Below are 57,671 nucleotides of genomic sequence, written 5' to 3'. Positions count from 1 at the left end.
TTCCTATTATGACGTATAGCGATATGGAAGAGGCTTTGGAAGAAATCAATAGCCGTCCTAAACCTTTAGCATTGTATATTTTCACAGAAAATCAGGAACTGGCTGATTATGTTTTACATCATACGACAAGCGGAGATGCTGAAATCAACAGTGCCATTATCCACGTGGGTTCTCACTATTTACCTTTTGGGGGAGTAGGAACTTCAGGAATGGGAAAATACCATGGAAAGTTCAGTTTTGAATGTTTCAGCCACAGCCGATCTGTCCTTCAGGTAAAATAAATAATCAGGTAATAACGAATATAAATAAAGACTGTCTGCTCAAGAACAGTCTTTTTTTATGTACAACAGAATTGCTATTTTTAAGGCTGAAAATTTGCATTTTTCTTTGAAAGAAAAGCCCTTAACAAACTTTAACCACATATAATTTTTACAATTCATTAATATTTAAGATATTTGCGCATTGTTTTAAAAATAAAGAATGAAAAAAATCTTTGTAGTATCATTCATATCAGTTGGATATTTTCTTAATGCACAGAGTCTAAGCAACTCTCCTTATGCAACGTATGGAATTGGAGATGTGAAATATGATAATACGATCGAAACTACTTCTATGGGAGGTATATCTACTGCTTTTATAAGTGATTTTACCAGTAGTTTCAATTTTGCCAACCCGGCAAACAACGCCAATTTTGAACTTACGAGTATCAGACTGGAAGCTACCAACGAAAACAATTATTTCAAATCGAACTATAACGATATGAAATCTACAAAGCATTCTACGTATCTTTCCAATATTTCGCTTGCATTTCCATTATCTTCTAAAGTAAAAATGGGAATCTCTTATCAGCCATACAGTTCTAAAAGCTACGATATCGTAACGGAACAGCTTGGTGAGGATAAAACTCCTCTTTATAGAAATAATTTTAAAGGAAGCGGAACTTTGAACACTGCTCAGATTGCTCTTTCTTATAAGATCAGTCAGGAATTGTCTGTAGGGGCAAAAGCTAACCTTTACTTTGGAGATCTTAATGACCTTAATGAGTTCCGTGCTTACAACAGTAATCTTGGTACCTATGTAGGTGAATATGTTAACGGTTATGAGACTAAAAACAGAATCAGAAACTTTAATTTCACATTAGGTACAAGCTACCAGACTTTAAATACGCGTACTGATAAGAAGTTTACCGTAGGAGCTACTGCTACTTTTGGTAATACAAGTAATATGACTACTCAGTACACCAACAGTACATACAGATATTCTGATGCTCAGGAGACTACGAAAGTTACCGGATCAGAAACAATCATAGAGCAAAAAGAAACAAAATCTAAAAACCTTCTTCCACTACAGGCTTCATTAGGGGTTGGATATGGAAGTGAAAACCACTGGTTTGTATCAGGGCAGGTAGATTATAAAAAAGGAGAAGATATCTCTTATTTTGGTAAAGATTTTAATTTCCAGGATACTTACAGAATTTCTGCAGGGGGATGGTATCTTCCGAACTACAATAACTTTAGAAACTACTTCTCAAGAGTAATCTATAGATATGGTGCTTTCTACGAGAGAGGAAACCTTAATCTGGAAGGAAACAGTATCAACAAGTTCGGTATTTCTGCAGGGGTTATGCTTCCATTCAAAAACAGTAGTATCACAAGAATGAGTGGTCTTGAAATAGGGTTAGAAGTAGGTAAGAGAGGTACTCTTCAAAACAATCTGATCAACCAGAATTTCGTTAACCTGAGAATCGGCTTTAATTTTGCTGACAAATGGTTCAGAAAGACTCTTTATAACTAAAATGAACTTTTCAAAAAAAATATCATATAAAAATATAGCATGCCTTTTTAGTTGTGCTATATTTTTTATATTGACATCCTGTGAAGAGGATCTTACCAAAAGAAATGGCAGCCAAAGCAAAAATTTCCCTTCACAAATCATCAACAACGCCAATATTATACAACGTGATTCCGGTTTTGTTACTTTAAAGGCCAAAGCGCCGATCATTGAAAAATATGAGCTGATCGACAGCCCGTATGTGGTAGCCAGAAAAGGAATCGACATTGAGTTTTTTGATAAAAAGAAACCTAAGGTTCCAGGAAGAATTACGGCTAAATACGCCCGTATTTTTGAATACAAAAAGTTCTACGAAGCCAAAGGCGATGTAAGAATAAAAACCAATGAAGGACAGAGATTTGCCATGCAGAGTATTTATTGGGATCAGCGAAAAAACAGAATCTATACTAAAGATACGGTATACGTTACCATGGAAGACGGCTCTACGCTGGTAGGTGCCAATGGAATGACTGCCAAAGATGATTTTTCCGAATATACATTCTATAACAACTCAGGAGATTTCAGTTCTAAAAGAATTTCTGAGAATAAAAAATAATTCCAAAAAACTATGAAAGCTCTGGCTATTGGACTGATGTCCGGGACAAGTCTGGACGGTTTGGATATCTGCCTTGCCAAATTTGAAAAACAGAACAGATGGACCTTTCAAATCCTGAAGGCCGAGACACTCTCCTATTCTGAGGATTGGGAATCTCAACTTAGAAACTCGGTTCACCTTTCTGCTGAAGATTTACTGGAACTGCATTCAGAGTATGGTTTTTATCTGGGACAGCGGGTTAAAGAATTTATTCATAAACACCAGCTTGAAAATATCGACCTGATTGCTTCTCATGGGCATACCGTTTTTCATCAGCCAAAGAGAAAATTCACCCTTCAGATTGGTGACGGCAGAGCAATCAAACTGGAAACCGGATTACCCGTCATTTATGATTTCAGAAGTCAGGATGTCCTAATGAAAGGAAATGGGGCGCCTCTGGTTCCCATAGGTGATGCATTGCTTTTTTCGGAGTACAGCGCTTGTTTAAACCTTGGCGGTTTTTCCAATATTTCATTACAATCAGGCGAAAAAAGAATCGCTTTTGATATTGCCCCGGTGAATATTATTTTGAATTATTTGGCTCAAAAGCTTCATAAAAACTTTGATGAAAACGGAGCATTGGCTGAAAAAGGAAAAATCAATGAAACTTTACTGAATCAGCTTAACGCATTGGATTTCTACCATATTCCACCTCCAAAATCTTTGGGAATTGAATGGTGCAACCAGCATATATTTCCAGCTCTTGAAAATATAGAAACCCTGGATGCGCTGGCAACTTTTACAGAACATGCCGCGCAGCAGATTTCCCTTGTGATCAATAAAAATAATATAAAAGATATTCTGGTTACAGGCGGAGGTGCCTACAATACGTTTTTAATTGAAAAGATAAGAGCAAAAACAAAAGCCGAGGTGATCATCCCTGAAAAAGAGATCATCAATTATAAGGAAGCTTTGATTTTTGCCTTTATGGGCGTTCTAAAAATGAATAATGAGATCAATGTGTTGTCTTCTGCCACAGGAAGTACAGCAGATCATTGTTCGGGAGTTATTGCTTAGATATTTTCATACTTTTATTTCACCGATCAGCTCAGTCAGGGAAATATCATTTATTGCATAAGTTACAGAAATAGTGACAATACTGGAAGTAACCTTTCCTTTTTCCACTTTATAGAGATACTGTCTATCTTCCCTATCATCATAGCAAGTTTCGTTTGTGAAAGTCTTTTCTTTTCACAGAATATTGTTGTTCGATTACATAATTCAACATGTATTCTTCCCTTAACTCTAAGATTTTATATTCTTCAATACATTTAACTTATACAAAAGGAATTATTGGTTTCAATTAAAACTAATACAGTTATCATCGTAGTCAGAAGAGTAAACAATTTATGTTATCAAAAGCAACATGCATTAAGAAAAATTAATAGAATATTGGCTTTTACGCAATATAAAAGTAGGTTATAGATAATAATTTTAACCATCAAATACAACGCGAGCTAATGAAAAAAATTTATCTCAGTGCATTAACCTTATGTACAATACTGGAAATATCTGCCCAGGATATTCTCTGGCAAAAGGATTTCAGGTCCGGTACGCAGAACTTTCTAAGCCAGATTACAACAACTATTGATCAACAATATCTGATCACAGGAAGTTCTATACAGTCAGGAAGCGAGGAGCGGAAGTCTGGAAGTAAGCAAAACAACGGCTATGATTTCCACCTGGTAAAACTCAACCAGCAGGGGCAGGAAGTTTGGGAGAAATATTTCTCAGGACAAAACCATGATTACCTGTCAGCCACTGTTACCACACAGGATGGAGGATTTCTTCTGGCCGGAACTTCTTATTCAGGAAAAGGATTGGATAAAAAAGAGGATTCCAAAGGAGGATCAGATATCTGGCTGATCAGAATCAATGAATTTGGAGACCAAATCTGGCAAAAAACTATAGGCTCGCCTGCCGATGAAGAAGCCAGAGCGGTAATTCAAACTACCGATTTAGGATTTTTTGTGGCCGGTAATGTTCAAAACTCATCAAAAGGTTACGGTTCCAAAGATGTTCTGATCACAAAACTCGACAAAGACGGAAAAGAATTTTCACAATTGATTTTAGGCGGAAAAGGATTAGATGAAGTAGAAAAGATGATTCCAACGAAAGACGGAGGAGCGTTACTGGGGATTTATTCGAGGAGTTCCGAGGTTCGGGTTTCGGGTTCTGAAAAGGATTCCGGGGTGCGAGGTGCGGGTTCTGCATCAAATGTTCAAAACTCAAATCCCGTATCCCGAAACTCGAAACAAATTGAAAATTTTGGTGAAGGAGATTACTGGATTGTCAAGTTGGACAAGAATGGAAAAGTAGAATGGGAAAAGAACTTCGGAGGGAAAGGTGATGATCATATCAGAACGCTGGCATTGGCTTCAAATGGCTTTATCATCGGTGGAGAATCCAGATCAGAAAGATCAGGAAACAAAACCGTAGGAATTGAAGAAGGAACAGACCTTTGGCTGATTGCCCTAAACGAAAGAGGCGATGAGCAGTGGCAGAAATCTTACAATTTGGGAAACAGGGATATTTTGATGGGAATGAGTGTGATTCATTCAGCAGATGATAAATCTTCCAAAGGAATCTTATTAGGCGGCTATACTCAAGCAGAAGGAAGAATACAAACGGATGATGAAACCTTCTGGATGCTGTATTTGGATCAGAATGGTACCGAGCAGTGGAGAAAACATGTAAAAGGAGAATCCAGAAAGAAAGAAGAAAGACTTTCAGACTTAAAGCTGAACAGAGATGGTTCTATTGTATTGGCAGGAACCAGTGCAGAAGAATTAGGTAAAGAGAACTGGAAGATTATCAAACTGGGAGACAAACAGGTTGATCAGTTAATAGAAAAATACGACATTAAAATTTATCCGAACCCTGTTTCAGATTATGCTTATGTGGAAATAGGATTCAATGATTTCAAAGAAGCAGATATACTTTTATATGATATAAGCGGAAGACAGATTCAAAGTATAAAAACTAAGAACAGAGTAACAAAAATTAATACCCAGGCTTTGGTTCAGGGCGCTTATCTGGTGACTGTAAAAACAGATACAGATAAAACAGCATCTGCAAAACTCATTAAAAAATAAATATGATGAAGAAAATATATCCAGATTTTTTTGTCCCGTTAGTCTTTCTGATATTAGGAATACAGCAGGGATATGCACAGAATGTAGCGGCATTAGAAAAGTCTATTGCATCAATATCCAATTATATTGATATGCCTGTAAATGAGGCTTCAGGAATTCCTAATATAAATATTCCCCTACTCAGTATACCTATGGCTGATAATAACATCAATTATCCTATCAGTTTACGGTATAATGTCAGAAATTATAATAACATCCGGGGAGTCAGTGATATTGGCCAGGGATGGTCATTGTTTGGAACAAGTATTATTTATAGAGATATACAAAGTGTTGAAGTCGAGTGTGATAGAATTAATAATCAGTATGATCCGTACGAAAGCACTTATTATTACAATGTACTTGATTTATCTGGGAAGTTTACTGTTAAAAAGGATACCAATGGTTATAAGGTTGTCAATTTAAATCCCAATAATAATATCACAATAGAAATTAATAATTCTATTATGGCAACTGGGTTAGAATTCGCCATAATAACTAATAATGGTTATAGATACAGTTTTAATAATATTGATAATTACCAATTTAAATGCAATAATTATCCAAAACCCAGTGGAGTGGCATCTACTTATTATCTGGCAAAAATTTTTACCCCCACAGGAGTTGAAGTGGCAACTTTTGATTATCAGTTGCAAAATAAAAACGTTCCGAGCCAGATGGCTCAGCAATACTGTAAACTAAAGTCAATAAAAACGGTCAAAGGAGAAGTTAACTTTACATTTATTTATGATGAGAGTTTAGAAAACACCGTTAATGATCCTTACTGGCTAAAAGAAATTACACTCAAAAATCCTTCAGGTGAAGTGCAGTATTCTTATGTAATGAACAGTTATATATCTGCTTTTCCCTCGTCTGATGTATGGGGAAGAAAACGCATTTTAAATTTCATAAGAAAAAACGATAAAAATAATCTCAAAATAGAGCAGACTATTTTTGGCTATGAAAATAGTGCGCAGTCAGGAAATCAGGAAGGAATACTGGAAAAAATAACGACACCCGCAGGAGGGATTGCGGAATATAAGTATGAAGATCACGTTTATACCAATTCTGCTTCCGCAGCTGGAAATATAGCAAAGAGAGTTAAAGTCATCAACTATTATAAAAATAGCATTGATATTGCTCCGGAAAGAACCATCAACTATGATTATAATCTTTTTGGAACAACAACATCATCAGGATATAAATATTATGGAGAAATAGATGAGTATAATGAGCAAAAACAGGTTTCTTATATCCTCTATAAAAATGTGAAAGTATGGGAAACCGGTAAAGGGTATACCCAAAAAACATTTATTACTCCTAATGATTATCCAAAATATTTGACCAACCAAATATATGTTAATTATTATTATTTCTGGCCTTATTATGATATCACAAGGTGGGGTTTACCATCGAAGGAAGAAGTGTATGATGATCAGAACCGATTGCTTTCTCAAAAAGAAACTAATTATTTCTTTGATCAATATTGGGAAAGTCAGTATGATTTTAAGATTCACCCGGAATATTCAGTATTTATTTCAGAGCACATTTCCAGTAAACGCTCTTATATTTTAAAAACACTTCAAACAGAGAAGGAATTTTATGCTAATAATCAAAGTATAACTAAGGAAACAGAGGTTAGCATCAACGCTATAAATCTTAAACCCGGTTACATAAAATCAGTTGTTAACGGGAAAGTAAAAGAAAAATCCATTACTTATCCTACTAATTTACCCGGATATTCTCATCTGGAAAGCGCCCATATGATTGGTGTACCGGTGTCCGTTGAAGAAAAAGAAAACGGGAAGCTTCTTGCCAGATCAAAAGTGTTATTTAATAACGGCTCTTTATTGCCTACCTCTGTTCTTGCTACCAATATTGAAGATGAGAATACGAAGGAAATTCAAAAGATGGATTCGTATGATTACAAAGGAAACCTTATCCAGCTTTCAAACGCAGCAGGCGTAAAAACTGCCATGATTTACGGATATAATAAATCGCTCATCATTGCTAAAGTGCAAGGGGCAGCATATGATCAAATCTGGAATCTAGCGCAAGACTTCATTGATGCGTCAGACGTAGACAACAATGCAGGAACTCAGGCTTCCGAGGAAGCATTACTTTCAGCAATGAATACTTTTAGAAAAAAACCTGGCCTATCCAATTTTCAGATCACTACTTATACCTATGATCCTTTAGTTGGGATCAGAAGTATGACTCCCCCATCAGGAGTTACGGAATATTATATTTATGACAATACGGGAAGGTTACACTCTGTAAAGGATAAAGACGGAAATATTATCAAGGATTACCAATACCGATATAAAAACTATAAAGACTAACAACAATGAAAAAATTACACGCAGCTATACTGTTATTGGTAAGTATTATGCATTACAGCCAGGCGGTTCTTAATTCAACTTCTAATCTCTTTAATGGCCAGAATTCTGATCTCTCTAGCATAAATGAGAATTATGTTTATACCCGCACTTATCTGGAGCCAAAGACTTTTAGTGATGCTCAAGCTAAGCAGATTCAGGGTATCCTTTTTTTCGATGGATTAGGAAAACCAAGACAGCATGTAGCCATTCATACCTCTCCAACAGGTAATGATATGGTTACCCATATTCCTTATGACAGTTTTGGAAGACAAGTGGAAAGCTGGCTTCCTGTACCCATGAGCAGTTTAAATGGTGATATCCAGACCCCGCCCTCCACTTCAGGATATTATAAAACCACTTCAGGTAGTGCGGATACATTGATATATGGAAAAAACTCCCTGGAAAACTCTCCTTTAGACCGTTTACAATCTTATGCGGGCCCGGGAAGTGAATGGCTGGGTAAGAAGGTCAGCTATGATTATCAGACTAACAGTAATTCAGAAGTCTACAAATTTACTACAACAACAAGTTGGAAATACGGGGCTACTTCCTCTGCTTTAAACCCAAACCCCATAAGTTATCCCGAAGGAACCTTATACAAAACCATAGTTACGGATGAAGATGGACACTCGGTTACAGAGTTCAAAAATGAACGCGGGCAAACAATATTGACGCGTAAAAAGGAAAGTTTTGACATCCTTAATACTTATTATATTTATAACGAATACAATCAGCTGGCTTTTGTTATCCCTCCCTTAGCCTCCCAGAAGATTTTAGCTAATAATGGTGTTATTACTCCTGATATTCTGGACAGGCTGCTCTATACGTACTCCTATGATGGCTGGAACCGGCTGGTAGAAAAAAAACTTCCTGGAAAAGCCTTGGAATACATGGTGTATGATCAGCTGGGCAGATTAGTGATGTCACAGGATGGCAATCTCCGTTCTCAGGGCAAATGGCTTTTTACAAAATATGATGCCTTCAACCGGATTGCTTACACAGGACTCCAAAGCAGCCCGAAAGGAAGATTTACCCAGCAGGCTGCAATTAATACTAATCCCGGTGAAGAAAGGAGCAATACAGGCTTTACGGATTTAGCAGGCTCCACAATTTATTACACTTCCGGCAATACCTATCCGCAAAACAATATTACGGTTTTAAGTGTTAATTATTATGACACGTATCCTCCCGGAAGCCCGTCAAACAGTTCAGGAGTGGTTACACAATCCAAACTTCTTGCTTCCTTCATTAAAAATATAGAAGATAATAACTGGACCAAAAACTATACTTACTACGATGATAAAGAAAGAGTAACAGGAGGGCAAACGATTAACCATTTAGGGGGATATACCAATATAGAATCCACGCTTGCCTTTTCCGGAGTTCCATTGAGTACCACAACCCGTCATAAAAAAGACAGCAATAGCCCGGAAGTAAAGATCAATGAAATCTTTACGTATGATCATCAGGAAAGATTATTAAAACATACTCACCGGATCAATGACGGGGCCGAAGAAACCCTGGCTGAATATGTTTACAATGAGCTGGGACAACTTCAGAATAAAAACGTGGGTAATGGTATACAGTCTGTTGCTTACCGATATAACACACGTGGAGCCTTAACTCATATTAATGATCCTAACAACCTAAACAATAAGCTTTTTGGATTACAACTCAAATATACTAATCCACAAAGTACTGCAGCATCCTATAGCGGGAATATTGCCGAGGTTGACTGGGCTACCCAAAGTGATGGAGTGCTGAGAAGATATAGCTATGGATATGATCAATTTAATAGGTTAGAATCAGCAGTTTATCAAAAACCTAAATCAACTGTCATAGCAACAAATGCTTATAACGAAAAAGTAACTTATGATGTTAATGGAAATATTCAGACCTTATTAAGGTTTGGAAGTTCTGATGGTAATTCTGCTGTAAAAATTGATGATATCAAATACACATATGACGGGAACAAGCTTGTAGATGTTTGGGATTCCAGTGGTAATTCTTCAGGGCTTGACGGAGGAGACGAGATGGTCTACGATGTTAATGGAAATCTGAGAGCAGATGCAGCCCATTTGATTAATAAGATTGAATATAATCATTTAAATTTACCCAGTCTAATAGAGAAACAAGTTGAAAATTTTGAGTATCTTTATTCAGCTGATGGGACTAAATTAAGATTGATTCATGATGAAACTGAAATAAATAAAACAACAGTAACAGATTATCTTGATGGGTTTCAGTACAAAAACGGAGTATTACAGTTTGTACCCACTTCGGAAGGATACTATGATTTTCTGGTAAACAGGTATATTTACAACTATAAAGATCATCTGGGCAATGTAAGGCTAAGTTACCTTAATACAACCAGCGGAATAGGGATTGTTGAAGAAAATAATTATTATCCTTTTGGATTAAAGCATCAGGGGTATAATGAGATAGAGGAATCTTCTGGTTATAAGTACGGTTATCTTGGAAATGAACTTCAGGAAACAGGCATGTATGATATGAATGCCCGTTTCTATATGCCGGATCTGGGAAGATTTATGCAGCATGATCCTTTGAGCGCTCTTTCATTAGATCCTTATGGCTATGCTTTTAATAACCCTGTTAATTTTGTAGATCCAACGGGAATGTACGGAGAAGATCCTCCGGGTTCTTCATCTAGTAATCCTATTGATATTGGAGAAATTATCCTTACTCCACCGGGTGGCAGCAGTAATTATTATACATGGTGGCAGATAGAAAATTATTATAATGTCAATAATAATAACTCTGTATTTCCGTCAAACTGTACCATGTGCTATGCAAGCGGAGGCTATCAGGTTAACCTTCCGCCACCACAGATACAGTCATTACCTCCATATTGTGGGCACTGCTCTGATGGACCTGTAAAGTTTATAGGAGGGGCTGGTGACTTCTTCGGCATCTTTGACATTGGTGGAGAAATAATGAGCAACTGGACACCTGAAAACAGGTATCTTGCGATGGGTGCCGGGATTATTGGTGCAGTAGCATTAAGGAAGCCAGGACTGGCAACTGCTGAAATGCAGGCAGAAAAAAAACTTGCGTCAGGTTTGGCAGAGGACTTTATAACAGTAAGACATCATACATCTAATTCAGCGGTTAATGCAATAAAGAAAAGTGGATCTATCAATGTTTCATCGCCTAAACCACTTGGTGTTGATGTTGAAGTAGCTCCTTTTGTAAAGCCATCGAAGGTAAACCTGGGACAAGCAGCAGGAGGTAATCGTGGTGGTGGATATGTAGAGTTTACAGTCCCTAAATCGGGTATTACGCCTACTCCTTATATTGGTGGCGTGGGAAATTCTGGAAGAATTATAGTAGAAGGACGTATGCAATTGGATATAAGAACTTTGAACCCAAAATATGTTAAGCGTTGGTGGCCTTTTTAATGAGAATATGAAAAAAATAAAATTAGAATATAACTTGTGTGTATTTTTATTTGCTTATTTAAATCAAGCTGATTTATCATTACACAGAGCGGGATGGACAAGCATCAGAGAATTGAAAAATTTTTACTTAAATCAGGTAAATCCTGGAGATGTAGTGAATTTTTTAATATTAAATGCTGATATAGATATTAATAAGTTAGAATATTTTTACGGGATAAAAGAGTATAGTTTTAGAAAAATTATCCTTTCTCGAATATATTTTTTACTTGGATTTTCTCCTGTTTTTCTTAAGGATGAAATTTATTATATATGCCAAAAATTAGTGAATTTTGCAGAAATGCTTGAAAAAGATACTGAGGTGCATCCACTAGAAATGGAAAAATTAAGATTAGAATTATCAAAATTTTCTTTTGACATATTAAGGTATAAAATATCTTATAAAGATTATAATAAAGCATTAAAAATTGAACATTACATGCAACATGAAGGGCTAAAGGATATTAAAATAAAGGAGTTTATAAAAAAACTTCCCGATTCTTCTGGATTATAATGGTAATATTAGGTACTAACTATGCCAAGCCTCCGGACTTTGGGTAATGTTGTAATGTTCCTAACGTGTTGGTAATAAATTAGATCTTCAATGCCTCAGTTGTGCAAAGTCTCCTGACTTTGAGTTAGTAATAAAAGTAATCTCTATACAAGATGCTCCAAAGTCGGGAGACTTCGGAGAGCGTGATGTCCACTTAAGCCAAATAAGAAAAATATGGAATAAATTTTATAAAGAGAATCCTAGTCCAACCAAGCAGCAATTATTTGATCAGGCAACAATAATAGGTGAAAATTTGGAACGCAATTTACACCACCGTTAAAATAATTAATATTAATGTATAGACTTATTGAACCAGAAGTAGCCGGAGGCTTAGGCGAACAAACACAATTGGATAATTCTTTTTTTCCTCCTCTTATTAAAAATCTTCATTATGAATTTGAGGGTTGGTTAGGAGATGATATTTTAGAATCTTTTCCATGCTACATAGTAACAGAGAAACTTAGAAAAGGTCTAGAACATGAGAAACTCACAGGTATTAGTTTTGATGCGGTTATAATATCTAAATCAGAAACTTTTTTAGAGCTATATCCAAATAAAGAACTTCCCAACTTCTTTTGGGCTAAAATAAATGGGGAATCAAATAGAGATGATTTTTTTATTACGGAAAAAAATGGGTTAGCAATATCAGAAAAAGCTTATTCGTTATTGAAGAATTATAATATAGACCAAGCTGATATTGAAGATTTATAATAAATGCTTTTTATAATCGATGCAACAAAAAGCCTTCTTTATAAAAAATATATGAAGTTTTATATAAAAAGGTTAAGGTAACAATGAATCAGAGCATTAGGTATTGTTCCAAACGTGTTGGCAATAAATTAGAGTATTGAAAACCGATACTCTAATTTTAAAAACAGGAAATAAATCTCAATTTCAAATGATATTTCGGATAGCTGGCACAGAAGAAAAGAGAAAATAGGCTGTCTAAAATATTGAAGATCATATCAGGTGTTTCAGATGTGTTGGTGTTTAATCCGGAAGATTTTATGGCTATGCTTTTAATAACCCTGTTAATTTTATAGATCCAACGGGATTATACGGAGAAGATCCGCCGGGTTCTTCATCCAGTAATCCTATTGATATCGGAAAAATTATCCTTACCCCACCGGGTGGCAGCAGTAATTATCATACATGGTGGCAGATAGAAAATTATTATAATGTCAATAATAATAACTCTGTATTTCCGTCAAACTGTACCATGTGCTATGCAAGCGGAGGCTATCAGGTGAATCTTCCGCCGCCGCAGATACAGTCATTACCTCCATATTGTGGGCACTGTTCTGATGGACCTGTAAAGTTGTTTATAGGAGGGGCTGGTGACTTCTTCGGCATCTTTGACATTGGTGGAGAAATAATGAGCAACTGGAAACCTGAAAACTGGTATCTTGCGATGGGTGCCGGGATTATTGGGGCAGTAGTATTAAGGAAGCCAGGACTGGCAACCGCCGAAATAAAGGCAGAAAAAAATCTTGCATTAGGATTAGGTGATGATTTATTCAATTTTGCAGAAAAAAACTCATTTCATACTTATAGAGATTTTTCCACAGGATTTAATAAAAGTAAAATATTAGATGCTATGAAAAGTTACGATAAAATACATTTTAATACAACAGGATTTGGGAAGATTAAATTTTCTAAATTCGACCCTAATGCACCTCTTACATTCAGAAATTATACCAACTGGGAAATGCATACTATTATGAATGATGCTTCATTATTAATTACAGAAAACAATATTTTATAATAAAGCGGCAGATGGTACATATAAAATATTAGATAGTTATTCACCCTTATATTAACTATAATAATCTAAAGTTATGGTATATAATTCAAATAGAAAGTTTAAAATGTGGGCTTATATTGTAAGCCATTCATCATTATTATTACGTAGTGAGATGAAATTTCCTGATCAGGATAATTATACTGAAGATCAATCTTATAATATTGATTTCGAGTTCTGGGCAGTAAATTATATTAATATTCCAACGATTCTTAATAATATTATAATTAAAGAAATTACAGAAAAAGAAGTTCCAATGGAAATCGATAAAAACTTATTGAAATATAATATGAAGATTTTCAAACTGGAATCGAAGGAAAAGAAATATTATATAATTGCTGGAGGACTTTTAATAGGTAAAAACCAATGGGTAAATCAAGACAGAATTCTTAACTCTAATTTAAATTTGGAACATGATGAAGTTATCCTAATTACGAATTAAAAAATTAACGGAATATTCCAAATGTATTGATATTAAATTAGAGTATTGGTTTTCAATACTCTAATTTTAAAAATAAGAATGAAAATCTCAATTTAAATGATATTGCGGATAGCCAGAACAGGAGAAAAGACCGGGTGGCAGCAGTAATTATCATACATGGTGGCAGATAGAAAATTATTATAATGTCAATAATAATAACTCTGTATTTCCGTCAAACTGTACCATGTGCTATGCAAACGGAGGCTACCAGGTTAACCTTCCGCCACCGCAGATACAGTCATTACCTCCATATTGTGGGCACTGCTCTGATGGTCCTGTAAAGTTTATAGGAGGGGTAGGTGACTTCTTCGGCATCTTTGACATTGGTGGGGAGATAATGAGTAACTGGAAACCTGAAAACAGGTATCTTGCAATAGGTGCCGGGATTATTGGTGCAGTAGCATTAAGGAAGCCAGGACTGGCAGCAAAGGAAGTGCAAGCGGAGGGAAAAATAATAGGTTTAGGAATTGATGCTGATTTAGCTTTACACAGGGGTACCGGAGCAATAACTTGGAAAGAAGCACAATGGCAAAAAGCAGGATTAACAAAAGTTGATTGGGCTAAAGCGCTGATAGACAAATATCATTTTAGATCTTCATTTAGAGAAGCCGCAGAAAATGCTGCGGGAATTAGGTTTGAAGTAACTAGTTTTAATCCTTTTTATCCAAAACCGAAAATGACAAATTTTGAATTTGACCACATATTAAGTAATCCTGGGCTGCTTCAAAAGACTACATTTATAAAAAATGGTAATCAAGTTGTTTGGGATGGAACACAATTTATATCAAAATAATATGGAAGTACTAACAAATTTAGATAAGATCAATATTGTATTAAGTAAATATGAGGGCGATATGGTTAAAATATGGTTATTTGATATGACCCATAACAAGATAGCCCTAAAAATAACTTCACAAAAAGATGATGAAATCATTTATTTAGTAATGGGAAATTGTCAATATATAAAAGGAAAGTTTTCTTGGAAAAATCCTCAATTATCTGTTAGTATTTCTTTTGATACTGAACATTCTGAAAATGAATATATCATAAAGGATAATAAAGCTAATTTTGAATTGACTTGTAATAGCGGAATAGCATTAGCTAAGGGAATAGAATCAGAATTTGGAAATTCTTTTGATAATTTTTTGACAAAATAAATGCATTGGTAACATTCCGAATGTGTTGACTATAAATTAGAGTATTGAGAACCAATACTCTAATTCAAAAGATTGAATACAGATCGGCTATGGAAGTGGTAATAGAGCTTATGACAACTGTGCCTGCAACAGTATATATGACAACCCTTATAATAGCTATAATAACAGTAGTTTTGGCAGTACTAATAGCAATCCTCTTTCCTAGATGGGATATGTTTTTCATGGAGGTGAAACAACTTTAATTAGACCTTAAGATATTTAAATATGGCTATAGCATTTATAAATCAAACGACATGTGGACTGTGTAATGAAAAAATTACTGATTTGGAGAGTATCTTTTCATTTCCACCTTTCATTCAAAATATTAAAGATCCTTTATATCAATTCAATGATTCTGTATTTCACATTAATTGTTTAAATAAACATTCTTTTGGAAAAAAAGCCGTTGAATTAGCTAAACAATATTTTTATAGCGTTAAACCTGAAAATAGAAAATGTATTGTAGATGAAGAAATTATAGAAGATGTTCATGATTACATATTTATGGGAGTATTAACATCTAATGATGATGAAGACCTATATAAATTTAACTTTATTATATTGAATAAACGTAATCTGCATAAATGGAAAGATAGAGCTGATTTTATCAGTATTGCTGAAAAGTTTATAAAAGACGGAAAATGGGAAGATTTAACTTCTTATAAATATTTAAATAAATTAATTGATTTATTCAAACAAGATATTTTAATATAATAATTTCTTAAAATCCATAATAATGACTATTTTTTTGTATGAATAATCAACCTTTTTCAGGACAAGACAAAATGATAAAAAACCTCCAACGTTGGAGGTTTTTATTATTTATAGGCTTCGATTTTATCAGTAAGCGTATTGATAAAGTTCTGTAGTGGTTTTTCTACCATCATTTTAATGAATGGATTGAATTTCCCTTCGAATAGCATCTGAACTTCAGTTTGGTTATCACTGATTGGGTTTAAAGTTGCTGTTAATGTGAAATCCAAGCTTGAACTTGCAGATTTTAAAACAGCTTTCTGATCATCTACTTCGTCTATTTTTAACGCAATTTCCGGCATTCCCTGTAATCCAAATTTAAATCCGTTATCTCTCGTTTCAAATTTCTGAAGACCATCCGGCATAAAATCTTTATAATTTTCAGGTGATTTCAGCAACTCGGTAAGTTCTTTAGATGATTTATTGACAATAATCTTTCGTCCTTCTAAATTCATTTTTTATTTTTGTATTTAAATTCTTAACTATTACAAATGTATAAAGTTTTTGTCAACGAAAAAAAATTATTGATATCTAAGCATCCTGAAGAACTTGAAAAAAAGCTTGCGTATGAAAATTACACAACTTTAGAGATTGCTTTGGATCTTTTAGAGAACACTTCTGTACAGGAACTTAATGTATATGGAGAGAATTTGGATGAAATCTGGCAGGAGTTCCAAAAGCTTTTCAGAATTATAGAAGCTGCAGGAGGTCTCGTGAATAACCCTGAAGGTAAGATTCTTTTCATCAAAAGACTTGGCAAATGGGATCTTCCTAAAGGTAAGATGGAAAAAGGAGAATCCAGAGAAGAGTCTGCTGTACGGGAAATAGAGGAAGAAACCGGCCTTAGTGATGTAGAGCTTGTAAAATTCATCAATACCACTTACCACATCTATGTAGAAAGAAATGGGGAGAAAATTTTAAAATGTACCCATTGGTTTGAAATGAACTTTGACGGAGAAGATACTTCCACGCCACAAATAGAAGAAGGTATTACTGAAGTTGCCTGGAAAACCACGTCAGAAATTGAGAATGAAGTTTTCCCAAGTACGTTTAAAAATATTAAACTAATTGTAAAAGAATTCTGGGATTTGAAGAAATAAGTAAGAAGGCTGGAAGCTGGAAGAGTGAAGCTGGAAGTTACGATCCAGCACCCTCATTTTCCTGTGATCATTTTAACAATGAAATTTTATAAAGTTGAATAAAAAAGAGGACGCTCTTCAATTGCGCTCATGAACTTCCCTCTCCCAGCCTCCAGCTTCCTTACTGCATTAAATAAAGTCAATCAACTTCTCCAGAGCAATTCCTCTAGACCCTTTCAACAAGATGTTTTCGGACTGAATTCTATTTTGTTTCAAATATTCTATCAGCTCTGCTGTATTTTCAAAAGCAAGATTTGAAGGATTAACGGCTTTAAAATGTTTTCCCACAGTAATAATTTCATTGAAATGAAGATCCTGAGCCAGTTTTAAGATGTTCTGATGCTCTTTCTCGCTTTCATCACCCAATTCCAGCATATCTCCAATGATAATGGTTGTAGTACCTTCAAAACTGATAAAGTTATTCAACGAAGCGGTCATAGAGCTTGGGTTTGCATTATACGTATCCAGAACCAAAGTCCTTCCTTCTTTTTTCACCACCTGAGATCTCATATTGGTAGGGGTATAAAATTCCAGTGCGTGTTGTATTTTGTCAAAACCAATTCCGAAATGAAGACCCAGGCTTGCAGCTGCACAAAGGTTGGTAAAATTATACTCTCCGGTCAGCTTTGAAACGGCTTTTATTCCCTGATAAGTCAACCCTACAAAATGTTCTTCTGAAAAAGATTCAAAATTATAATCGGATGTATCTTTTCCAAAAGTAATTTTAGGTGAATAGTTTTCAGTTTTTTCTACCTGAATAGGATCATTTTCGTTAACAACAATAGTTCGGTTATTGTTTTTAAGATAATCATACAGTTCAGACTTTCCTTTAATGACGCCTTCAAAACCTCCGAACCCTTCTAAATGGGCTTTTCCAAAATTGGTAATATAGCCAAAATCAGGTTGAGCAAGGGTACACAGAAATTCTATTTCTTTCTGATGGTTGGCTCCCATTTCAATCACAGCCATTTCATGCTCCGGTTTAATGGAAAGAATTGTTAACGGAACTCCGATGTGATTGTTCAGGTTTCCAAATGTATACTGAACATTAAATTTTTCAGAAAGAACCGCATGAATAAGTTCTTTTGTGGTAGTCTTACCATTACTTCCCGTAAGTCCTATAAAAGGAATGCTAAGCTTGCTTCTATGATAAATAGCCAACTGTTGCAAAAACTCAAGGGTAGACGGAACATAGAAAATGTTTTTATCGTTGTTTTCAAATTCCGGAAGTTCAACAATCACGGCCAAAGCTCCATCATCAATGGCTTTTTCTGCTAAAGTAGCTGCATTGAAATTCTCACCGGAAAAAGCAAAGAAAATATCATTCTGTGCTATTTTTCTGCTGTCAATGGTCACTTTTGCGGCCTGCAGAAATAAAGGATAAAACTGTTCTATATTCATTTGGAAATATATATTTTTTTTAAAGTGGTCACATGCAATCGCCAAATCTACATGAGTGTTTTAGACTTTTTAACCGAAGCGATTTCATGGTTCAAAAATAAAAAAACCTTCCGAAAGTTCGGAAGGTTTTTTATAAGTATTTTTTGATAAATATTATCTTCTAGTTCTACTCTTATCGTTAGTTCTAGCATCCTGTGCAACACGGAATCCTACCCAACCATAAGCTCTGTTTTGATTTTTATATCTTCTTTGTCCCGGATCCAGCCAATACGCTGTATCCTGCCAAGAACCTCCTTTCACCACTCTAACCTCGTTAGAAATTCCTGAAGTTCTCTCTTTGGTATCTTTCTGTAATTTCACTCTACCTGTTCCATCTACAACAAAGCTTTTCTTAGGAGCGTTGTACATATCGAATCCGGCAGCAGAATCAGAAGCTCTGTAATATTCTAAAGAAGATTGTCTGTCACCATCTCTGTAATTTCTGTAGTCAGCGATAGTCTGTCTTTCAAATTGTCCAGGAAGTCCTTTGTAAACTAATCTTCCGTCAGCCAAAGTATCATATTTGATAGTACCTTCGTCGATCATTTTATAAGTACCGTCTCCGTTTCTTACAATTGCCTGAGGCATGTTACCTCTATAATAGTTGAAATCGTTGTAATCTTCATCAATGATTGGTCTGTAAACATCAGCCGTCCATTCAGCAACGTTTCCGTACATACCATACACTCCTAAATCATTAGAAGGATATTGTCTTACGTCAGAAGTTTGAGCAGAACCGTCATTCTTCCATCCAGCGATACCTGAGTAGTCACCTTTACCCATTTTGAAGTTTTCAAGGAACATTCCTCTGTCTCTTCCTTTAGTACCTCTTAATCTTTCGATTTCAGGTTTTTTACCTAGATATTGGTTATATTCTCTGGTTTTAGCCATACCAAGAGCTGCATATTCCCACTCTACTTCAGTAGGAAGTCTGAACTTCTGCACCATTGCAGAATTAGGAGCCCTGTTAGCAGCAAGCAATCTCTGGTTGGTAGTTTTCATACCTGTTTTTTGCTGCATTCTTTTCTCGTTGATATACCCTTGCATTTCAGGATCATTCGATTTGAATTTATCCATGTTGAAAGCAGTACCTCCCTGGTTGTTAGATTCGTTGATATACAAATCTTTAGCAATAATACCAGCCTGCATCAAAGCTTTTTCGTTCGCTCTGTCTGACAGCCATTCACAGTATCTGTTTGCCTGGGTCCAGGAAACTCCTACTACCGGATAGTAATCAAACTCCGGAGAACGCAGATAAGTTTCATTATAATCGTTTCTTGCTAATTTGTTGTCCCATAATAAGGTATCCGGCAAAGCACCGTTATAGATTTCCTTAAAACTCGGGTCACTTGGTGGGAATACATACTTCAACCATGTAAGGTATTCGCGGTATTCGTAGTTAGTAATTTCAGTTTCACCGATAAAGAATGAACTTACCTGCATTCTGCGAGGCGTGTTATTCCAATCGTGCATAACATCATCTTTCACTAATCCCATTGTAAAAGTTCCACCTTCTACATATACCATTCCAGGCCACCCCTTCTGCTTTTGTTGCTTTCCTGCAAAAAACCAACCTTGTTTTTCGTTTGGTTTCCAACCTGTTTTACTGACAAATTTTTTGGTACCGCCACCTTTGCTGGTTCCTGATCCGCCACAACTGGTTAATGCAAGTGTAGAACTTAATGCTATTAATGAAAACAACTTTAGTTTTTTCATAGTCGATATAAATATTTTCAAAGTACAAAGAAAAAATAAATTATTCAATAAATCAAGTAAACATTTGATTTTTTTGAAAAACGTTAACAAATTAATTTTATTGTATCGCAATTTAATTCTAAAATTTTGATTTATTTTGTAATTTAGCAATTTCAATAGTAAACATGAGACGAAAAATAACTCTTTTATCTTTAATCGCTTTTGCATCAACACTTTACGCCCAGAGAAACACCATAGAATGGAATGGTTCTAAAATCCAGGATTTTGGTGACACAAAATTAAATCTTCCCAATTTTAAAAATGAAGGTTTTTCTTTCAGCCAAAATAATGTTTTTATAGTAACCCAACAAAAAATTGGAGAAAAGCAGCTGAAAATTTCAGACCTTGTTTGGGAAGGTGTTTCCAATCAGGATTTGTTTGAGCTGGATAAAGGCAGACTTCCTGATTATGATGTAGCCGATGTTTCATATTATACTTTAAACGGTGAAAGCTATGCCAGCATTAGCATTGCTTTATTTAAAAATATAAAGGGCCGTGTTCAGAGGTTGTCTTCATTTAATGTTTCGGAAGCTTCTTCTTTTATCAATACTACAGGAACGGTTAATAAAATAGGAACTACTGCCAATCCTTTATCCAGTGGAAACTTCTACAAAATAAAGGTAGACAAGTCCGGAGTATTCAAAATCACTTCACAGTTTTTAAGAGATAATGGAATCAATCCGAGTTCTGTAAATCCTAAAAACTTCCGAATTTACGGAAACGGAGGGGTAATGCTTCCTGAATACAATCAGGATCCAAGATATGGTGCTTTACAGGAAAATGCCATTCAGGTAGTAGGTGAAGATGATGGGGTATGGAATGATAATGACTATGCTCTTTTCTATGCGCAAGGCCCGGACGGATACAACCTTTATGATACAGCCAATGGAAATGGTTTTAAAAGACACGATACCCGATTCAGTGAGAGAAGTAATAATGTGAAAAACATCTATGAAGATTTCTCTTATTATTATATCAATTTTGATAAAGGTACGGGAAAAAGAGTTCCGACTGTTGACGGAAACCTTCCTGCCCAGATGATTACAAGGTATGACAATTACCAGGTGATCAATAAAGATCAGAAAAACCTGTTAAAGGTTGGGAGAACATGGGTAGAAGATACGCCTTTCACTAATGAAAAAACAGTAACACTTACTACCAATTCACCTATACAGGCGAATGATGTGATACGATACAGAACTCAGGTTGTAGCCTATAATTCACAACAGAATACTGTTGATTTTAAGATCAACAATTTAAATCCGCATCCGATACAGGTTATCCCTACGGATACATCAAGTTATCAGTATACCTTTTATCCTGTAACATATTCCGGAACACTCACCAATCTTACCGGAAACCAGTTTACACTGGTTTATAACCCTGATATTTCCAAAAATCCAAATGGAACCTTCTATTTTGATTATGTAGAGGTTCAGTATAAAGAAAATCTTGCGTTCAATGGTTCACAGATGAATTTCAGGGATTATTCGATTGTAAGTGGAAGTAATACAACCTATGGTTTCAGTATCAGTAATGCTGCTAATGTTGAACAGGTATGGGACGTTACGGATATTACCAATGCAAACCGAAGAGTGAATAAAGCAGGAGCCGGCTCTTTCAACTTTGCCTATACCGCTGCTGATCAGAATTTCAACAATGAGTTTGTTGCTTTCCGTGCTGATGCAGCTTTCAGTCCTCAGTTTGTAGGAAGAATTTCCAACCAGAATCTTTCTGCCATACAAAATGTAGATTATCTCATCCTTACCGTACCTGAAATGATGGGACAGGCACAGCGACTTGCCAGCTATCATCAGACTCACCATAACTATAAGGTAGAAATTGTTGACATTAACAAAATCTATGAGGAATATGGCAGCGGAAGTAAAGATCTTACTGCAATAAGAGACTTTGTCAGCAAACTGAACACTCCGCTGGGCAGACTTCAGTATGTATTTATTCTGGGGGATGCTTCATATGATTATAAAAACAGGGTTCCGAATAATTCAAACGTTGTTGCCAGCTATCAGAGTGAGCAGTCTTCAGACTACGTTTCATCATTCGTGACGGATGATTATATCGTCATGACCAAACCGCAGACCACGCTATTAATTGAAAATAACTTACCGGATCTGCCTGTTGGTAGAATTCCTGCAGCCAATGTAAGTGAAGCCGGAGATATGATCAATAAAACACTGGCTTATTACAATTCTCTTCAGGGACAGTCAAGTCCTTTCGGAGACTGGCGTATGAGGCTTGACTTTGTTGTAGATGATAATGATGAAGGTGGAGGTCCGTTTCATAACGTAATGAACAATTCTCTGGTGAGTATATTTGAGCAGCCAGGCCAGACGGATCTTAAAGAATATAACGTCAAAAAATTATATATGGATGCCTTTACCGCTCAGAGTACCTCTGGAGGGCGAAGATATCCACAGGTAAATCAGGCGATTTCCAATGCTATCGGAAACAGTTTATATCTGTTCTATTTCGGACATGGAGGAATCAATGGCTGGGCACAGGAAAGAGTTCTGACGAGTAGTGAGGTTCAGAATGCCAACAATTTCTCTAATGTATACAGCAGATTCCCATTCGTTTCTACCATCACTTGCGAATTTACATTATGGGATGAACCATCCACCAACTCTGTAGGGGAACAGTTTATTAAGATGAAGCAGGGAGGTGTTTCCACAATGATTACTTCCAGCCGTGCTATTGGGGTAGATTATGGACGTGATTTTACCAATACATTTACTCAGAATATTTTTAAATTAACCAACGATGATTTTAATTCATTAGGAAATGCTCACTTAATTGCTAAAAAACAAAAAGGGCCAAACAGCAATCACTTAAAAGTAAACTTATTGGGTGACCCTGCTATGAAATTAAGCAGACCACAAAGACTTTTAGTCATTGATAATATTGAAACTCCGGTTCCAGGACTGATAAGAGGGTTGGATTTTGTAAAGATAAAAGGACACATCAATAATCCAAACGGAACATTGAATAATACCTTCAACGGAAAAGTCAGCATCAATATTTTTGATAAAAGATTAAACAAGAAAACATTAAATAACAGTGGCGTGTTAACTCCGGTTTTAGATTATACTGAAGAAGGAAGTGCCATCGTAAAATCTGCCGGAACTGCGGTAAACGGAGTATTCACTGCTGAGTTTTATGTTCCTAAAGATATTAACTATGCTGTAGGCCAGGGAAGAATACTAGCCTATGCAGACAACAAATCAACAGATGTTTTCAATAACCAGGCTGTACAGGTAGGTGATATTAATCCTAACGGAATTAATGATAATCAACCTCCAAAAGTAAAGCTGTATATGAATAACACCAACTTTGCAGATGGTGGTATTACCAACCAGAACCCTATGCTTCTTGCCTGCCTTACGGATGATACAGGAATCAACTCAACAGGATCAGGAGTAGGTCACGATATTACAGTATATCTTGACGGGCAGATTATTAATACTGTTGTTTTGAATGATTTCTATGCAGCAGGAGAAGGAAACGGATGTTTAAATCCTAGTCTTGCAGAGTATCAAAAAGGGAATGTAACCTATCCTTTCAGAAATCTTGCCATAGGGCAACATCAATTAACATTTAAAGTTTGGGATATAAACAATAATTCCACAACTGCTACGTTAAATTTTGAAGTTAAAGATGAATCTGACCAACACCTGACAATCAACCGTCCGCTGAACTGGCCAAATCCATTTACCAATAAAACATATATTCAGTTTGAACACAATTGTGATGACATTCTGGATGTGAACGTACAAATTTATACTATAACCGGAAGACTCGTAAGAACTTTATCGCAACCAGTAGTCGCAGAACCGTTCCTACAGGGCTTTAGAACCCCTCGTCAGGCAATAGAATGGGACGGAAGAGATGATTTTGGGTCTACGGTAGCAAAAGGTACGTATATTTTTAAGATATTTGCAAAAAGTCAAAATCAAGAAAAATGCAAAGGAAGTGCTACAGCTGTAGAAAAAATGGTACTTTTGAAATAATAAAATAGAACATAGACAATAATATTAATAAAAAACTGATAATATATAAAAGACAACATATGAATTTAACTACTAAACTGCTTTTAGGATTTGGTTTGAGTGCTGGTTTTTTAGGCTATTCGCAAGATTTAGGTAAAGTAAACCCAGTTCTTACCGGAGCTCCTTTCCTAAGAATTGCACCTGATGCAAGATCGGGAGGTATGGGAGATCAAGGTGTGGTAACCTCTCCGGATGCCTTTTCACAATTCTGGAATGCGGCTAAATATCCCTTCAGCAGGACAAGTTCTTCCGTAGGTCTTAACTATACGCCTTACATGGGAAAACTTACCAATGATGTATTCTTATTATATGCTTCGTTTCATAAGTTTTTGGGGCAGGAAGAAAGATCTACCATCTCTGCAAGTATCTATTATTTCAATATGGGACAGGTAGACCTGACTCAGCTGGTAGGTACAGAAATTGCTTCAATGGGTACATCAAAACCAAACGAATTCTCTATTGACGTTGCCTACGCTTTGAAACTTTCTGATTCATTCTCCGGTGCCGTTACCGGTAGATTCATCCGTTCAGACTTAGCCGGAGGATTCAACACTGATACTACGCTTAAAGCAGCAAACTCTTTTGCGGTAGACGTTTCAGGATACTATACCTCTCCACGATTCTCAAGTATCGGTGGATATGATGGTAAAGTGAATGCCGGTATCGCTATTCAGAACTTAGGTCCGAAACTGGATTATACAGGAAATGAAGAATCAAGATCTTATCTTCCTACAATGGCAAGATTAGGGGTTGGATACGATATGTACCTGGATGATATGAACAGAGTTGGAATTTCTGTAGAAGGATCAAAACTTTTGGTTCCAGGATCTGAGTATGCAGGAATAGATCCGAATACAAGACAGCCTATTTATCAAATCCCGAATGTAGGACCAATGGCTGGTATCGGAAAATCTTTCAAAAATAAAAACAGTATCATGTACAGTGGTGCTTTAGAATATTCTTATGACAATGCTTTTTCTGTAAGAGGAGGTTACTTCCACGAAAGTGAAGAGCAGGGAGCAAGACAGTTTGCAACAGCGGGTGTCGGCTTAAGATACCGTTCTTTCGGACTGGATCTTTCTTATTTGATCAATATGTCTAAAATCAACAGTGCATTGGATAACACTCTTCGTTTCGGTCTTACCTGGAACATTGGAGAAGAAACATCCAATAACGATCGTTAAAAAAGAGCAACAGCTATATAAAAAAGCCTCATACATTGTAATGAGGCTTTTTTATGGGCAATTGTGAATCGTCAATTCGCTCCGCTTGTCAATTTCACATACTACAACCATTCACCATTCACTTTGCGAAGCAAAAATTCACTATTGAAAATAGGAAAGAGCAATTGTCAATCGTCAATCCGCTACGCTTGTCAATTTCACATACTATAACCATTCACCATTCACTTTGCGAAGCAAAAATTCACTATTGACCTTTAAACAGTGCAATGGTATAATCCAGGAGCTTTCCATCTCCAGATTCTCCATGTCCCGGAATTACAATTTTCACATGGGGATATTCTTTCTTAACTTTTTCAACAGTACCAGACCATGCAGAAACATTTGCATCCCCCAGATATCCTTTGCCTGCCTCTAGCTCTTTCAACAAACATCCGCCAAAAAGAATATTTTCGCTCGGGAAATATCCAACAACATTATCTTTTGTATGCCCTTCTCCAAAAAATTTTGCCATAACATCTTTGTTCCCTACTTTCAAAACAACAGAATCATTGAAACCATTTTCAGGAATAGCAAAATTATTCTCTCTCGCTAATTCAATTGTTTTCACATATGAATAAGAGGGAATACCATTTTTGTGAAACGCCATCAATCCTCCTAAGCTGTCATCATGAAAATGAGTGGGAATGACAGCTTTGATTTTTGCATGCAACTTCCCTTCAATCCATTGTATCAATTCTTCTGAACTTTTATCATCAGTGGGAGTATCAAAAACAATAGCTTCTAGATGATCTTTCACAATCAATCCATTGCAAGGTACATTCCCGAAGTCATTCGTCTGCTTAAAGGAAGTATGAATAAAAGAATTTTCTGAAATCTGGGTGATGATCAGATTACTGGACTCATATATTTTCTTTGCTTTAAAACTTTCCTTATTCTGTGAGCCGCAACTCAGAATGAAAAAAGAGAAGAATATAAAGAAGAGATTTTTAATAATATTTTTCATGAAACTGTTACTTAAAAGTTGAGATAAGCTAAAGTAAGAATTCATGGAACAAGATTTGTTAGCTGTTGTGTTAAAATTGATATGTATGAATTATGAATCATCAATCTGCTTCTTATGTCAGTTTATTTTAAATACAATAAGATCTCATTAAAAAAATATAACATTTAAGTTGAGAAAAGTCTCTTTTTTATGGCGATTTTCTTAAATTCAATAGCTATTTTTGTAGTATGAACTATTCGGCGGAACTAAAAAAATTTGTAACCAGTCAGTATGTATATTCTGCCATCAGAATTACACTAGCTACTGTTCTGCCTTGTTTAGTCCTCGCCCACTTTGGGATTTTAAAAGAATATTTCCTTTTTCCGCTAGGAACCAGCTTTGTAGCACTTACCGACCAGCCCGGACCTTTTATCCGAAGAAGAAATGCTCTTACTTTTGCCATCTGCTGTTTTGTATTTGTAGCGCTCATTGCAAGTCTTGTGATGAATATCAAAGTACTGGTATTGCTGGAGGTCATTGTTTTCGGGATGTTTTTCTCCCTCATTGGTGTTTATGGACAGAGATTGGCCGCTGTAGGGTCGCTATCACTTGTAGTACTCGCGATCTTTATTGATGGCCACCTTACAGGAAGTAATATCTTTAAAAGTCTGCTGATTTTTGCATGCGGCTGTATATGGTTTCTACTCATATTTCTTATTGTAACCACCATTCGTCCGTATAAACTGGCAAGCCAGATGATTGGAGAAAATTATCTTCAGCTGGCTGAGTTTTTAAAGATTAAAGCCAATTATTATCAGAAGAATCCGGATTTTAATAAACTGACCACTCAGGTTATTGCAAAGCAGATTGAAATAAAAAACCTGCAGGAAGATACCAGGGAAACAGTTTTCAAAACAAGAACGATCGTCAATGAATCTACAACCACCAGCCGTTTATTAATGCTGATGTTTCTGAATTCCATGGACCTTCATGAAAAGCTGATGACCTCTGAAAGTGACTATCAGAAACTTCAACAGAGTTTTGAGGACAGTATGATCCTTGTTAATATCCATGATTATCTTAATCTCTTGGCGGAAGAGATCACCAATATCGGAATCGCATTACAAAGCGGTATCAGAGCAAAACCTATGTCCAATCTGGAACTGGAATTAAAGAACTTAAACTACAATTATTTCGAACTCAGAAATAAACAGCTTTCTCCTGACAATCTGGAAAATTTCATGATTCTGCGCCAGATCCTGATGCGTATCTATGAAATTACGAAAGAAATTAACGAAATCTATAAAGTATTTTCACAGGATATCAAACTGGCGAAGAGTTTATCTACGGGATTAGACTTGAAAAAATTCATGCCTAATGAGCCTAAACTTAATGCCAAGGTTTTAAGAAATAATATTTCGTTATCATCCTCTCATTTCCGCCATGCCATCAGAATTACAACAGCTTTGCTGCTGGGATATGTTTTTTCCATGTTCGATTTTCTGGGGTTGGGACACACGTATTGGATATTAATTACCATTACGGCCATTTTAAAACCGGCCTATTCCATCACCAAACAGAGAAACCTTCTTCGTCTCTATGGAACAATTGTAGGGGCAAGTATTGCGTATGCCATTCTGCATTTTGTACATATTAATGGGGTTTTATTTGCCATTCTGCTGATCAGCATGATCATGTGTTTCAGTTTTCTGAAAGGACGGTATTTCTGGGCGGTATTATTCATGACGATCTATGTTTTCCTGAGTTTTAATTTTTTAAATCCCGGGAAAGTCAATATTATTTTTAAAGACAGAATATTCGATACTGCTATTGCCGGAATCATTGCTTTTGCTGTGTCTTATATTGTGCTTCCGGTCTGGGAACATACCCAAAACCTGGATCTGATGAAAAAATCGGCAGCAGACAATCTTATTTATTTTCAAAGCGTGATTTCTAAATTTTTACAGGGAAATTTTGACCTTGAAGATTATAAGGTAAAACGAAAAAATGCGATCATTTCTCTGGCCAACCTTTCCGATAATTTCCAGAGAATGATTTCCGATCCTAAAAATCAGCAGAAAAAACTGGAAGTTGTGCATCAGTTTGTGGCTACCTCACATCTGATCACAGCCTATACCGCTTCCCTGTCTCAATATTCCAAAAGCAATGAGCAATACCCTGAAATAGATGCTGAAAGCTGGAGCAGAAAGATTGAAGCCGAAATGCAGCAAACCTCTACCCTTCTCAACGGAAATGATATCAATGAAACGTTGAAAATGGAAAGCCGTCTTGAGCCGGAAGATTCTTCTATTGAAGATATGATTCTGAAAAGAAAAACTGAGATTGAGGAAAATGATATCGTTGACAGAAGAGATCCTGATAAAGTATCCCATTTAACAGAGCTTAAAAACATCCACGATATTCTGGAGCTGATCTATGATGTAGCAAAAGAACAGAGAAAAGTGATCGAAAAATACAAAAATGAGACAGATCCTACTCCTCCACAATCGTAAAACAGTAATCGTCGAAAAACTCTACCCGGGCTTTGAATTCATCTGAAAACTGATCGTCATATACTCGGCAGCTTATTTTATGAAGATGCTTCAGCTCGAAAGGTTTCACCTCATAATTTTTCTTTAAAGACCAATATTTTGAGTGGTGAATTTTATACATACTTTCTTTTACACTCCATATAATTGTATAAAAAGTGTCTGCTTTATCTTCAGGAATAAAACCGCGCTCATTTTCATAGGTAAATTTATCGATCACCCTTAAAATCTTAGGATTGAACTTTTCAACATCAATTCCTATTTTGTTTTTAGAAATGGCAATGGCTGCAAAGGGAAAAGAATGCGTAATAGAAATTTCCGCATCATTGGGAGAAAGAAAAGGCTCTCTTTCTTTATATAAAATCTTAGAATGGGGCTTTAATCCTTTCAGAAGCTTGCGTACCATCAGAACTTCCAATAATTTCTTGGGATGATAATCTTTTACCTTCTCAGCATTTTCCGGTTCCAGAAGTTGGTTGATATCAAGTTCTTCACTTTCATCATATTTCCAAACAAGGATGGTGGCATTATCATCTGAAAAATCTCTGTAAAGGGGCATTCTTTTTTTATATGAGACAAAAATACTAAAAAAAGCTTGAAGCTGGGAGCGGGAGGATGGAAGTTACTATCCGTTATAAAAACAAGAGATAAATAAAGTCAGAAAAATCGTTTGATGAAAAAAGGAATGGAAGATGGGAGCTGGAAGATCGAAGTTACTATTCGTGGTAAAAAGAATTTTCAGACCGAAGAATCCGTTGAGAAAAAACAAACTCTTTGCTTCCTTAATCTTTACAAACCTCTAGCTTCCCTCTCCCAGCCTCCAGCTTACTTATTTAGCCTGATGATTCACATCATTTCTATGCTCTACAATTTCAAGGTTGGCATCCACGAAGTAGGCACTTCCGAAACCGTTTACATAAGATCCTTTCACAGGCTGCAGAGCAATTAAAATAAAATCCCCCATTTCAGAAATTACGTCCACTACTTTGCCATGAACTTCTTTAAGCTGGGTAACTACAGTGTTCCATACATCAGAATCTCTTTCAATCTGAGATGTTGCTGCTTCAATGGTAAGGCGCTCGCGGGCATAGATTTGCTTGGTAGCCGATTCATCTTCGATAAACATAATGGATGTTTTTCTTCCGTCAGCAAGATTTTTAGTATGTTTTGCCATGAAAGAGACCAGAATATAAAAAGTTTGATCTACCTGTACAAAGGGAGCATAGCTTGAATTAGGATTTCCTTCAGCATCTACAGTAGCAAGGATGATACTTTTTGAAGCATTGATCAGTTCCTGTACTTTTGGAGCAACGGGTTTGATTTTCTTTTCTGTATGGGTACGGTTCATAATATATTTTTTTATCAGCTAAAATTAATTATTTATATTAAGACTAAATAATATTAACTCATGTTTAATCTCATAAAACTGAACTTGATCTGCCGTTTTTATATCTTAATTATTAATCGTAATTTTGCCTTTCGTTATCAATTGAATTTAAAAACTATTCATTACATATGAGTACTACAACACAATACGTTCCTTATAAAGTTAAGGATATCTCCCTTGCAGAATGGGGTAGAAAAGAAATTACTCTTGCAGAGGCAGAAATGCCAGGTTTGATGTCTATCCGTGAAGAGTACGGACCATCTCAGCCACTGAAAGGAGCAAGAATCGCAGGATGTCTTCACATGACAATCCAAACGGCTGTGCTTATCGAGACTTTGGTAGCTTTAGGAGCTGAAGTTACCTGGTCATCTTGTAATATTTTCTCTACACAGGACCACGCTGCTGCTGCTATTGCTGCTGCGGGAATTCCGGTGTATGCTTGGAAAGGGTTAAATGAGGAGGAATTTGACTGGTGTATTGAGCAGACTTTATTCTTTGGTGAAGACAGAAAACCATTAAACATGATTTTGGATGATGGTGGAGATTTAACAAACATGGTTTTTGATAAATACCCTGAATTTACAAAAGATATCAAAGGTCTTTCTGAAGAAACAACTACAGGAGTACACAGACTTTACGAAAGAATGAAAAACGGAACTCTGGTAATGCCGGCGATCAACGTAAACGATTCAGTAACTAAGTCTAAATTCGATAACAAATACGGATGTAAAGAATCTGCTGTAGATGCAGTAAGAAGAGCTACAGACGTAATGTTAGCTGGAAAAAGAGTGGTAGTTTGCGGATACGGAGACGTAGGTAAAGGGACTGCGGCTTCATTCAGAGGAGCAGGTTCTATCGTTACCGTTACAGAAATTGATCCAATCTGTGCACTTCAGGCTGCAATGGACGGATATGAAGTAAAAAGATTAGACACTGTGGTAGATAATGCTGATATCATCATCACTACAACAGGTAACTTCAATATCGTTAGAGGAGAACACTTCCTTAAAATGAAAGATAAAGCTATCGTTTGTAACATCGGTCACTTCGACAACGAAATCGATATGGCTTGGTTAAACAAAAACTACGGTCAGACTAAATCTGAAGTAAAACCTCAGGTAGACATTTATACTATCGAAGGAAAAGAAGTAATCATCCTTGCAGAAGGTAGATTGGTAAACTTAGGATGTGCTACAGGTCACCCAAGTTTTGTAATGTCTAACTCTTTCTCTAACCAGACTTTGGCTCAGATCGAATTATGGAACAATTCTGCTGCTTACAAAAACGAAGTATACATGCTTCCTAAGCACTTAGATGAGAAAGTAGCTGCTTTACACCTTAAGAAATTAAGCGTAGAGCTGGAAACTCTTTCTCCTGAGCAGGCTGAGTATATCGGAGTAGACGTAAAAGGGCCATTCAAGCCTGAATACTACAGATACTAAGATCTAAATAAAATATGATATTATCCCACTATTTCTAAGATAGTGGGATTTTTTATGGAGTGCCGCAGAGCAATTCCTTATTTTTGTCAACTAAAAAAATAACATGAAAAACTACTTATTTCTGGGAATAATGAGCGCTGTTGTATTCCTTAACAGCTGCAGCAATGATGATAATGAGGGAACCAATAATCCTTCCGAACCAAAAATGTTATTAAGTAAAATCACTACAGTTTACTATGATAATCCATTACAGCCTCAAACCAGCGTAGAAACCCTTGAATACAATAGTCAGGGGCAGCTTACAAAAACTTCGTCCGCCTATGGAACTTCCACATTTGAATACAATAACGGGAAGCCTGTAAAGATAAATCATTATAATACCAACCAGACACTGGAATACTATTCTGCTTTTAATTATAACGGAGATCAGCTGGCAAGCGTTAAAGCAATCTACGACACTCATCCGGATTACAACCGAACGATTACCTATAATTATAATACCAACGGACAGGTGATCTCTACATCTCTTTGCCAGTCGCCAGACTGTTCCAATCCCATCGTTGATACGTATGCTTATAATGGGAACAATATTTCCTCAGAGATTTCAGAGGGTGGAGGATCCAGTTACAGTACTAAAGTTGTGTATTCCTACGATGATAAACTGAACCCCTATACCAATCTCAATAAGTATATTAGAATTATGATGGGCAGAGCCATTGTGATGAGCCCCAATAATTATCTGATAGAAAAGATAAGCTACAAAAGTAACGGTACCTGGATACAAAACCAAACCAGAACCTCCACGATACAATACAACAGCGCCGGTTTACCTACTCAGGTAGTCTCAAAAGAAGCCAACGGAAACCTTTCAGCTCAGTATAATTACGAATATATCACTCAATAATAACAGACTCTCCAATTTTGGGGAGTTTTTTTATAAGCTGATCCCGCTATCCGCTCATACTCCTCACGCCAGGCGAAGAGCCTCAACGCTGGTTGCGGGGTAACCGCTGCTATCGGGGCTAGGGAAGTAAATTATAAATGATGAATGATGAATTATAAATCTGTTGGCTGTTAAATAAAATTCACTGGCTTTAGCTAAAACTTAAAATATATTAACCATCACCCGTATTTTACCCATATTTCCCCTGTGCTTAGGCTCTATTTATAAAAAATGAATATCTTAGCCCCTTTAAACAAAACATTAAACTATGAAAAAACAAAGAGTATCGAATGCGTTCGTTGCCGCATCATGGGTAGCATTAGGCGCAGGAATGATTGGCTTTATTGTTGGTCTTGCAAGAGCGGAAATGCTGCTGAATGAAAAAGGATATTATTTCACCATACTTCTTTATGGTTTGTTTGCCGTTGTTTCGTTACAGAAAGCAGTACGTGACAGGTTAGAAAACATTCAGGTGACAGATATTTATTATGGGATCTGCTGGTTTGCCACATTATCATCTATTGTATTATTGGCTATCGGACTTTGGAATGCCACCATTCTTCCCAGCGAAAAAGGTTTTTATGCATTTGCCTTTTTGCTTGCGCTCTTCGGAGCCATCGCAGTCCAGAAAAATACACGTGACAATATGCTTCAGGAATAAAGTAAACTCTCCATTTTGGAGAGTTTTTTATTTAAATAAATTCATTAAAATTTATAAAATACTACAAATTTAACATTTACATTAAAAATATATTAAGTTTTTTGTTATTTTAGCTGTGCTTATTTCACAAACTAATGACATGTACAAAAAACTACTCTTTTCTCTTCTGTTTATTCTATTATTTCAGCTTTCAAAAGCTCAGGATGAGTTTATTACTATTTGGCAGCCCGGCTTTATAAGCACCGTTCCCATATCCGTTACAGCTCCCTATCCCGCAGGGAACAATCAAATCTGGTTTCCTGCTATCGGCAATAATTTTACCATAAGCTGGGAAGAAGTAGGTTATCCGTCACACCAGGGAACAATGAATAATGTTACTTCCACAAAGCAGGTACTTATAGACTTCGGAACACCATTACATCCAAATTCAATGCAAGCCAGTTATCAGGTAAAAGTAAGCGGTGGAAATGGGACTTTCAGAATACTTTCTACTGAATATTTACCTTCTACAGGAGTGAAATACAATGGAAGTATGGATAAACTGCTTGAGATTTCCCAATGGGGGAATATCCAATGGAGTACAATGAACAATGCTTTTGCGAACTGTCCTAATATCACTCTCACGGCTTCCGATGCACCCGATCTGTCCCAAGTTACAGATCTGTCCGGAATGTTCAAATCTGCAAAGAATTTCACATCCAATAATTCAATAAACAGCTGGGATACTTCATCTGTACAAGATATGTCTGAGCTGTTTTCACAAACAACATTCAATTCTCCGATTGATAACTGGAACACATCAAATGTTACCAATATGTCCCGTATGTTTTATTTTTCAAAACATTTCAATCAAACTTTAAAAACCTGGGATGTCTCTAAAGTTACCAATATGCAATCGATGTTTATGAGTGCAGAAAAGTTTAACCAGCCTTTACAAGACTGGAATACAGAGTCTCTTACGAACATCATTGATATATTCAATGGAGCAAAGGAATTTAATCAACCAATCAATACCTGGAATATTTCAAATGTAACAAGTCTTAGTGGTATCTTTTCATTAGCCCCAAAATTCAACCAGCCACTCAATCACTGGAATACCTCAAAAGTAACCGATATGTCCAGAACATTTAACGGAGCTTTAAGTTTTAATCAAAATATTAACAGCTGGGATACCTCCAAAGTAGGTAATATGTCACTCATGTTTGCACTCGCTGTAAGCTACAACGAGCCTATGACTTCCTGGGACACGGGAAGCGTGACGGATATGTCTTTTATGTTTCATTTCAATCCGTATTTCAATCAGAATATAAGCAATTGGAATACAGCTAAAGTTGTCAACATGGAACACATGCTTCACGGCTGCTATGAATTCACCCATTCACTGGAAAACTGGAATGTCAGTACCGTTACCAATATGGATTTAATGCTAATGGAGACCACTTCATACAACCACACTTTAGAAAAATGGAATCTGAACTCCTTAACAACTGCCGCCTCAATGCTTACTTCTTCAGGATTAGACTGCAGAAATTATAGTAACACCCTTATTGGATGGTCTAATAACGGTAATACTCCCAATAGTATTCACCTTGGTATCGTTTCAGACTTAACTTATTCCGATACTGCAACTCCTTCAAGAAATCATCTTCTCAATGTAAAAGGATGGAGCTTTCTGGGAGATAATTTAGGCACCTGTGAACATCAATTGGGAACTTCAGATTACAGCCTTAATACTACCCCTCAGATGTATCCCAATCCTGTATCGGATATGATTTATCTGAAAAATATTCAGAATGTGATAAGGTATACAATAACCGATATGAGCGGAAGAACAGTTGCTAAAGACAAGCTGGGACATAGCGAAATATCTGTCCGTCTTTTGTCTCCGGGAAATTATGTTCTGCAGATTTTCACAAAGGATACAGTACATTCATTCTCATTCATCAAAAAATAACCCAAGAAAACTAATTCCATAAACAATAAACATGATCTTAAAAAAAATTCCAATACTCATTTTTCTTTTGATGATACTCATGGCAAAGGCCCAAAATGAGTTCATCACCATCTGGAAAACTCAGAATGCACAACTCATTAAATTTCCAGGAAGAGGAACCAACTTTCATGTCTACTGGGAAGAAGTAGGATATCCTCAGCATAACGGAACAATGAGCAGTGTAACTTCAACCACTGAATTCATCATCAACTTAGGAACACCATTAAACCCATCTCCTGCCCAGGCCAGTTACAGAATCAAAATCAGCAATGGAAACGGAAGTTTTGATCAGGTAAGATTTTATAATGGTTCATCAATCCCGGTTTACAATGCTTCAGACCGTTCCAAACTCACTCAAATTGCTCAGTGGGGAAATATAAAATGGAAGAGTTTTGACAATGCTTTTGTATACTGCGATAATATGGATGTAACAGCCACAGATGCTCCAGACCTCAGTATGGTTACCAGTATGCGTCAGATGTTTTATTTATGCATTTCACTTATTGGTAATTCTTCTTTCAATACATGGAATACCTCCACCATTACAGATATGCATTATATGTTTGGTGATGATAATCTTTTCAACCAACCATTGGGAAACTGGGATACTTCGAATGTTACAGATATGTCTTATATGTTTGATTACACAGGATTTAACCAACCTTTGAATAAATGGAACACAGCTAAAGTTACCACCATGGAGCATATGTTTCATGATTCAGAAAATTTCAATCAGGATCTACAAAACTGGAACACGGGAAGCGTAACGAATATGAACGAAATGTTCCATGACACTGCTTTTAATCAAAATATTGGAAGATGGGATTTAAGCTCATTAACAACAGCAACCGGTATGTTTCTCAATTCTGCCATGAGCTGCCTGAATTATGATAAAACCCTTTATGGATGGAGCTACAACCCATCAACCCCGAATAATATCAATCTATCCAGCGCAGCACCATTGGTTTATTCTCATGCCGATGCTGTAGCTGCAAGAAATTATTTAATCAATAATAAAGGATGGACTATTTCCGGTGATACTTACAATGGAGTATGCAACCAGACACTTTCAACTTCTGAAACGGAAATTAAAAACAAAACCTCCATCTATCCCAATCCGGTAAAAGATCATATTTATCTGAAAAATATTCCGAATGCAGTAAGGTATACAATAACAGATATGAGTGGAAGAACAGTTGCTAAAGACCAGCTGGAGCATAACGAAATATCCGTCAGACTTTTGTCTCCGGGAAATTATATCCTGCAGGTTTTCACGAAGAATACAATGCATTCTTTCCCATTCATCAAAAAATAACCCAAGAAAACGATAAACATTCATCATGACTTTAAACAAAATACCAACACTCATTTTTCTTTTGCTGGCTTTCATTGTAAAGGCTCAGGACGAATTCATCACCATCTGGAAACCTGCTTCTACCGTATTACCCGCAGTAAATGTAGATGCTCCCTACCAGGCAACGACTCAGCAGATATGGTTTCCCGGAATTGGTGATAATTATGACATTTATTGGGAGGAAGTAGGCTATCCGCAGCACAATGGTTCCCTTCTCGATGTAACTTCCACAAAACAGGTTCTTATTGACTTCGGTACGTCAATCGCAGAAAAAAATGATGCAAAATACAGGGTAAAAGTTACGAATGGTAACGGAACTTTCAGACAAATAAAATTCGGAACTCCTCAACTATTTCCTGGTCCTGAGCAAGTCATTCCTATCTGGCAGATCAATGGAAGTTCAGATAAAATACTGGAAATAGAACAATGGGGTAATATTTCATGGACTACCATGGAAAGCGCCTTCAGCCTGTGCAGGCTTATGCAGCTTACAGCAACAGATACTCCCAATCTTAATAATGTGGAAGATGCTTCTTTTATGTTTTATGGTACAACCAGCTTTAAGGGAGCCAGTTCTATGCAAAACTGGGATACTTCGAAAATTAAGAATTTTAGTTTTATGCTTTCTCTCTTATTCGATGTGAATCCATCTTCTGCCGTAATAGAACAGTTCAACTCCCCTTATCTGGACAGCTGGAATATGTCTTCAGCCACCAACCTCAGCTATATGTTCGGAAACAGAACTGTTTTTAACCAGACTCTTAACAGCTGGGATGTTTCAAAAGTGACGGATATGAGCTGGATGTTTGGCCAGTGTGCAAGCTTCAATCAGCGTCTAGATAACTGGGATACTTCAAGTTTAGAGGACATGCATTTTATGTTTCATATGATTCCTGTTTTCAATCAGCCGTTAAACTGGAACACTTCCAAAGTGACCAATATGGCCCATGTATTTCATGGTTGTACAACCTTTAATCAGTCTTTAGAAAATTGGGATATGACAAAGGTGACCAGAATAGATCAGATGCTTAATATTGCATCAGGTTTCAATCAGTCATTAGGAAACTGGAACTTAGTTTCTCTTATCAATGGTAATGGTGCTTTAACACTGTCAGGCCTTAATTGTGAAAATTACAGCAAAACATTGATGGGATGGGCCAACAATCCTAATACAGCCAACAATATTGCATTAGGTTCTCTAACGGGATTAAAATATGCTTCAAACGTGTCGGACAAAAGGGATATTCTCATCAATAAAGGTTGGTCATTAATAGGTGATACAGTAGGAAGTTGCTTATTATCTTCATCAGATGTAAGACTGAGTAAAAAACTTTCGCTATATCCTAATCCTGCAGTAGATGACATTCATGTTGAAGGATTAAGTGATATAAAGCGCTATAAAATTTATGATGCCAGCGGAAGACTTGTCAAGGAAGGAAATCCCAATAATGACATCATCAATGTAAGCTCCCTGCCTAAAGGAAATTATATGATACAACTGATCATGAAAGAAAACACCTTCTCTTCAAAATTCATTAAGAAATAACTATAAAACCTCAATATGGTATTGAAAAAAATTTGGGTGGGCTTTTTTATTTTACTGATATTCGTTGCGAAAGCCCAGAATGAATTTATCACTATCTGGAAGCCTGCTTCTACGGTAATACAACCAATCACTGTAAGTGCTCCCTATCAGGCAGATACTCAACAAATATGGTTTCCCGGAATTGGTGAAAACTATGACATCTATTGGGAGGAAGTAGGTTTCCCCCAACATAATGGTTCCCTTACCAATGTAACGTCTACAAAACAGGTTTTTATTGATTTTGGTACATCAATCGCAGAAAAGAATGATGCAAAGTACAGAGTAAAAGTAAGCAATGGAAATGGTGTTTTTCAGCAAATAAAATTTGGAGACGTACAGGAGGTTCAGCTTCCGGACCAGATTTTCCCGATCTGGCAGATCAATGGGAGTGCTGATAAAGTATTGGAAATAGAACAATGGGGAAACATCGCATGGAACTCTATGAACAGTGCTTTCAGCCAATGTAAGCTCATTCAGATTACAGCCACGGATACTCCCGATCTTAATAATGTTAAAGATGCTTCGTATATGTTTTATGCTGCAAAAAGCTTTACGGGGAACAGTTCTATGCAAAATTGGGATACTTCAAAGATTAAGAATTTCAGATTTATGTTTGCTCTTATTTTTGACAGTATCAATACTACGCTTCCTGATCAGTTCAATTCTCCTTATCTTAATAGCTGGGATATGTCATCAGCAACTGATCTCAGCTTTATGTTTGCAGGACGAGGAATCTTTAATCAAACCGTGAACAACTGGAATGTTTCCAATGTAAAGGATATGAAATGGATGTTTGCGCTTTGCCCAAGCTACAATCAACCTATGGATAACTGGGATACTTCAAGCCTTGAAGATATTCGTTTTATGTTTCATTTTGATTCTGGTTTCAATCAATCTTTAAATAATTGGAATACGTCTAAAATTACCAATATGGCCCATGCTATTCATGGCTGTACAGCTTTTAACCATTCTCTGGAAAATTGGGACATGACCAAGGTTACCAGAATAGACCAGATTCTGAAGGAAACGCCGAACTTTAATCAATCCCTTGCAAGCTGGAATCTTGCCAGCGTTAATAATGGAGCCCAGGCTTTGATGCAGACAGGAATGGATTGTGAAAATTTCAGTAAGACCCTTGCCGGATGGGCAGATAATCCTAATACTGCCAATAATGTTGATTTAGATATTGTAACTCCTTTGACTTATGCTTCCAATGCAGCAGATAAAAGGAATATTCTCATCAGTAAAGGATGGACAATGTCTGGTGATACAATAGGAAATTGTTTACTCTCTTCATCGGAGGTAAAGCTGAATAAAAAACTTTCACTATATCCCAATCCCGCGGTAGATGATATTCATATTGAAGGATTAAGTGATATTAAAAAGTATAGAATTTTTGATGCAAGTGGAAGACTTGTACTGGAAGGAAATCCCAATAAGGATATGATTAATGTAGGATCTTTACCAAAAGGAAATTACATTTTACAACTCATTCTGAAAGATACTACCCTCTCTTCAAAGTTCATTAAGAAATAAAACAAAGAAGCCTCGCTGGAAAGTGAGGCTTTTTATTTTGAATGTAAAGATTAACTATTTGTCAAAATGATTAGGATGCTGAGCTTTAATATCATCTACTGTTCCTAATACTTTATCTTTCAAGGAATCCTGATATTTCTGAAGTTTTGCGGCTACTTCTTCATTACCGCTTCCTAAAATTTTTGCTGCTAAAATCCCTGCGTTCAAAGCACCGTTCAAAGCTACAGTCGCTACCGGAATTCCACCAGGCATCTGAAGAATAGACAAAACGGAATCCCATCCATCTATTGAATTACTGGACAAAATAGGAACTCCAATTACCGGAAGTGTAGTACAGCTTGCTACCATTCCCGGAAGATGTGCCGCTCCGCCAGCTCCTGCCACAATTACTTTCAACCCTCTTTCCTGAGCAGTCTTTGCATAATCAAACATTCTTTCCGGTGTTCGGTGTGCTGAAACTACCGTTAATTCATAAGGGATATCAAGGCTTTTAAGAAAATTTGCAGCCTGTTCCATGATCGGCAGATCACTCTGACTGCCCATAATAATTCCTACCATCTTCAATTTTATTAGATGTTCAAAGATAAAAAATAAAGCTGGAAGTTGGAAGCAGGAAGCAGGAAGTTCTTTTAATCACAATCCAACATTTAAACAAAAACCTACCACTATTTCCTTTCTTATCTGTATCATTAAAAATTGAAACAACTGTACCCATTATAATCATTTTAAAACCTCTACATTTGTTTGTTACACTTTATTCACGTTGAAAGATTATAAACTTATTTTTGCTGTTCTCACTGTTGCCATTGTTTGGGGAACAACTTTTTTGGCCATCCGTGTGGCTGTGGAAACAATTCCTGCATGGTTTGTTGCCGGAATCCGACAGTTTCTGGCTTCTGTTATCATGCTTATCGTTCTTCTTTCAAGAAAGGAATTCAAATGGATTGGATGGAAGAATCTGGGATATCAGATCATTTTCGCTTCTCTGATGCTGGTGGTTGCCAACGGTATGACTACGGTAGCTGAAGAAACGGTATCAAGCAGCCTTGCATCATTGATCAGTGCCTGCTCACCTATTCTGGTATTTCTGGGAAGTGTGGCTGTAGGATTACAAAAGTTTAGTTTGCGTGCCCTTAGTGGTGTTTTGCTTTGTTTCAGCGGAATTCTTTTTATTTTCTGGGATGGACTGAAAGATCTTGCCAACCCCGATTACAGAATGGGTATGATCTTCCTGTTCTGTGCCATTGCAGGCTGGGCTTCCGGAACTATTTTCACAAAGAAATTAAATATTCAGAGCGGAAATATAACGTTAAACCTGTTTTATCAATTCTTATTTGCAGGCGTTGTTCAGATTATTTTTGCTTTCCTGTTTTCTGAAAATTATAACTTTGGAAGCTGGACCATTAAAAGTATTTCAGCCATGCTATACCTTTCTGTTTTTGGTTCTGTAGCTGCTTTTTTTGCCTTTCATTATGCATTGACAAAAATTTCACCGGTTCAGGTTTCCATCCTTGCTTATATCAACACCATCATTGCCATATTTCTAGGCTGGCTGATTATGGATGAAAAAGTGACTTTCAAATTTATTCTTGCAGCTGTCATGATCATTTGTGGTGTTTTTATTATTAACTACAAACCGGAGATGTTCAAAAGACAAAAGGTTGCTTAATGACTATCGTTTTTCCTGAAAAGTTCTTTTATTTTTGCTATTAAGCTATTTAAAAATCAAAATCTTGAATCAAATTTTAATTGAATGTAAAGGAATATCAAATGATATATTTTCACTTCCTGCATTCACCCTCCTTAAGGGTGAGACAATTGGTATTTACATAGGAAATAATGACTCTTATTCTACACAACAATTCCTAACAGCAATTTTCACTGGAAAAGCACAATATAAAAATACTTTAGTCTACAAAGACTTTACATTTGTTGATTATGTTTGGGAACCAAACTGGAGGCGGATATTCTTTCCTATAACAGTTGGGGAATATTTGAAAAAGCATTCAAATTTAAAAAATTCTTATGCTCAAAAGATCTACGAAATTGACTGGATCAATAAAAAAACAAAAATTAAACGACTGCCGGGCAATCCAAGAAAATTATTAAGCTTGTATTCGGTACTTTCAAAAAAAGAAAATATTATTACAGATTTTGCAGGGCAAGACTCACAAGGAATGATTATGGCAGCAGAAATAATTAAAAGGGAAACCATAAAAGGAAGTTCTGCCATACTTTTCGACGTGTTCAAAACTTTTGAAGATACATGTGATCAGTATATAAAAATTGACTGGAAAGATAATAGAAAGGATTATAAACCTGTTTATCATTTTCCAGAAGAAGAATCATTGTAAATCTGCTTATTTCTAATCCGAGAATAATTAAAATTTACAGGTAAGCATCAGAATTTCATTACATTTGCCCAAACACAACGAGTATAACCATGAAGCAAAAACTATCCATCATTACTGTTTTACTTCTTCCTGCATTTTATTTTTCTCAAAAAGCAGAGCCCAGGGAAGATATCAAACTGAAAAGCTTTGATTACAAAATCTATATTCAAAACAAAAAAGACAAAGAAACCGATCAGGAATTATATATGATTCCTAATAAAGGGGATACTATCAGAGAAAATGCTCTTATTAAAAAAATATCAGGGGAAGAAACTCACAGAGGTATGTACAGAATGAACAATACAGAAATTCATTTTGTAGATATTGATCTTACTACAGAAAAAATCAACCATAAAATCTATAGTCCCAATAAAAAAGGAGTACTTACCTTAGTCAAAGAAAATTCAAATCTGGCCTCTTATCCAAAGGATCTTCCTCCAAAATTCAAAGACAATAAACCTCCGCATCCCGAATTCGCAGGTGGTGAAGCAGCATTGTATCAATGGATTGAAAAAAATATCTATCCGGTTCTGGAAAAGAAATATAAGAAAAAAGAGAAAGGGAATTCTGTTCTTATTTTAGATATAGACCCAAATGGTGTTCCAACTTTTGTAGAAATAAAAAATTTGAATATTGCTGATACCATCAAAAAACAACTCACCGATATCGTAAAAACATCTCCTGTCTGGAAGACCAATATACAAGGGTTTGATGTGTCGGGAATTGTCTTTATTCCTTTAGAATACTAAGGAATATTGCCAGGACTATTTTCATATTCCCTTCATTTTTCTTATATTGTATACTCCAACCTATACAATATGCTGAAAAACACATTATTTTTATTTCTGACCGCCTCTTTCCTTTTGGTAAGCTGTGATTACAAAGAGAAAGAAAAGAACCTGACAGACCGGGAAAAACAATTATTAGAAAAAGAAAAAATATTCGCTAAAAAAGAGTCCGAATATCAGTCTCTTCTGAAAATGAGAGACAGTATTTTTGCTAAAAAAGATTCCGTAGTTATTGCAACATGGCCCACTGAAATTTCCGGCCCATGGAATGGAAAAGTTATCTGTACAGAGTCTAACTGCAGTGAATATGCTGTAGGAGACCAGCGTACGGACATCTGGGAATTCGATAATGATTCCACCCAGCCTATTACCAAAATTATCAATAATAATAATCTGGTAAGGCTGTATACAGGCAAGTTTGAAAATAATGAGATCAGACTGTCTTTTAAAACAGATTCTACGGCCAAAAAGAATGTAGAAATGAGCGTTCTTCTTAATGATATTTCAGACAACAAGATCAAAGGAACAAGAACCATCACTTCTGATGGCTGTACCGCCAAGTTCTCTGTTGAATTAGTACGTTCCACAAAATAAACACATATGATTTTACTGAGTATACACAACCTGAGTCTTCCCATAGAAGATCCGGTACTGAAGTTCCTGTTGGTATTGGTCATTATCCTGGCAGCACCCCTGCTGCTTAATAAAATTAAAGTTCCACACCTGTTGGGTCTTATTATCGCCGGAGCCATCATTGGTCCGAACGGATTCAATGTATTATCCAGAGACAGCAGTATTGTGGTAACGGGAACTACCGGACTTCTTTACATTATGTTTCTGGCTGGGCTTGAGATTGATATGGGAGATTTTAAAAAGAACAAATGGAAAAGTCTCACCTTTGGTATCTATACCTTCACGGTTCCCTTTGTACTGGGATATCTGGGAGGATATTACCTCCTTCATTTCTCCATGCTGACATCTATACTATTCGCCAGTCTTTTTTCGTCTCATACCCTTATTGCGTATCCGTTAGTGAGCAAGTTGGGAATTGCGAAAAATAAAGCAGTTAATATTACCGTGGGCGGTACGATGATCACAGATATTCTTGCCCTATTGGTACTTGCTGTGATTGTAGGAATGTCTCAGGGTGACGTAGGAACAGAATTTTGGGTTAAATTATCTGTTTCTTTTGTTGTTTTTGCCCTGATTGTACTGATTGTATTCCCTATTATAGGACGCTGGTTTTTCAAAAGAGTAGATGATAAAATCTCACAGTATATTTTTGTACTGGTTATGATTTATCTTGCTGCTATGCTGGCTGAACTGGCTGGTGTAGAAGCAATCATCGGGGCATTCTTTGCAGGATTGGCTTTAAACAGACTTATTCCTCATACTTCTTCTTTGATGAACAGAGTGGAATTTGTGGGAAATGCCATATTTATCCCGTTTTTCCTGATCAGTGTAGGAATGCTGATTGATTTTAAAGTGTTCTTTAAAAGCTGGGAAACACTGGAAGTAGCAGGAATTATGCTGGTAGCCTCAATTGGAGGAAAATATCTTTCTGCCGTAGCCACTCAAAAAACATTCAGACTGACCAAAGAAGAAGGGAAACTCATCTTTGGATTGAGTTCCGCTTCTGCTGCTGCAACACTGGCTTCAGTAATGGTAGGATATAATATTATTCTTTCTGAAACTGAAACCGGAGAGCCTGTAAGATTACTGAATGAACACGTGCTGAACGGAAGTATTTTATTGATTTTGATTTCGTGTACCATCTCCTCTTTCATTTCTATGGCAAGTGCTCAGAAAATTGCGGAAAGTGACAATGAAGATACGGTTTCAGGAAATACCCATGAGGAAGAAAGTATTCTCTTAGCGATCAATCATGAAGCAACGGTTGAGAGAATGGTAAATCTGGGAATCCTCATCAAAGCACATTCCAATACGGAAGATCTTTTCGCCCTGAATGTCATTAATGAAGACAAAAACGAATCTTCAGTAAAGAATGCGGAAAAACTTCTTCACCAGGCAGCAGATGCAGCCGCAGCCGCAGATGTTAAATTACAGGCTTTAAAAAGGTATGACAATGATGTCATCAACGGTGTAAATAATGTGATTAAAGAACAGAAAATTACAGACCTTATTATAGGACTGGAGGATGAAAAAGGGTTCTCCCCTTCTTTTGTCTATAATCTTTACAACGGTTATCTGCAGAATGATGATGTGAATGTGCTGGTATATCATGCGGCACAACCACTTTCCACCATAAAAAAATATGCAGTGATGATTCCTGAAAATGCCCATCAGGAAGCAGGATTCTTCCATGCATTGCTGAGAGTCTGGAACATTGCCAGAAATTCCGGAGCAACAGTTGTTTTCTATGCTCCTGAAAATATCCTTGATATTCTGCAGAAAATCATCAAAAAAGCCAATATAGAAGCAGAGTTTATCATTATGAATACCTGGCAGGACGGGGAAAGAACGGCTGCCCAATTGAAAGATGATGAAGCCCTGATTATCCTTATGGCAAAACGCGGTATGAAGTCTTACATTCCAAGAATGAGACTGATTCCGGAACTTTTGAACAGGAACCTGAAAGATAATAATTACCTTCTGATTTTCCCGTTCTCAGAATATGACAAAAACAGTCCGGAAATACGTTCTGTAGGAAATCATGGAGATTTTGTGGAGATTGGAAATGTAATTCAGAAAATTTTTAAATAAAAAGCTGGAAGAAGGAAGAGGGATGATGGAAGTTATCTATGCACAAATAATCACTTTTTATTAAACCATCAAACCATTCAGTCATCAATAGGATCGGGCTTTAGCCCGATATGAATAAGAATAAGAATAACATACATAAAATTGGCTTTAGCCAAAACTTAATTTTAGGTTTCGGCTAAAGCCAATTGAATCTATAATTATTTGTAAACGGGCTAAAGCCCGTTCCTATTGAATTGATTGTATAACAAAGTAAAGGGAGCCGTTTTTGAATTGAAACGGCTCCCTTTATTTATTTTAAACTGATTTTACTCAGCAATTACTCTTACCATTCCCTTCACCATGACAAGCTTTTCCATAAGCTCTTCTCTGGAATCTGCAAGAACGTTAATATGTCCCATTTTTCTTCCTGGTTTGGTTTCTGTCTTACCGTATAAGTGGATGTAGGTTTCAGGCAACTGAAGAACGTCTTCCATTCCTTCATAGATTACTTTTCCGGAAAATCCTTCTGCTCCTACCAGATTCAGCATTCCGCTGTAGGTGATAGCATCGGTATCTGCCAAAGGTAAGTTTTTAACCACACGGTACATCTGCTCAAATTGAGAATTTGTATTTCCTTCCTGACTCTGGTGTCCGGAATTATGCAGTCTTGGTGCTGTTTCATTCACCCATATTTTTCCTTCTTTATCAAGGAATAATTCAATGGCAAATAATCCCGGTGAGTTTACTGCAGCTAAAAATTTCTCAGTAATAGAATCAATCTGGTTCTGAACATCTTCTGTCAGAAGAACCGGACATACATTGAAGTCTAAAAGATTCAGCTTGGGATCAGCAACCATTTCCGTTACCGGGAAAATATTGGTTTCTCCTTTCTCGTTTCTCGCTACAATGACAGAAAGTTCTTTTTCAATATCAACCAGACTTTCAATAACAGATGCTTCTGTCCATAGATGCTGATAGTCTTCTTCTGTTTTGATGACCTGTACTCCTTTTCCATCATATCCTCCGGTATTCATTTTCTGAACGAATGGTAATGGCATAATGATCTTTTCATCACTGTTCCATACCACCTGAAATTCCGGGCTTGGGATATCGTGTGTTTTATAAAATTCTTTCTGAAGGATCTTTTGCTGGATTGTTTTGATGATATTGGCATTGGGAACCACTTTTATTCCCTGCTTTTCAAGTTCTGCCAGTGCATCAGCATTTACATGTTCTATTTCAATGGTTACAACATCTTTATCTTTTCCGAAGTTCAAAACCGTTTCGTAGTCATTGAAATTTCCCTGTGTAAAATACGAGATATTATGACACGGAGCATCAGAAGCAGGATCCAGCGTATAAAACTCATCGTCATACTTCAGTGCACTTTGTATCAGCATTCTTCCCAGCTGTCCGCCTCCCAGAATTCCTATTTTCATTTTTTATTTTTATTAGATTTATTCTTATTGAATTTTATCAATTTTTAAATAGCCCAGTCCCATTGGGTTTATCTGATTTTCTTCATCAGACTTTTTAAGAACGATAGCATATTTTTCTTTCATATAGGCCGGAAGAATATCACTTACATTGAAAATATCATCAATATCCACTCCGTGCTTATCATCAATATGGCTTACAGCGCCTTCAAATCCCATGGTCTGGTAAAATTCAGTAGCCTTTGCTCTTTTTACAATTTCACCCATAGACTGCCCAACCATAAGGTGCTGCTCATGGAATTCTTCAAAGAAACCAGGCTTATAGCCTCCTAAATTGAGGAAAAACAATTGATCTTCTGAAGATTTTTCACCCTTTTCCACAATCTCCACTTTGTACCCATCAGCGAATTTTACTTCCTGATAACAGTCCAGGTGAATTTTCCCTTCTGCCTCCTTCCAAAAGTCTTTCATATCCGGAATCAAATCTTTAAGATTCTCTGCTATTCCGAAGAAAACATCGTGCTGCTCAATATTTCTTCCTTTAGGTGTTGCCCCAAGAATGACATAAAATAATTTCATTTCGTTTTTCATGCATGCAAAAATACGTTAAATTTATCTTTTTCAAATGTTTGGCAGACTACGACAATAATTTTATATTTGTAGTATTATTTGTAGTATGTCAGAAATCATCATACTCTTCCTTGGCGCAATTTCCGCGGGTCTTTTAGGTTCACTTACGGGTTTAGGAGGAGGAGTTATTATCATTCCCTTATTAACGCTGGGATTCGGCGTTCCAATGCATTATGCTATCGGTGCTTCACTCATCTCTGTGATTGGCACCTCTTCCGGTGCGGCTGTAGCTTTCGTAAAAGAAGGCTTTACCAATATGAGAATCGGGATGTTTCTCGAAATAGCGACTACAGCAGGTGCTATTATTGGTGCGCTGGTTTCAGGAATGCTTAACCCCAATACAATCGGAATTATTTTCGCAAGTATCCTTCTTCTTACAGTTATTTTAAATCTTAAAGGAAAGCCTGATCATCAGGAACCTTTGATCAAAGGAAGTCTGGAAGAGAAGCTAAAATTATACGGAACATTCCCGGATAAAGGGATTTTAAAAAGCTATTCTGCAAGAAATACCGTTCCCGGATTTTTTATGATGATGTTTGCCGGTGCAATGTCCGGACTTTTAGGAATAGGTTCGGGTGCATTAAAAGTATTGGCGATGGACAATATGATGAAACTGCCTTTCAAAGTATCTACAACAACCAGTAATTTTATGATTGGAGTAACGGCAGTAGCCAGTGCACTGATCTATTTCCAGAGAGGAGAAATTATTCCGGTAATTGTAGCTCCCGTATTGATAGGAGTTGTTATTGGAAGTTTTATTGGTTCAAAAACGCTAATGGTATCAAAAACCAAAAAATTAAAAGTATTTTTTGCCATTGTTATTACCATTCTTTCAGTTTATATGATGTATAACGGTATCAACAAAAGCTTCAGATAATGAAAAAGAATTTTACAGATGTAGATCTGAACCGTTCCGTAGGAAATCTTCTGAGACTGGGTGTTATTCTGTCTGTGGCTACATCGCTTATCGGTTTTATCAAGTTATTTATTGAAGGTTTTAAAATGCCTGAAAAATATACCAGCCTTGTCGTAGGTACTTCTTCTGAAAAAGTATGGGGATACTTCTGGACCTCTCTTTGCAAAGGAGAAGGTGTAGCGATTATTCAGCTGGGTATTCTTTTGTTGATCTTCACCCCTCTGATGAGAATTGTTTTCGCTTTAATAGGCTATTTAAAAGAAAAAGACTACGTGTATGTAGTCATTTCTTCTATTGTTTTAGCAATTATGGCGGTAAGTTTCTTTGCAGGGTACGCCCACTAATTTTTCACATTTCATAAAACTCTAACGGCAACTGGTCCGGATCCTGGGTAAAGAAAAACTCTTTTCCGGTGAATTCATCTATGCGGATTTCTTCACAGCTAAGCCCCTTTCCTATCAGCTCATTTCTTTTTTCTGTAACATTTTCTACTGAAAAAGCAAGATGTCTTAAACCGCATGCTTCAGGTCTTGACGGCCGTTGTGGAGGATCAGGAAAGGAAAATAATTCTATTACATAATGATCTCCGATAGCCAGATCAAGTTTATAAGATTGTCTTTCCTCGCGGTATACTTCCCGGATGATATTCAGATTTAAAATTTCTGTATAAAACTTTTTGGAAACAGCATAATCTGAACAGATAATGGCGATATGATGGATTTTCATTCTTTAAATTTTAAACTACTTCTTAATTCAACGTTCTTATTTTATCTCTTTACAGTTATCTTTTCTTCTCGTATCAATAATATATTGGATTTTCCACTCATTATTCTGCTTTACCAATTGAAAACTGTTAGCTCCACAATGTGATAATTTTTCCTTTACATAAAAAGAATAAGGAGTAAATACACTTGCCAGGTTTCCATCTGTATGAACAGCTTCTATGATAATTCTTTCATCCAGATCTCCTTTTGTAAATTTTGAAACAGAGGCAACAAAATCCTGTATACTGTCACTTTTCACAGTCCCATCTTTAGTGATGGTTTGCAGCACCGCATTCTCTGCAAAAGCTGATTTTACAAGCTCAGAATCTGCATTTTTCATGCCAAGGAAGAGATTACGGATAGGTTTTTCAATCTCTTTATGCTGCTGCCCGAAGCCTGAAATACTTATAAGAACAAGAAGTACAATTATTTTATTCATAGCATAGATTTAGATAATTAAAAATAGATAAAATAAAATTTAAATTGATTAACAAATTTTAAAATTCATTTTCCTTAAATTGTACCCAAAATTATTTCAGAGCTTTTTATATGTGGATTATTTATCTGACTTTGGCCATACTTCTTCTGGTCATGACAATATTACCAAAAATTCAGCATTCTCACTGGATATTCAGGGTTCCGGAATTTGCAAAAATACAGGTCACCTATCTTATCTTTTTCACTTTTTTATTAGGCCTTTTTACTGATTCTGAAGAATATTTATGGTATTATCAGGGACTTCTTCTGGTCTTATTTGTTCATCACAGCCATACCCTCATCAAGTACACCCGTTTTTATCCCGTAAAAAAACACAGACAACGTCACAAATCTTCTGATAAACTGCATTTTATTTCTGCCAATGTTTATCAGTTCAATAAAGACTACGAGAAATTCATGAGGCTTGTTAAAAAGCATAATCCTGATTTTTTCATGACTATGGAAAGCAATGGCGATTGGGAAAAGGCAATGAGACCTTTAGAAAAAGAATATGGTTTCCAACATAAAGTGACTCTTGAAAATACTTATGGTATGCATTTCTATTCCAGGATTGAAATCAAAGAAGCAAAAACTCATTATTTCGTGGCTGATGATATTCCGAGTATTGAGATCCATATGACAACAGCAGATGGCTTTTCTTTTGTTTTCTTCGGAGTTCACCCGCCGCCGCCAAGTCCTACGGAAGAAGAAACTTCAAAGGAAAGAGATGGTGATCTTCTAAGCACTGCCAAGCGTGTAAAAGACATCAAGAAACCTGTTATTGTTGTAGGAGACTTTAATAATGTTGCATGGTCAAGATCATCTGTTCTGTTCAGAAAAACAAGCCACCTGATAGATCCGAGAATCGGGCATTCTTTTGTTTCTACTTTCCATGCGAAATACCGTCTCCTAAGGTTTCCTATCGATCTGATGTTTCACAGCGAAGACATTTTTATTAAACAGCTGAAAACTTTGGAAAATTTTGGTTCAGACCACCTTCCGGTATACTGCGAATTTTTTATAGATCATCACAATGATGAACAGGAAGAATTGATTGAAACAGCAACTTCCGAAGAGAAAACCGAAGCAGAAATCATGATAGAGGAAGGAAAGAAAGAAGATGGCGAACGTGAAACTATCGTTACTGAAGATTAATAAAAAAAGTGGACTAAAGCCCACTTCTATTAAATATTTTTTATCAGAATCCAAAGTTCCAGCCCCAATTGATTGTCCTGTTCCAGCCAAAGGCTACTTTTACCGGACCTTCCTCATATTCAGCAAAAAGCATAAACAATACAGCAATGGCAATAGCAACAAGGATATAAAGCTTCTTCTTTTTCATACTTAGAAATTCATCACATCCTTCACTACTCCATTTTTCTGAGTGTGCTGTAATAACTCAGCTTCAATGAAGGCTTTAATCTGCCCTTCGGAACCATTATTGGGGAACAAAAGATGAACATTAGCTCCAGCATCAAGGGTAAAGAATAAAGGAAGTCCTGTTTCTCTTCTGAAATCCCAGATCTTATTGATGACTTCCAATGTACCTGTTTTCATCAGGATAAAAGCAGGGTCACTCATCATCATCATTGCATGTAAGGTAAGTGCTTCATGTTCTACCAGCTTGATGAAACGTTCCATATCTCCGTTTTTCAGGATTTCTTTCATCGGAACAAAGTTTTCCCTTGCTTCCTGAAATCTTCTCTCCGCGTAAGGATTGGTATTCATCAACCCGTGTCCTACTGTTGAGGAAACACTTTTCTGTCCTTCATGAATCAAAAGAACCCAATCATTAAAATTTTTGAATGATTCATGAATTTCAGCATCCGGATATTGTACTCCGAATAGATCTGAACTGCCTTCTACCTCATCTGTTTTCCCCCACACTACAAGCCCATTATACAAACTTCGGCATGCGCTTCCACTTCCCAGCCTTGCCAGAAATGAAGCCTTTCTCAAAGATTCTTCTTCGGAATTCCCCCCCGTAAATGATGCATCCAATTCCATCAGACATTTTGCAATGGCTCCAAATCCTGAAGCTGAACTCGCAATTCCTGAACTGTGGGGAAATGTATTTTCAGTTCTGATAATATATTTTCCTTTTAAAATCCAGGGAAGATACTGTTCTATATTTCTGAAATATTTCTCAATTTTCTCCGCAAACTTCACTTCTTCATTTCCAGCCAGAAAAGTCTGTACTGAAAAAACTTCATCTGCTGTAAACTCCATTGAAGTATTGGTTTTACAATGGTTTAGTGTATAACTGATACTTGGGTTGGCAGGAATCTGATTGTCATATTTCCCCCAATATTTAATCAGAGCAATATTAGACGGACAGCTTTCCGAAACCGTTTGTGTATGAATGTTGAAATTTTCTTTTCCTATAAATTCTTGTGTCGTCATAGTTTCATTTAAGTCATTATTTTAAACCACCCCGTCAAAAATTCTTTGAATTTTCGCCACCCCTCCAAAAGAGGGGAATTCTCACACCTCTATTTGTACTTGACGTGAAAAACAGGAGGTTAAAATTTTTAATACATCTTCTCTATAATATCCGCATATTTTTTGATCACCACATTTCTTTTGACCTTTAGCGTAGGAGTAATTTCTCCTGTATTGATATCAAATTCTGCAGGCATTAAAGTAAATTTCTTCACTTTCTCATAGTCTGCCAGGTGACTCTGTAATTCTTTAACTTTTTCTTTATAAAGGTTGATGATCTTTTCATTTTTTACAGCCTCTTCCCAATTGGTAAAAGAAATATTATTCTTTTTGATATAATCCTGTAAAAATTCAAAGTTAGGAACAATCAATGCTGAAACAAACTGTCTACCTTCTGCAATCAGCATAATCTGCTGGATGAAATTATTATTGGTCAGAAGATTTTCGATCTGCTGCGGAGCAATATATTTTCCATTGGAAGTTTTCATCAGATCTTTGATTCTATCCGTAATGATCAGGTTTCCTTTATCATCAAACTTTCCTGCATCACCGGTTTTGAACCATCCGTCTTCCGTGAATACTTTCTGGGTTTCTTCAGGTTTATTATAATATCCTTTCATGATTCCGTTTCCTCTCGCCTGAATCTCATCGCTTTCTCCGATACGCATTTCTACTCCCGGAAGTGGTTTTCCGCTTGTACCATGTTCAAAATAAGTTAAAGGGAAAAGAGTCAGGGTTGCTGTAGTTTCCGTTAATCCGTACCCAACAGTCACATGAATTCCTACTGATTCAAAGAAACGGGTAACTTCCGGTGATAATGAAGCTCCTCCACAAGGTAAGAACCAAAGTCGGCCACCCATTTTTTCCTTAATTTTACTGAAAACCAATCTATCGGCAACAGCTTCTTTGAATTTTAATCCAAAAGGAATTGGTCTTTCATTTCTTCTCAATTCAGCAGTTTCCCAGCCGGTTTTAAGCGCCCAGTCGAAGATTTTTTTCTTCAATGATGAACCTTCTTCTGCTTTTTCCAGAACTCCTGCATATACTTTCTGGAAAAATCTTGGTACCGCACACATCATAGTAGGTTTTACTTCTTCCAGTGCTTTGGCTACATTTTTCGGATCTTCCAGGAAATACACGCGGGCTCCGCCATATAAGCATAATAAACTCCAGCTTCTTTCAAAAACATGGCTTAATGGTAAGAATGCCATTGAGAGCTCTTCTTCAAAGTTTTTAAATTTAAAAAATTCAAAATGAGAGTCAAATGCTTTGATGAAATTTCCATGGGTAAGCATTACTCCTTTTGGGATTCCGGTAGTTCCCGAGGTATAGATCAGTGTAGCAGTATCATCATGTTCTTTCTTACAGATTTCCAGTTCTGTTGAAGCTTTTGCAATAAAATCTTCAAGATAAAAACTGTTGAATTCCTTTTTGATCCATACTGCTTTTTTGGAAACAATAATTGTTTCCAGATTGTTTTCTTCTTTATGTAAAAATTCCAGGCAGGCATCATACTGCATCTGATTTCCTACTAAAACTGCTTTAGCTCCTGAATCATTAATGATGTGTTCTGCCTGTTCAGCATTATTGGTTGAATAAATCGGTACCGTAACGGCACCAATAGCCATTGAAGCCAGATCAAAGATCATCCATTCTGATGAGTTATCTGAATAAATAGCCACTCTGTCATTCTCCTGAACTCCAGATTCTTGTAAGGCATTGGCTGTTTTAAAAATAATCTCACTGAATTTTTTCCAGCTCAGCTCTTTCCAGGCGGCATCTTTCTTTTTAAATCCGATGGCCGCTTTTATAGGATGTTTTTCTACATTTTTAAGGATAATTGCCTCTGCAAGATTCATTTCTTCAGCTTTTTGTCGTTAATATAATTATTCAGGTGAAAGTCTATACTTTCTTTTACAGGAATAAACTGATAGTTCAGCTTTTCTTTGACTTTGTGATTGGAAATGGTGTTGAATGAAGAAATGGCCTCAATATTCGATTTGGTAACCATTTTCAGTTTCGGGATCAGCCATCCGAAAAGGGTATTGGCAATTCTTCCGATATTTAATACAGATTGTGAAAGAATTCTGGCATCTTTAAGTCCCAGGCGGGTTCTGACCTGTTTTGCAAGGTCGGCATATCTGTTATTTTCAGCAACAATAATAAAACGTTCTCCGAAAAGGTTATTTTCCATTAATCCTATCGCCGTATTCGCAACATCTCTTACATCTACGTAAGCAGAACCTCCTGAAAAGGTAAAACTATTGTCTTCAAAAGTAGAGAAAAGTTCACCGCTGCTTTGATTCCAGTTTCCGCTTCCTACAATCATTCCCGGATTGATGATGATCACATTAAGGCCTTCCGCTGAAGCTCTCCACACCTCCATTTCGGATAGATGTTTTGAAATTGCATAGGCAGAATGTTCCAGTTTCGGATTAAAGTCAGAATCTTCATCCAGTTCTCCTTTTTCATTAAAATTATCGAGAACAGCAACAGAACTTACGTGGAGAAATTTTTTAACTTCCGATCCTTCACAGGCAAACAAAAGATTCTCTGTACCCTTGATATTGGTGCGGTACATTTCTTTTTCATCTTTTGGATGAAAGCTTACTTTTGCAGCACAGTGATACACCTCATCTACTCCTTCCAGAGCTGTTTTCAAGGAATCGAGATCGTCAAAATCTACGTTTACCCATTCAATTTTGTTGAAAAAATCGTCAGGATTCTCCGTATAAAAGCTATATGAATGCTTTACTTCGTTTAAATTGCTGCCCGGCCGTTTGGAAGCACGCACCTTTTCCCCTCTTTTAAGAAGTTCCAGTACAATTATTCTTCCCAGAATTCCGGTAGCACCTGTTACAAAAATCATTAATTATTTTCTTGATTGCTGACTAAAATATAACAATATTTTCTATCCGGCAATTCTTCAGGTTTCTGTAAAAATTACCCCGAAAAACTGCTTTTGCAAATTTGCGATTTTTAAAGCATAATTCAAGTTAATTTAACCAATATTATCATTCACAGAACAACAAACCGAAAAAATTTTAACAACATCAGGGTATTAAATTTAAAAGTCCTGAAAGAATTGATAACTTTCAGGACTTTTATGATTAAAAAACACTTTGTTTTTAAGCCATTACCTCATTATTTCGTCTTGGTGCTTTGTCACAAAGAACGTCTGCAATACTTTTGGAAATAAGGTTTCCTTCTGTAAGGTTATCCAGCCAGAAGAATTCTCCTGCAGCATTGATCTCTATGAAGTAATATTCGTCTTCAGGGGAAACAATCATATCTATTGCTCCGTAATCAACATTATAAATATCAAGCAGTTCAAGGAGTTTTGCTTCCACATCTGCGGGAAGTTCTGTTCTGTTCCATTTATCGATAAGATTCACACCATCTTTTCTCCAGTCTATTTTAGCATCTTCAGACTGCTGAGAATCTATTTCGAATGCATAGACTTCTCTTCCTACAATGGTAATACGAAGTTCTTTTTTCTTTTGAATCATCTGCTGAAACTGCATTGGACAGTACAACAAAGAATCCAGTTCCTCCAGTTTATCTTCATTGACAACGTTGGTAAATACTACATTTTCAACACCGTCTTCATAAATGGCAAAACCCGTCTGCATTTTCGCCACTACATTTTGATGTTTCAGAATAAACTTTCTAGCTTCATCAGGATTGTTGGTAAGACAGGTTGCCGGAATAGTCAGTCCTAATTTATCTGCAATTTTCAATTGTTCTTCTTTACTGTCGAGTCTTCTGTACACACTTGGTTTTCCTAAAGAATAGGCATCTACAGATTCGAAGAAACCAAAAAGGGTATTACGGATTTCTCCCATTGCGGCACCGTAAAATTTAGTATCCATTTCTTCTCGCAGACCTTTTCCTATGTTGTAGGCTCTTCTGTACCAGATTGCAGAAATATCATCCAGTCTGTGTTTTGCTTCAGGAGTTTCAAGAATGCTTATCCATTCTCCGTCCTGGAAAATAGTGGACAGTTTGTTTTGTAAAGGATATACGTCTACATCAAAGCGAATGACTTCACAGTTGTTTTTTTCAATGTATTCTGTGACTTTTTCAATAGAAAAATTATCTGCGGTATGGGTTATAATTAAAATTTTATTCATGGAAATTGATTCTTTTGATAAGATTGTCGGCAATTCTTTCTGCAATGGGAAACCCCAGTTCTTTTTGCAGCATTCCCCATTCTCCCTGCGGATTGACTTCAAGGAAATAATAGGCTCCGTCTTTTCCTTTGATCATATCGATCGCGCCTATATAAAGTCCCATTTCATTCATCATAGAAGTGAGATTTGCTTTCACAGATTCAGGTAATTCGTAAGCTTCCCAGAAATACCCTTCACGGGCTACTCTCCAGTCTGCATTTTCACTGTTATTTATTTTTCCTGTAAAGAAATCCCCGTCTACATAAACGATTCTCAATTCGTATTCTTTGTCAATATAAGGTTGAAAAATCATCGGACAGTAAGCGATATCTGAAAGGTGTTCCAAAGATTCCTCCTCAATAACTGTAGTGGAAATCATGTTTTCTCCTGACATAGTTTTTGCTGTTACCCCATGAAGTTTAGCAATGGCTTTTCCCTGACAGTATTGATAGAAAAATGTTGTTATTTTTTCTTCATCATTGGAAAAAATGGTTTTGGGAATGGTTAAGTTATTTCTTTGGGCTACTTTCAGCTGAAATATCTTATTTCCATCTACTTTTTTTTCATTTTCGTAAGGGTTAATCCAGGGAATATGTTCTAAAGCTGTCATCAGATTATATCTCAGACTTCCATATTCGTTGAGAAAGATTCTTTCATAATCCTGATCCAGTTCTTCAGGAGCATTGATCCTCCAGGCTTTTCTGTGCCATACTCCTTTTATGGTATCGGAATGGATTGTCTTCCCTGATTCATCCGT

General features: G+C 36.4%; 50 protein-coding genes (2 of these 50 only partly in view). 33 read left to right on the top strand and 17 right to left on the bottom strand.

Features of this window, described 5'->3' with window-relative positions:
* The 14 genes from mdlD to JOE44_RS24005 form a co-directional block, all read left to right on the top strand.
* Positions 1 to 281: the end of an NAD(P)-dependent benzaldehyde dehydrogenase MdlD gene (mdlD, locus tag JOE44_RS24070; RefSeq protein WP_209788518.1), read on the top strand. Its footprint begins 1,039 nt before the window's first position; only the last 281 of its 1,320 coding nucleotides appear in the window; its start codon lies off the left edge, out of view; it ends in the stop codon at positions 279 to 281.
* A gap of 199 nt (positions 282 to 480) precedes the next feature.
* On the top strand, positions 481 to 1,794 hold the full coding sequence (locus JOE44_RS24065) for a hypothetical protein (RefSeq protein WP_209788516.1): 1,314 nt from the start codon (positions 481 to 483) through the stop codon (positions 1,792 to 1,794).
* A gap of 1 nt (position 1,795) precedes the next feature.
* Complete coding sequence (lptC, locus tag JOE44_RS24060; RefSeq protein WP_047421210.1) at positions 1,796 to 2,386, top strand: LPS export ABC transporter periplasmic protein LptC; 591 nt, start codon at positions 1,796 to 1,798, stop codon at positions 2,384 to 2,386.
* Between the two features lie 12 nt (positions 2,387 to 2,398).
* Positions 2,399 to 3,442 carry an anhydro-N-acetylmuramic acid kinase gene (locus JOE44_RS24055; protein ID WP_209788514.1) on the top strand — a complete coding sequence of 348 codons (1,044 nt, stop codon included), beginning with the start codon at positions 2,399 to 2,401 and terminating at the stop codon, positions 3,440 to 3,442.
* Between the two features lie 443 nt (positions 3,443 to 3,885).
* Positions 3,886 to 5,520 (top strand): T9SS type A sorting domain-containing protein, encoded by a 1,635-nt coding sequence (locus tag JOE44_RS24050; RefSeq protein ID WP_209788511.1) that lies wholly within the window; start codon positions 3,886 to 3,888, stop codon positions 5,518 to 5,520.
* 2 nt (positions 5,521 to 5,522) lie between these two features.
* On the top strand, positions 5,523 to 7,898 hold the full coding sequence (locus tag JOE44_RS24045; protein ID WP_209788508.1) for a hypothetical protein: 2,376 nt from the start codon (positions 5,523 to 5,525) through the stop codon (positions 7,896 to 7,898).
* Between the two features lie 5 nt (positions 7,899 to 7,903).
* The gene (locus tag JOE44_RS24040; protein WP_209788505.1) at positions 7,904 to 11,356 is read left to right on the top strand and encodes a DUF6443 domain-containing protein; all 3,453 of its coding nucleotides are present in this window, start codon (positions 7,904 to 7,906) and stop codon (positions 11,354 to 11,356) included.
* A 7-nt stretch (positions 11,357 to 11,363) separates the two neighbouring features.
* The gene (locus JOE44_RS24035; RefSeq protein ID WP_209788502.1) at positions 11,364 to 11,906 is read left to right on the top strand and encodes a hypothetical protein; all 543 of its coding nucleotides are present in this window, start codon (positions 11,364 to 11,366) and stop codon (positions 11,904 to 11,906) included.
* Positions 11,907 to 12,239: 333 nt separating this feature from the next.
* Positions 12,240 to 12,656: a hypothetical protein gene (locus JOE44_RS24030; protein WP_209788499.1), complete on the top strand. Its 417-nt coding sequence runs from the start codon at positions 12,240 to 12,242 to the stop codon at positions 12,654 to 12,656.
* Positions 12,657 to 13,164: 508 nt separating this feature from the next.
* A complete protein-coding gene (locus tag JOE44_RS24025; protein WP_209788495.1) occupies positions 13,165 to 13,710 on the top strand; it encodes a hypothetical protein in 546 nt (181 codons plus the stop codon).
* 73 nt (positions 13,711 to 13,783) lie between these two features.
* Entirely contained in the window at positions 13,784 to 14,188 is a 405-nt protein-coding gene (locus tag JOE44_RS24020; RefSeq protein ID WP_209788492.1) for a hypothetical protein, read from the top strand.
* Between the two features lie 223 nt (positions 14,189 to 14,411).
* Entirely contained in the window at positions 14,412 to 15,020 is a 609-nt protein-coding gene (locus tag JOE44_RS24015) for a hypothetical protein (protein WP_209788489.1), read from the top strand.
* Between the two features lies 1 nt (position 15,021).
* On the top strand, positions 15,022 to 15,384 hold the full coding sequence (locus JOE44_RS24010) for a hypothetical protein (RefSeq protein ID WP_209788486.1): 363 nt from the start codon (positions 15,022 to 15,024) through the stop codon (positions 15,382 to 15,384).
* Positions 15,385 to 15,648: 264 nt separating this feature from the next.
* Positions 15,649 to 16,137, top strand: coding sequence for a hypothetical protein (locus tag JOE44_RS24005; RefSeq protein ID WP_209788485.1), 489 nt, complete (start codon positions 15,649 to 15,651; stop codon positions 16,135 to 16,137).
* A 104-nt stretch (positions 16,138 to 16,241) separates the two neighbouring features.
* Here JOE44_RS24005 and JOE44_RS24000 read toward each other — a convergent pair whose 3' ends face one another.
* On the bottom strand, positions 16,242 to 16,631 hold the full coding sequence (locus JOE44_RS24000; protein WP_047387661.1) for a hypothetical protein: 390 nt from the start codon (positions 16,629 to 16,631) through the stop codon (positions 16,242 to 16,244).
* Between the two features lie 36 nt (positions 16,632 to 16,667).
* Between JOE44_RS24000 and JOE44_RS23995 the strand changes: the two genes are divergently transcribed.
* A complete protein-coding gene (locus tag JOE44_RS23995; RefSeq protein ID WP_209788482.1) occupies positions 16,668 to 17,276 on the top strand; it encodes an NUDIX domain-containing protein in 609 nt (202 codons plus the stop codon).
* A gap of 168 nt (positions 17,277 to 17,444) precedes the next feature.
* Here JOE44_RS23995 and murF read toward each other — a convergent pair whose 3' ends face one another.
* Complete coding sequence (gene murF, locus JOE44_RS23990) at positions 17,445 to 18,716, bottom strand: UDP-N-acetylmuramoyl-tripeptide--D-alanyl-D-alanine ligase (protein ID WP_209788479.1); 1,272 nt, start codon at positions 18,714 to 18,716, stop codon at positions 17,445 to 17,447.
* Positions 18,717 to 18,869: 153 nt separating this feature from the next.
* Positions 18,870 to 20,471: a gliding motility lipoprotein GldJ gene (gldJ, locus tag JOE44_RS23985; RefSeq protein WP_105680983.1), complete on the bottom strand. Its 1,602-nt coding sequence runs from the start codon at positions 20,469 to 20,471 to the stop codon at positions 18,870 to 18,872.
* Between the two features lie 164 nt (positions 20,472 to 20,635).
* Here gldJ and porU point away from each other — a divergent pair, with 164 nt between their 5' ends.
* Complete coding sequence (porU, locus tag JOE44_RS23980) at positions 20,636 to 24,538, top strand: type IX secretion system sortase PorU (RefSeq protein ID WP_209788476.1); 3,903 nt, start codon at positions 20,636 to 20,638, stop codon at positions 24,536 to 24,538.
* Positions 24,539 to 24,597: 59 nt separating this feature from the next.
* Positions 24,598 to 25,761, top strand: a complete 1,164-nt coding sequence (porV, locus tag JOE44_RS23975; RefSeq protein ID WP_105680985.1) for a type IX secretion system outer membrane channel protein PorV — start codon at positions 24,598 to 24,600, stop codon at positions 25,759 to 25,761.
* A gap of 244 nt (positions 25,762 to 26,005) precedes the next feature.
* Here porV and blaCHM read toward each other — a convergent pair whose 3' ends face one another.
* Complete coding sequence (blaCHM, locus tag JOE44_RS23970) at positions 26,006 to 26,764, bottom strand: CHM family subclass B1 metallo-beta-lactamase (protein WP_209788473.1); 759 nt, start codon at positions 26,762 to 26,764, stop codon at positions 26,006 to 26,008.
* 227 nt (positions 26,765 to 26,991) lie between these two features.
* Here blaCHM and JOE44_RS23965 point away from each other — a divergent pair, with 227 nt between their 5' ends.
* The gene (locus tag JOE44_RS23965) at positions 26,992 to 29,256 is read left to right on the top strand and encodes an FUSC family membrane protein (RefSeq protein ID WP_209788471.1); all 2,265 of its coding nucleotides are present in this window, start codon (positions 26,992 to 26,994) and stop codon (positions 29,254 to 29,256) included.
* On the opposite strand, the gene JOE44_RS23960 is transcribed toward JOE44_RS23965, so the two are convergent.
* Together JOE44_RS23960 and JOE44_RS23955 are read right to left on the bottom strand one after the other, a co-directional pair.
* Positions 29,237 to 29,851 carry a 4'-phosphopantetheinyl transferase family protein gene (locus JOE44_RS23960; protein WP_209788468.1) on the bottom strand — a complete coding sequence of 205 codons (615 nt, stop codon included), beginning with the start codon at positions 29,849 to 29,851 and terminating at the stop codon, positions 29,237 to 29,239. The genes JOE44_RS23965 and JOE44_RS23960 overlap by 20 nt on opposite strands.
* 270 nt (positions 29,852 to 30,121) lie before the next feature.
* Positions 30,122 to 30,640, bottom strand: a complete 519-nt coding sequence (locus tag JOE44_RS23955; protein ID WP_209788465.1) for a pyridoxamine 5'-phosphate oxidase family protein — start codon at positions 30,638 to 30,640, stop codon at positions 30,122 to 30,124.
* Positions 30,641 to 30,807: 167 nt separating this feature from the next.
* Between JOE44_RS23955 and ahcY the strand changes: the two genes are divergently transcribed.
* From ahcY to JOE44_RS23920, 7 genes are all read left to right on the top strand, one after another.
* On the top strand, positions 30,808 to 32,121 hold the full coding sequence (gene ahcY, locus JOE44_RS23950) for an adenosylhomocysteinase (RefSeq protein ID WP_047421190.1): 1,314 nt from the start codon (positions 30,808 to 30,810) through the stop codon (positions 32,119 to 32,121).
* Between the two features lie 103 nt (positions 32,122 to 32,224).
* The gene (locus tag JOE44_RS23945; protein WP_209788461.1) at positions 32,225 to 33,025 is read left to right on the top strand and encodes a hypothetical protein; all 801 of its coding nucleotides are present in this window, start codon (positions 32,225 to 32,227) and stop codon (positions 33,023 to 33,025) included.
* 307 nt (positions 33,026 to 33,332) lie between these two features.
* Positions 33,333 to 33,725 carry an inner membrane protein YiaA gene (yiaA, locus tag JOE44_RS23940; protein ID WP_034699887.1) on the top strand — a complete coding sequence of 131 codons (393 nt, stop codon included), beginning with the start codon at positions 33,333 to 33,335 and terminating at the stop codon, positions 33,723 to 33,725.
* Between the two features lie 139 nt (positions 33,726 to 33,864).
* Positions 33,865 to 35,679 carry a BspA family leucine-rich repeat surface protein gene (locus JOE44_RS23935; RefSeq protein ID WP_209788458.1) on the top strand — a complete coding sequence of 605 codons (1,815 nt, stop codon included), beginning with the start codon at positions 33,865 to 33,867 and terminating at the stop codon, positions 35,677 to 35,679.
* A 79-nt stretch (positions 35,680 to 35,758) separates the two neighbouring features.
* Complete coding sequence (locus tag JOE44_RS23930; RefSeq protein WP_209788455.1) at positions 35,759 to 37,033, top strand: BspA family leucine-rich repeat surface protein; 1,275 nt, start codon at positions 35,759 to 35,761, stop codon at positions 37,031 to 37,033.
* A 25-nt stretch (positions 37,034 to 37,058) separates the two neighbouring features.
* Positions 37,059 to 38,618: a BspA family leucine-rich repeat surface protein gene (locus tag JOE44_RS23925; protein WP_209788453.1), complete on the top strand. Its 1,560-nt coding sequence runs from the start codon at positions 37,059 to 37,061 to the stop codon at positions 38,616 to 38,618.
* A 15-nt stretch (positions 38,619 to 38,633) separates the two neighbouring features.
* Positions 38,634 to 40,193, top strand: a complete 1,560-nt coding sequence (locus JOE44_RS23920; protein WP_209788450.1) for a BspA family leucine-rich repeat surface protein — start codon at positions 38,634 to 38,636, stop codon at positions 40,191 to 40,193.
* A gap of 54 nt (positions 40,194 to 40,247) precedes the next feature.
* Here JOE44_RS23920 and purE read toward each other — a convergent pair whose 3' ends face one another.
* Positions 40,248 to 40,751 carry a 5-(carboxyamino)imidazole ribonucleotide mutase gene (gene purE, locus JOE44_RS23915; protein WP_034699885.1) on the bottom strand — a complete coding sequence of 168 codons (504 nt, stop codon included), beginning with the start codon at positions 40,749 to 40,751 and terminating at the stop codon, positions 40,248 to 40,250.
* A gap of 205 nt (positions 40,752 to 40,956) precedes the next feature.
* Here purE and JOE44_RS23910 point away from each other — a divergent pair, with 205 nt between their 5' ends.
* From JOE44_RS23910 to JOE44_RS23890, 5 genes are all read left to right on the top strand, one after another.
* A complete protein-coding gene (locus tag JOE44_RS23910; protein WP_209788447.1) occupies positions 40,957 to 41,862 on the top strand; it encodes an EamA family transporter in 906 nt (301 codons plus the stop codon).
* Between the two features lie 64 nt (positions 41,863 to 41,926).
* Entirely contained in the window at positions 41,927 to 42,547 is a 621-nt protein-coding gene (locus tag JOE44_RS23905; protein WP_209788444.1) for a hypothetical protein, read from the top strand.
* Positions 42,548 to 42,636: 89 nt separating this feature from the next.
* Positions 42,637 to 43,335 (top strand): hypothetical protein, encoded by a 699-nt coding sequence (locus JOE44_RS23900; protein ID WP_209788441.1) that lies wholly within the window; start codon positions 42,637 to 42,639, stop codon positions 43,333 to 43,335.
* A gap of 69 nt (positions 43,336 to 43,404) precedes the next feature.
* Positions 43,405 to 43,968 carry a hypothetical protein gene (locus JOE44_RS23895; protein ID WP_209788438.1) on the top strand — a complete coding sequence of 188 codons (564 nt, stop codon included), beginning with the start codon at positions 43,405 to 43,407 and terminating at the stop codon, positions 43,966 to 43,968.
* A gap of 6 nt (positions 43,969 to 43,974) precedes the next feature.
* Positions 43,975 to 46,098 carry a cation:proton antiporter gene (locus JOE44_RS23890; protein ID WP_209788435.1) on the top strand — a complete coding sequence of 708 codons (2,124 nt, stop codon included), beginning with the start codon at positions 43,975 to 43,977 and terminating at the stop codon, positions 46,096 to 46,098.
* A 305-nt stretch (positions 46,099 to 46,403) separates the two neighbouring features.
* Here the strand turns inward: JOE44_RS23890 and JOE44_RS23885 are convergent, their stop codons facing one another.
* Entirely contained in the window at positions 46,404 to 47,516 is a 1,113-nt protein-coding gene (locus JOE44_RS23885) for a 5-(carboxyamino)imidazole ribonucleotide synthase (RefSeq protein WP_105680999.1), read from the bottom strand.
* A gap of 24 nt (positions 47,517 to 47,540) precedes the next feature.
* Entirely contained in the window at positions 47,541 to 48,092 is a 552-nt protein-coding gene (locus JOE44_RS23880; protein WP_209788432.1) for a DUF1543 domain-containing protein, read from the bottom strand.
* A 97-nt stretch (positions 48,093 to 48,189) separates the two neighbouring features.
* Here JOE44_RS23880 and JOE44_RS23875 point away from each other — a divergent pair, with 97 nt between their 5' ends.
* Both JOE44_RS23875 and JOE44_RS23870 read left to right on the top strand, forming a co-directional pair.
* On the top strand, positions 48,190 to 49,020 hold the full coding sequence (locus JOE44_RS23875; RefSeq protein ID WP_209788427.1) for a sulfite exporter TauE/SafE family protein: 831 nt from the start codon (positions 48,190 to 48,192) through the stop codon (positions 49,018 to 49,020).
* A complete protein-coding gene (locus JOE44_RS23870) occupies positions 49,020 to 49,403 on the top strand; it encodes a DUF1634 domain-containing protein (RefSeq protein WP_209788425.1) in 384 nt (127 codons plus the stop codon). The genes JOE44_RS23875 and JOE44_RS23870 overlap by 1 nt, the downstream gene beginning before the upstream one ends.
* 4 nt (positions 49,404 to 49,407) lie before the next feature.
* Here the strand turns inward: JOE44_RS23870 and JOE44_RS23865 are convergent, their stop codons facing one another.
* Positions 49,408 to 49,785, bottom strand: a complete 378-nt coding sequence (locus JOE44_RS23865; RefSeq protein WP_209788424.1) for a VOC family protein — start codon at positions 49,783 to 49,785, stop codon at positions 49,408 to 49,410.
* A gap of 36 nt (positions 49,786 to 49,821) precedes the next feature.
* Positions 49,822 to 50,262 carry a nuclear transport factor 2 family protein gene (locus JOE44_RS23860; protein ID WP_209788422.1) on the bottom strand — a complete coding sequence of 147 codons (441 nt, stop codon included), beginning with the start codon at positions 50,260 to 50,262 and terminating at the stop codon, positions 49,822 to 49,824.
* Positions 50,263 to 50,414: 152 nt separating this feature from the next.
* Between JOE44_RS23860 and JOE44_RS23855 the strand changes: the two genes are divergently transcribed.
* The gene (locus tag JOE44_RS23855; protein ID WP_245169852.1) at positions 50,415 to 51,455 is read left to right on the top strand and encodes an endonuclease/exonuclease/phosphatase family protein; all 1,041 of its coding nucleotides are present in this window, start codon (positions 50,415 to 50,417) and stop codon (positions 51,453 to 51,455) included.
* A gap of 43 nt (positions 51,456 to 51,498) precedes the next feature.
* On the opposite strand, the gene JOE44_RS23850 is transcribed toward JOE44_RS23855, so the two are convergent.
* The 6 genes from JOE44_RS23850 to JOE44_RS23825 all read right to left on the bottom strand — a co-directional run.
* On the bottom strand, positions 51,499 to 51,642 hold the full coding sequence (locus tag JOE44_RS23850; protein WP_209788419.1) for a hypothetical protein: 144 nt from the start codon (positions 51,640 to 51,642) through the stop codon (positions 51,499 to 51,501).
* Between the two features lie 2 nt (positions 51,643 to 51,644).
* On the bottom strand, positions 51,645 to 52,703 hold the full coding sequence (locus JOE44_RS23845) for a diphosphomevalonate decarboxylase (RefSeq protein WP_209788417.1): 1,059 nt from the start codon (positions 52,701 to 52,703) through the stop codon (positions 51,645 to 51,647).
* Positions 52,704 to 52,831: 128 nt separating this feature from the next.
* A complete protein-coding gene (locus tag JOE44_RS23840; RefSeq protein WP_209788413.1) occupies positions 52,832 to 54,601 on the bottom strand; it encodes a long-chain fatty acid--CoA ligase in 1,770 nt (589 codons plus the stop codon).
* The gene (locus tag JOE44_RS23835) at positions 54,598 to 55,611 is read right to left on the bottom strand and encodes an NAD-dependent epimerase/dehydratase family protein (protein ID WP_209788409.1); all 1,014 of its coding nucleotides are present in this window, start codon (positions 55,609 to 55,611) and stop codon (positions 54,598 to 54,600) included. Before JOE44_RS23835 ends, JOE44_RS23840 begins: the two co-directional genes overlap by 4 nt.
* Positions 55,612 to 55,870: 259 nt before the next feature.
* Positions 55,871 to 56,875, bottom strand: coding sequence for an MvdD family ATP-grasp ribosomal peptide maturase (locus tag JOE44_RS23830; RefSeq protein WP_209788404.1), 1,005 nt, complete (start codon positions 56,873 to 56,875; stop codon positions 55,871 to 55,873).
* Positions 56,868 to 57,671, bottom strand: partial view of an MvdC family ATP-grasp ribosomal peptide maturase gene (locus tag JOE44_RS23825; RefSeq protein ID WP_209788402.1) — the 3' portion only. Its footprint extends 153 nt past the window's final position; only the last 804 of its 957 coding nucleotides appear in the window; the start codon falls outside the window, past its right edge; it ends in the stop codon at positions 56,868 to 56,870. The genes JOE44_RS23830 and JOE44_RS23825 overlap by 8 nt, the downstream gene beginning before the upstream one ends.

The sequence above is a fragment of the Chryseobacterium sp. PvR013 genome (assembly GCF_017833095.1).
Taxonomy (GTDB): Bacteria; Bacteroidota; Bacteroidia; order Flavobacteriales; family Weeksellaceae; genus Chryseobacterium; species Chryseobacterium culicis_A.
The sequence above is the reverse complement of the archived record's forward strand: the minus strand, read 5'-3'. Positions and strand labels throughout refer to the sequence as shown.

Bases quoted from the DNA above. Each gene is read 5' to 3' on its own strand.
- JOE44_RS23935 (WP_209788458.1), top strand. From the start codon at position 33,865: ATGTACAAAAAACTACTCTTTTCTCTTCTGTTTATTCTATTATTTCAG.
- JOE44_RS23865 (WP_209788424.1), bottom strand. From the start codon at position 49,785: ATGAAAATCCATCATATCGCCATTATCTGTTCAGATTATGCTGTTTCC.
- porV (WP_105680985.1), top strand. From the start codon at position 24,598: ATGAATTTAACTACTAAACTGCTTTTAGGATTTGGTTTGAGTGCTGGT.
- JOE44_RS23925 (WP_209788453.1), top strand. From the start codon at position 37,059: ATGACTTTAAACAAAATACCAACACTCATTTTTCTTTTGCTGGCTTTC.
- lptC (WP_047421210.1), top strand. From the start codon at position 1,796: ATGAACTTTTCAAAAAAAATATCATATAAAAATATAGCATGCCTTTTT.
- JOE44_RS24010 (WP_209788486.1), top strand. From the start codon at position 15,022: ATGGAAGTACTAACAAATTTAGATAAGATCAATATTGTATTAAGTAAA.
- JOE44_RS23875 (WP_209788427.1), top strand. From the start codon at position 48,190: ATGTCAGAAATCATCATACTCTTCCTTGGCGCAATTTCCGCGGGTCTT.
- JOE44_RS23880 (WP_209788432.1), bottom strand. From the start codon at position 48,092: ATGAAATTATTTTATGTCATTCTTGGGGCAACACCTAAAGGAAGAAAT.
- porU (WP_209788476.1), top strand. From the start codon at position 20,636: ATGAGACGAAAAATAACTCTTTTATCTTTAATCGCTTTTGCATCAACA.
- JOE44_RS23830 (WP_209788404.1), bottom strand. From the start codon at position 56,875: ATGAATAAAATTTTAATTATAACCCATACCGCAGATAATTTTTCTATT.
- yiaA (WP_034699887.1), top strand. From the start codon at position 33,333: ATGAAAAAACAAAGAGTATCGAATGCGTTCGTTGCCGCATCATGGGTA.
- JOE44_RS23885 (WP_105680999.1), bottom strand. From the start codon at position 47,516: ATGAAAATAGGAATTCTGGGAGGCGGACAGCTGGGAAGAATGCTGATA.
- gldJ (WP_105680983.1), bottom strand. From the start codon at position 20,471: ATGAAAAAACTAAAGTTGTTTTCATTAATAGCATTAAGTTCTACACTT.
- JOE44_RS23890 (WP_209788435.1), top strand. From the start codon at position 43,975: ATGATTTTACTGAGTATACACAACCTGAGTCTTCCCATAGAAGATCCG.
- JOE44_RS24030 (WP_209788499.1), top strand. From the start codon at position 12,240: ATGTATAGACTTATTGAACCAGAAGTAGCCGGAGGCTTAGGCGAACAA.
- JOE44_RS23835 (WP_209788409.1), bottom strand. From the start codon at position 55,611: ATGATTTTTGTAACAGGTGCTACCGGAATTCTGGGAAGAATAATTGTA.
- JOE44_RS23870 (WP_209788425.1), top strand. From the start codon at position 49,020: ATGAAAAAGAATTTTACAGATGTAGATCTGAACCGTTCCGTAGGAAAT.
- JOE44_RS23840 (WP_209788413.1), bottom strand. From the start codon at position 54,601: ATGAATCTTGCAGAGGCAATTATCCTTAAAAATGTAGAAAAACATCCT.
- JOE44_RS24055 (WP_209788514.1), top strand. From the start codon at position 2,399: ATGAAAGCTCTGGCTATTGGACTGATGTCCGGGACAAGTCTGGACGGT.
- JOE44_RS23860 (WP_209788422.1), bottom strand. From the start codon at position 50,262: ATGAATAAAATAATTGTACTTCTTGTTCTTATAAGTATTTCAGGCTTC.
- JOE44_RS23955 (WP_209788465.1), bottom strand. From the start codon at position 30,640: ATGAACCGTACCCATACAGAAAAGAAAATCAAACCCGTTGCTCCAAAA.
- JOE44_RS23920 (WP_209788450.1), top strand. From the start codon at position 38,634: ATGGTATTGAAAAAAATTTGGGTGGGCTTTTTTATTTTACTGATATTC.
- JOE44_RS23945 (WP_209788461.1), top strand. From the start codon at position 32,225: ATGAAAAACTACTTATTTCTGGGAATAATGAGCGCTGTTGTATTCCTT.
- JOE44_RS24065 (WP_209788516.1), top strand. From the start codon at position 481: ATGAAAAAAATCTTTGTAGTATCATTCATATCAGTTGGATATTTTCTT.
- JOE44_RS24045 (WP_209788508.1), top strand. From the start codon at position 5,523: ATGATGAAGAAAATATATCCAGATTTTTTTGTCCCGTTAGTCTTTCTG.
- JOE44_RS23965 (WP_209788471.1), top strand. From the start codon at position 26,992: ATGAACTATTCGGCGGAACTAAAAAAATTTGTAACCAGTCAGTATGTA.
- JOE44_RS24005 (WP_209788485.1), top strand. From the start codon at position 15,649: ATGGCTATAGCATTTATAAATCAAACGACATGTGGACTGTGTAATGAA.
- JOE44_RS24015 (WP_209788489.1), top strand. From the start codon at position 14,412: ATGTGCTATGCAAACGGAGGCTACCAGGTTAACCTTCCGCCACCGCAG.
- murF (WP_209788479.1), bottom strand. From the start codon at position 18,716: ATGAATATAGAACAGTTTTATCCTTTATTTCTGCAGGCCGCAAAAGTG.
- JOE44_RS23895 (WP_209788438.1), top strand. From the start codon at position 43,405: ATGCTGAAAAACACATTATTTTTATTTCTGACCGCCTCTTTCCTTTTG.
- JOE44_RS24035 (WP_209788502.1), top strand. From the start codon at position 11,364: ATGAAAAAAATAAAATTAGAATATAACTTGTGTGTATTTTTATTTGCT.
- JOE44_RS23995 (WP_209788482.1), top strand. From the start codon at position 16,668: ATGTATAAAGTTTTTGTCAACGAAAAAAAATTATTGATATCTAAGCAT.
- JOE44_RS23960 (WP_209788468.1), bottom strand. From the start codon at position 29,851: ATGCCCCTTTACAGAGATTTTTCAGATGATAATGCCACCATCCTTGTT.
- JOE44_RS23855 (WP_245169852.1), top strand. From the start codon at position 50,415: ATGACAATATTACCAAAAATTCAGCATTCTCACTGGATATTCAGGGTT.
- JOE44_RS23930 (WP_209788455.1), top strand. From the start codon at position 35,759: ATGGCAAAGGCCCAAAATGAGTTCATCACCATCTGGAAAACTCAGAAT.
- JOE44_RS24040 (WP_209788505.1), top strand. From the start codon at position 7,904: ATGAAAAAATTACACGCAGCTATACTGTTATTGGTAAGTATTATGCAT.
- JOE44_RS24025 (WP_209788495.1), top strand. From the start codon at position 13,165: ATGTGCTATGCAAGCGGAGGCTATCAGGTGAATCTTCCGCCGCCGCAG.
- JOE44_RS23850 (WP_209788419.1), bottom strand. From the start codon at position 51,642: ATGAAAAAGAAGAAGCTTTATATCCTTGTTGCTATTGCCATTGCTGTA.
- purE (WP_034699885.1), bottom strand. From the start codon at position 40,751: ATGGTAGGAATTATTATGGGCAGTCAGAGTGATCTGCCGATCATGGAA.
- JOE44_RS24050 (WP_209788511.1), top strand. From the start codon at position 3,886: ATGAAAAAAATTTATCTCAGTGCATTAACCTTATGTACAATACTGGAA.
- blaCHM (WP_209788473.1), bottom strand. From the start codon at position 26,764: ATGAAAAATATTATTAAAAATCTCTTCTTTATATTCTTCTCTTTTTTC.
- JOE44_RS24020 (WP_209788492.1), top strand. From the start codon at position 13,784: ATGGTATATAATTCAAATAGAAAGTTTAAAATGTGGGCTTATATTGTA.
- JOE44_RS23845 (WP_209788417.1), bottom strand. From the start codon at position 52,703: ATGACGACACAAGAATTTATAGGAAAAGAAAATTTCAACATTCATACA.
- JOE44_RS24000 (WP_047387661.1), bottom strand. From the start codon at position 16,631: ATGAATTTAGAAGGACGAAAGATTATTGTCAATAAATCATCTAAAGAA.
- ahcY (WP_047421190.1), top strand. From the start codon at position 30,808: ATGAGTACTACAACACAATACGTTCCTTATAAAGTTAAGGATATCTCC.
- JOE44_RS23900 (WP_209788441.1), top strand. From the start codon at position 42,637: ATGAAGCAAAAACTATCCATCATTACTGTTTTACTTCTTCCTGCATTT.